Below are 57,344 nucleotides of genomic sequence, written 5' to 3'. Positions count from 1 at the left end.
CGACCTGGTCGAGCTGGTCGTGGCGGTTGTGGATGTTGGCCATCGCACGTGACAGCGGCAATGCCTTGTAGGTGTGCATGGCGTGTTCCATGGCGTCCATCCGCGTTTCCATCGCCTGCGTCTCATCCGGTCCCAGGGTGCCATTGAGGTAGTGCTCGAACCGGCTCCAGTCCACCTCCGCATTGGCCAGCCACAACCGTGTACGCGCCTGCTGCATGTCGCGTTCAAGGGTGATGTCGGCCGCATCGGCCAGGTTCATTCCCAGCGCCGGCACGCCGTCGCGCTGGAAGGGAACATGGTCGGACTGCATTACCCAGCCCGCGCTGTCATGCACGGTCAGCCCGACCTCGCCGGCAGCCGCTTCGAGCAGCCCACGCAGCTGCGCTTCGGCGGCGGTGACCGGAGCCGGCGGTGGCTGCAGCGCACGCGAATCTCCGTCCATGTAGAAGTGGTGGCGGTCCGAGCCGGACAAGGTCATGCCGTCGCCGCGCCCGGTCATGTCCAGGTTGAGCGCCACATCGGGGCAGTCGGCCTGCGCCAGGCATCGTTCGACGAAGGCTTTGGCGCCGAGCATGCCGTGCTCCTCCAGATCCGACACCAGCAGCTGGACGCGAACGCCGTCGGGCAGCGTTGCCGCGCCCAGCTTCCGTGCCAGCGCCAGCAGCGTAGCCAATCCGGTGCCGTTGTCGCTGGCACCGCTGGAGCCTTCGCGCGCGCCGGTCATGTCGCCATGGGCGAGCACCATCAACGTGCGTCGGGGGGTGCCGGCGCCGGCAAACTCCAGCATCAGATTGCAGCCGTTATAGGTCCGGTCGAAGCCGAAGGAGTCGCGGGTGCTGCCGGAGAACGGCAGCTGCTGCAGCGTGTGCCCGTCGCGCCGGAACAGCGCACGAAGCGTGTCGAAACGCGCGATGTTGGCGGCCACCTCGCGCTGTGCACCGGTCATGCCCGGCTGTTGTGCATCCAGTGTGGCCTGCGCGATCTGCTCCAGATCCAACTGGAAGCACGCCTGCGCCGGGCTCACCACGCTGCCCAGCAGGTCCGCTGCCCAATCCACCCACGACAGCATGGGGGCCAGTGCGGCCGCATCGGCACCGGCGGGCCAGCCGCCATGCGTGTGCGTTTCAGCATGGCGGGCCACGCCCAGCGTCACCATGATCTGCCGACGGGTGGCTTCAGGGAGTTCCTGCAGCAGCGACCGGATCGCCGGGGCGGTGCAGGCCGCCGCATCGGTGCCGCAGTCGCGGACGATCTGCAGCAGCTGCATGCGCTGCTCGTCCGGCAGCAGCGCATACAGCGACTGCGGCAGGGACGGGGATGACTCGCGAGACGCTTCGGTGCCGTCTGCGGGCGCAGTGGAACGCCCCAATGCGTAGCCCAACACACCGCTTCCTATCGTGCTGGCCGTCAGCGCTCCGTAGGTCAGCAGGCTGGCGGCCAGCGTCTGCGGACAGTGCCGGGGGGAAGCGATGCAGCCGAGCGTGGCGCCATTGGCGATATGTTCGAGTGCGACCACGGGCGCCGTTGGCGCATCGCCGAGCATCGGCACGGCCTGGTGGTCGATGCCCCCCTGCGCACCCGCGCCCGGCAACGGTGCCGGGTTACCGGAAGGCAGGCGGGCACTACGCGCGGGCACCTGCCCCATGCTCATCGCCGAAGACAGGGCCAGTGCGGCGAGCACCCAGTGCTGGCGATTGCCGATGGTCAACGGTTCGAGACCTCGCCGCAACGACGGTGGCGGCTGCAGTCCGCGCGGCTGCAGGTGACGGGCGACCTCATTGGCGAAGCGACCCTGGGCGTGGCGTGCGAACGGGATGTCGAGCGGCATATCTACCTCCTCGTTGAGGGACGCGGTAGCCGCTGCGGTGCAGGTGGCGGGGCGCCGGTGCGATGCACAGTGCACGCGCGCGCCGGACTTGCCCATGGGAGTAGTTGCGTTTGTCAGAACCGCACCGGCTTCCGCAACGCGGTGCTCAGTACAGACCGGATCGCCATCACACTGAATGGCGGCGAACCGCTACGATCCGCCCTCAGGTGCGCAAGATCCGACACGCGCTGCGGCGCGCGGCGGGTCACGCTGCAGTCCTGTCCCGCAAGGAGCCCGCCATGAGCCGCCTCGTCCAGGTCCATCAACGCCACGGTATCGACCGCGTCATCGCCCACCTGCAGGCCTGCCTGCGCGCGGGCGATCCTCTGCCCGAACTGGAGGGACTGGCGGCGATAGCGCACCAGTCGCCCTATCACTTCCATCGGCTGTACCGCGCGCTGACCGGCGAAACCCCTGGGCGCACCGTGCTGCGCCTGCGCCTGGCGCAGGCCCTGCACCTGCTGGGCAAGCCTGGCAGCCGGGTGACCGACGTGGCCCTGCAGTCGGGCTACGAGAGCCCACAGGCGCTGGCACGCATCTGCAGGCAGATGCTGGGTGCGACGCCCAGCGCGCTGCGCGATGATCCACGGCTGCGCGCGCAGTGCCAGCAGCGCCTGGTGCTGCCGGCCGCGGACAATGCGCCGGCCGAGCCTGCCCTGCAGGTACGGGTGCTCACCCTGGAACCGTTCGACGTGGTGGCGCTGCGCACCCGCGGTGCGTTCGACGATCTGGACCAGGCATTCGGCCGTGTGTTCGCCTGGGCAGCGGGCGCAGGGCTGGCCGACCAGCTTCAGCAATTGATCGGAATCGCCCTCAACGATCATCGCGACGTGCCGGCGCGGGCCTGCGAATTCGACTGCGCGATGGGCTTCGGTACGAATGTGGCGGCACCGCCGCCGCCGATGCGGGTGTTGCGGCTGGGCGGCGGCGACCATGCGGTGCTGCGCCACGTGGGCAGCTACGCCGGTCTTGAAGCCGCCACCGACGCGCTGCTGCGGCAGTGGCTGCCCGACAGCGGGCGCGTGCTGCGCGACGCGCCGTTGTACTACCACTATCTGGACGACCCGGAGGACGTCCCCGAGGCGATCCTGCGCGCCGATATCTGCGTGCCGCTGGCGGCCCGTTAAACCACCGGAATGGTGTGCTTGCCGATGTTGCGGTAGGGCGGGGTGGCCATGACCATTTCGGCCAGCGAGTACGCCAGTTCGCGTTCGGCCATCACCGTGCCGTCGGCGCCGTGTTCGAGCAGGTGCTTGACCTCGGCGTCGCTGTGCGCGCGCGCCAGCAGGGTCAGGCCTGGGTTGAGCGCGCGCAGTTTGGCCAGGGTTTCGCCCGCCTCCAGCGGCTGCGGAATGGCCAGCACCGCGATCTTGGCGCGTTCGGGATGGGCTTCGGCCAGCACGCGGTCGGAGGCGGCACTGCCACGGATCGCCGGCAGGCCGGCGGCGTGTGCTTCGGCCACATGCTCCTTGTTGTCATCGATCACCAGCACCGGCACGCCGCGGTCACGCAGCACCTGCGCCAGCGCGCTGCCGACCCGGCCGTAGCCGATCACGATGGCGTGGTCGTGCAGGTCCAGCGAGGGGCCGGGCGGCAATTCGGTTTCCACGGCGGCGGCGGGGGTCTCCTGGTGTTTCACCAGCCAGCGGTCGAGCAGGCCGAACACCAGCGGGTTGAGCATGATCGAGATCAGCGCGCCGGCCAGCACCAGTGCCTGGCCGGTGGGCGGCAGGATCTTCAGGCTCACGCCCAGGCCGGCGATGATGAAGGCGAACTCGCCGATCTGCGCCAGGCTGGCCGAAATGGTCAGCGCGGTGCCGTTGGGGTGGCCGAACGCACGCACGATGAAAAACGCGGCGGCGGACTTGCCGAACATGATGATGGCGGCGGTGGCCAGCACCTGCCACGGGTGTTCGACCAGGATGGCCGGGTTGAACAGCATGCCCACCGAGACGAAGAACAGCACCGCGAAGGCATCGCGCAGCGGCAGTGAATCGTTGGCGGCCTTGTGGCTGAGTTCGGATTCGTTGAGCAGCATGCCGGCGAAGAACGCGCCCAATGCGAAGGAGACGCCGAACAGCATGGCCGAGCCGAACGCCACGCCCAGTGCGATGGCCAGCACCGCAAGGGTGAAGAGTTCGCGCGAGCCGGTACCGGCGATGCGCTCCAGGATCCACGGAATGACCCGCCGGCCGACCACCAGCATCACCGCCACGAACAGGCCCAGCTGCACGAAGGTCCAGCCGATGCTGGCCAGCACGCTGCCGACGGTGTGGGTTTCATTGGCGGCATCCGGGCCGAACACGCCGGCCAGCACCGGCATCATCACCAGGGCCAGCACGCAGGCAAGATCTTCGACGATCAGCCAGCCGACCGCGATTTTGCCGCGCTGGGTTTCCAGCAGGCGGCGTTCTTCCATTGCGCGCAGCAGTACCACGGTACTGGCGGTGGCCAACGCGAAGCCGAACACCACGCCGTGGATCACCGGCCAGCCCATCAGCCAGGCAAGGCCCCAGCCCAGCAGGGTGGCGACCAGGATCTGGCCGACCGCGCCGGGAATGGCGATCGCCTTGACCGCCATCAGGTCTTTCAATGAGAAGTGCAGGCCGACACCGAACATCAGCAGCATCACGCCGATTTCGGCCAGCTGGTTGGCCAACGCCTGGTCGGCGACGAAGCCGGGAGTGAACGGTCCTACGCAGATGCCCGCAACCAGGTAACCGACCAGCGGAGACAAACGCAGCTTGTTGGCCAGCGCACCCAGGATGAAGGCGAGCCCAAGGCCAACGGCGACGATGTTGATCAGGTCGGTGTCATGGTGCATCGGGGCTCGCAACTTGGGGGATGCCCCGATTTTCACCGATGCGGCCCGATCCGGCAAACCGCGCTGCGGCCTGCCGGATCCGGTGTCAGCCGATCATCACCACTTGTAGGTCACGCGACCGTAAACGTAAGCGCCGTTGAAGCCGTACGGCGAGTAGTTGCTGTACGGGAGCATGCCCCAGGTGGAGTTCTGCAGGTCCACGGTGCGGTCGGGGTACTCGTCCAGCAGGTTGTCCGCACCCAGGGTCAGGGTCCAGTTCTCGTTGGGCTTGTAGGCCACCGAGGCATCGAGCACCCACGAGGCATCGTAGGTCTGGTCGCGGGTCGGGGTGGCTGAATTGCGCACCGTGAATGAGCCGTAGCGGGTGGCGGCCAGGTTCAGGTCCCAGTGGTCCGAACGCCAGGTGCCGCTCAGGATGGTCTTGTCGCGCGGGTAGCTGTCTTCGATGCGGCCCACTTCATCGCGGCCGATCAGCGACTGGGTCAGGCCCAGCGAGCCGAACACGGCTGGGGAGGCGATGAACTTCTTCACCTCGGTGTCGTTGTAGCTGTAGGCCGCGGTCAGTTCCAGCGAGCTGGCACTGAACGGGATGGTGTAGCTGGACACCGCGTCCACGCCGCGGGTGCGGGTATCCACGCCGTTGGTGAAGTAGGAGAACGCGGTGACCTGCGGCAGGCCCAGGTCGGCCAGCAGCGCATTGGTGGCAGCGTTGGTGGTGATGTTGGTTGACAGGATGATGCGGTCGTCGATGTCGATCTGGTACGCATCCACGGTCAGGTAGAGGCGGTCGATCGGCTGCACCACCAGGCCCACGCTGTAGGAGGTGGAGCTTTCGGCCTTCAGCGGGCTGGCGCCCAGCGCCTGCGCGGCGGTGCTGGTGGTGGGGAAGGTGCCGCGTTCGACGAACACGCCGTTGACGATGGTGCTGGTCACCGCCTGGTAGCTCTGCTGGGCCAGCGAGGGCGCGCGGAAGCCGGACGAGGCGGTGGCACGCAGCGCGACCTTGTCGGTGAAGGCGTAGCGGGCCGACAGCTTGCCGGAGAACTTGTCGCCGAAGTCCGAGTAATCCTCATAGCGGCCGGTGACGCCGGCCGAGAACTTGTCGGTCAGGTCCGCTTCCAGGCCGGCGTAGACGGCGTAGTTGTCGCGGTCGGCATCGACGGCGTTGAGCGGGGTGAAGCCGCCGAAGCCCTGCGCACCGGTGCCGAAGTAGGAATTGGGCTCGCCCGCGCTCTGTTCCCACTTCTCACGGCGGTACTCACCGCCGAAGGACAGCGTGACCGGGTAGGCCAGGCCCCAGTCCAGCTGCTTGGTGATGTCCACGTTGCCGATGTCCTGGGTGTATTCCAGCGCGCCGGCGTAGAACGAACGCGGGCTGTCCACGCCCAACGCGTAGTTGATGCTGTTGCGGGTGTGGAAGTCGATCTTGTTGGTGCCGTGGTTGTAGCTCACGTCCCAGGTCCAGCCGCTTTCGGTGTCGCCCTTCACGCCGGCCACCAGCGAGCGGTCCTTGGAGTACTGGTTGATTTCCGGCACGAAGCCGTCCGGGTAGGTCTGCGCCAGCAGCGCGCCCTGGCCGCTGTTGGTGCGCGAGCGGTAGAACGCGAACGAGGTGATGTCGCGGTTGCTGGCCAGCGCGGTGGCGTAGGCCGAGACGTGGTCGCTGAACTGGAAGCTGGCATTGGCCGAGGCGGCGGTGGCATCCACCTGCGGGTCGCCGACCACGAAGGTGGTCTGGCCCACGCTGGGGAAGTTGCCGGTGTTCGGCGTGGTGCCCTGGTAGGGCCCGGCGCGGTTGCTTTCGTCCTGCTGGGTGATCTGGCCGGCCACGTGCACGCTGCCGCGGCCGTCGGCGAAGCCGATGCCGGTATCGCCGGAGAGCTGGTACTTGTTGCCGTCGCCGGCCGAGTACTGGCCGGCATCCAGGGCCAGGCTGCCGCCCGCGCTGGAGCCCTTGAGCACGATGTTGATCACGCCGGCGATGGCGTCCGAGCCGTACTGCGCCGAGGCGCCGTCGCGCAGCACTTCGACGCGCTCGATGGAGGCGATCGGAATGGCGTTGATGTCCACCGCCGACGAGCCGCGGCCAATGCTGCCGTTGACGTTGATCTGGGCCGAGGTGTGGCGGCGCTTGCCGTTGACCAGCACCAGTACCTGGTCCGGGGACAGGCCGCGCAGCTGCGCCGGGCGGATGCCACTGGTGCCGTCGGTCAGCGCCGGGCGCGGGAAGTTCAGCGAGGGCAGTGCACGCGCCAGCGCGGTGGCCAGTTCGGTGGTGCCGGTGGACTGCAGCGCCTCGGGGGTGATGATGTCGATCGGCGACTGCGACTCGGCCACGGTACGGTCGGCCACACGGGTGCCGGTCACGATGACCGTGTCCAGGGTGTTGGCGGTGGCGCGGGCAGGGGCGTCCTGGGCGGCGACACTGAAGGCGGAGGCCCCGAGGGCGACGGCGACGGCGGCGGCAAGCGTACGGGTCTTGCGGTTCATCAGGATGTGGCTCCGGTTGGGACGAGGCGGCACCGGGCGACATCACGACTGCGGGAAAGCGGGTCAGCGAGGGCGGGTGTTGCGGTGCGCAATTAACGGATTAACGGTATTTTTATTGGCTGTCAAATTGAAAAAACGTTGCAAAAGCAACGGTTTAGCAACATTCGGTCAATCAGGCGGGGGAGGGTCCCGGGGAAAGCGCAGACAGGTTCGTGGGAGAGAGACGAGGCCTGCCGCGCATCCCGGGGCGCGTCAAGTATTCGTTAACGCTAGAATTGCGTCGCAGGAAAGGTGCTCACCAGCACATTCCATTCCGTTATATGGACCCCCCAGATGATTTCCCTTCGTAACTTCGCCTTGCGCCGCGGCGAGCGGCTGCTGTTGTCCAATGTCGACCTGACCCTGCATGCGGGCTACCGCGTTGGCGTGGTCGGCCGCAACGGAGCCGGCAAGTCCAGCCTGTTCGCGGCCGTGCAGGGCGAGCTGGAGGCCGACAAGGGCGATGTGGACTTGCCCGGCAAGATCCGCATCGCCAGCGTGGCCCAGGAAACCCCGGCGCTGCAGGACCCGGCGCTGCAGTTCGTGCTGGAAGGCGACACCGAAGTGGCGGCCGTGCTGCGCGAGGAAGCCGAGGCGACCGCGCGCGAGGACTGGGAAGCGGTGGCCAATGCGCACCAGAAGATGGCCGAGATCGGTGCGTACGATGCCGAATCCCGTGCGGGCAAGCTGCTGCATGGCCTGGGCTTCCCGTCCGACACCCATTCACGGCCGGTGGCGACGTTCTCCGGTGGCTGGCGCGCGCGACTGAACCTGGCGCGCGCGCTGATGATGCCCAGCGACCTGCTGCTGCTCGACGAACCGACCAACCACCTCGACCTGGACGCGGTGTTCTGGCTGGAACAGTGGCTGCTCAAGTATCCGGGCACGCTGCTGCTGATCTCGCATGACCGCGAGTTCCTCGACAACGTGGCCACCCACACCCTGCACCTGCATGGGGGTGGCGCCAAGCTGTACCCGGGCGGCTATACCGACTTCGAGCGCCAGCGCGCCGAACAGCTGCGCCAGCAGCAGATCGCGCACGAAAAGGAACAGGCCGAGCGTGCCCACCTGCAGAGCTTCATCGACCGGTTCAAGGCGCTGGCCAGCAAGGCAACGCAGGCACAGAGCCGCATGAAGCGCCTGGCCAAACTGACCGGCACCGAAGCGGTGCGTGCCGAGCGCGAGTTCCGCATCGAGTTCGCGCCTCCGGCCAAGCTGCCGTTCTCGCTGATCCGCCTCAACGATGTGGAGGCCGGTTACAGCCCGGACGCGGTGATCCTGCACAACGTGGGCTTCGGCCTGGAGGCGGGGCAGCGCATCGGCCTGCTGGGACCCAACGGCGCGGGCAAGACCACGCTGGTGCGGACCCTGGTCGGTGAGCTGGACCCGGTGGCCGGCGATCGCTCGGCGCACCCGGACCTGCGCATCGGCTACTTCGCCCAGCACACGGTGGAGTCGCTGCATGAAGGCCAGTCGCCGATGGACCACTTCCGGGACATCTCCCCGGATGGCAGCAACCAGTCCTTCCGCGATTTCCTCGGCAAGTGGAACTTCGCCGGCGACCGGGCGTTCGAGCCGGTGGATGGTTTCTCCGGTGGTGAGCGCGCGCGCCTGGCGCTGGCGATGATTGCCTGGCAGCAGCCGAACGTGCTGCTGCTCGACGAACCGACCAACCACCTTGACCTGGAAATGCGCGAAGCGCTGGCCGAAGCGCTGGCGACCTTCGAAGGGGCGATCGTGATGGTCTCGCACGACCGCCACCTGATCGGCCTGGTCTGCGACACCTTCTGGCGCGTGGCCGACGGGGTGGTGGAGCCGTTCGACGGCGACCTGGACGAATACGCAGCGTGGCTGCGTTCGCGCCCGGCCGCGCAGGGCACCAAGCAAAAGATGGCGGCTGCCGCGCCGGAGCCGGTGCCGCCGACCCCGCCGCTGCCGCCGAAGAAGACCGTCAACCCGGTCAAGCTGGCCAGCGCCGAAGCCAAGGTCAACGAGCTGGAAGCCCGCTTGGCCGAGCTGGACCGCCAGCTGGCCGACCCGGTCAACTACGCCGACGCCACCCGCATGGCGGTGCTCGGCCGCGACCGCGAAACCACCGCGCAGCAGCTGGAAAAAGCCGAAGCCGCGTGGATGGAATTGATGGCCTGAAGGCCCGTGCCGACCGTTGGTCGGCACAGGCACGTCCGCGTAGAGCCACGCCCTGCGTGGCTTCGCGATGCCGGAACGAAGAGCAGCCACGCAGGGCGTGGCTCTACGCCTGCGCTTCCAACCATGTCCTGAAGCGCTTCCCCGCCTCGCTTTCCGCCCGCGAACGCAACCGCGTCAGCCAATAACTCCCCAGCTCCAGCGTCTGCGCGAACGGCTGCACCAACCGTCCCTGCGCCAGGTCCTGTTCGAACATTCTCAATGGCAGCAACGCCACGCCGGCACCGGCGGCGGCCGCGCTGGCCAGCGTCAATGACGAATCAAACACCGGCCCGCGCGCCTCCAGCTCGCCCACGCCAGCGGCCAGCAGCCACTGCGGCCACTCATCGCTGCGGTAGGAGCGCAGCAGTGCCACGCTGGCCAGGTCGCGCGGTTGCCGCAGCGTCCGCGCCAGTGCCGGCGCGCACACTGGTGCGAACGGCGCCGCCAGCACCGGGGTGCACACCTGGCCCTGCCAGTCGCCATCGCCGAAGCGGATCGCCAGGTCCAGCCCTTCGCCGGCCAGGTCGATGCGGTTGTTGTGGGTCTGCAGGCGCAGCTCGATATCCGGGTGCCGCGTGTTGAAATCGGCCAGCCGCGGCAGCAGCCAACCGGTGGCGAACGTGCCCACTACGCCGACCCCGAGCACTTCGCGGAAATGCCCGCCGACGAACCGGTCCAGGCTCACCGCGATGCGGTCGAAGGCGTCGTTGAGCACCGGGTAGAGGCGAGCCCCTTCGTCGGTCAGCGCCACCCCGCGCGGCAGCCGGTGGAACAGCACGGCTCCCAGTCGCTCTTCCAGCCCACGGATCTGGTGGCTCAGCGCGGCCTGGCTCACGCACAGCTCCAGCGCGGCGCGGGTGAAGTTCTGGTGGCGCGCGGCTGCCTCGAAGGCACGCAATGCGTTGAGCGGGAGCTGGGGACGAAGCATGGGCGAGCCGTGAGGAATCTTGATGGGTAATGGTAACGCCGGCAGGGCCTGCGGTCGGCGCCACCAAGGGTGGCCCGCCGTGCGAGGGTGGCGTCGACCGTTGGTCGACCCAGGCGGTGCTGGAAGTATCTCGGGCCGTGACCCTCCGTGGTCGATGCAGCACTCCGTGGGCCGACCAACGGTCGGCGCTACCACGCGCGGACGCCATGCGAGGTAACCCTGCCCTTACCACCACGCCATCAATCCTGCTCATGTCTCCTGCTGAGAATACTCGCTGGTGGCATGTGGCCCGAAATGCTTCCATGGCCACTTCCCAGCCCCGGAGATGCCCCATGCTCGCCCGCCGCCAGTTCCTCCAGATGACCGGTGCCGCCGCAGCTTCCGCCTTGGCCGCCACCGTGTTGGCCAAGACCCCGCCGACCGCGCTGGCGGGTGACAAGCTGCAGGCAGCCGATTTCGCCGCCCTGGAAAAAGCCAGTGGCGGGCGTCTGGGCGTGACCCTGCTCGACACGGCCAGCGGCCACCGCATCGGCCATCGCCAGGACGAGCGCTTCCCGATGTGCAGCACCTTCAAGTTCGCGCTCTCGGCGGCGGTGCTGCATCTGGCCGACCAGGGCACGCTGTCGCTGGACCGGCGGCTGCCGGTGCGCCAGCAGGACATGCTCTCCCACGCACCGGTGACCAAACGTCACGTGGGCAAGGACCTGACCGTGCGCGACCTGTGCCGCGCGACCATGGTCACCAGCGACAACCCGGCGGCGAACCTGCTGTTGGGGGTGGTCGGCGGGCCGGCCGGGGTGACTGCGTTCCTCCGCGCCAATGGCGATGCGGTGACCCGCAACGATCGCCTGGAGCCAGACATGAACCGGTTCGCGCCCGATGATCCGCGCGATACCACCAGCCCCGCCGCGATGGCCGCCAGCCTGCAGCGGTTCGTGCTGGGGGAGGTGCTCACGCCAGCCTCGCGGCTGCAGCTGGCCGACTGGCTGATCGACAACGAAACCGGTGATTCGCGGCTGCGTGCCGGACTGTCGCCGGCGTGGCGGGTGGGCGACAAGACCGGCAGCAATGGCGAGGACACCACCAACGACATCGCCATCCTGTGGCCACTGGCCGGCGGCGCCCCGTGGGTGCTGACCAGCTACCTGCAGGGTGCCACGGTGGATGATGCCGGGCGCAACGACACGCTGCGCCAGGTGGCGGTGATCGCCGAGAAAATGATCAGCGCGCACGCGCGCTGATCACTGCGGCGTCAGGCGGTGCCGGTTTCCTTGACCGCATCAAGGAACTCGCGCCCCCAGCGATCCACATCGTGGTACTCCACGGTGCCGAACAGCTGGCGCATGCGGCCGTTGGCTTCTTCGTCGGGCATTGACAGCGCCTGCAACAGGCCGGCGCTGAGATCGGCCGGATCATGCGGGTTGGTCAGCACCGCGCCCTTCAACTCGGCCGCCGCGCCAGCGAATTCACTCAGCACCAGCACGCCATTGCTGCCTTCGATGCCATGGGTGGCCACGAACTCCTTGGCCACCAGGTTCAGACCATCGCGCAGTGGGGTGATCCACATCACCTGCGCGGCCGCGTAATGCGCCACCACCTCTTCGAACGGCAATGCCTGTGCGAAGAAGCGCACGGGGGTCCAGTCCAGCCGCGAGAAGCGCCCGTTGATACGGCCCACCGCTTGTTCGATCTGGTTCTGCAGCGTGCGGTACACGGTCATCTCGCGCGCGGCCGGCACGCACACCATCAGCAGGGTGACCTTGCCCTGGCGGTCCGGATGCTGCTCCAGCAAGCGCTCGAACGCTTCCAGCTTGGCCAGCGTACCCTTGGTGTAATCCAGCCGCTCCACCGACAGCACCAGCTTGCGCGCACCGATCTCACGGCGCAGCTTGAAGATGTCGTTGCGCACGCTGGGCCGGGCCAGCACATCGTGGATGCGGCGCAGATCCGTGCCGACCGGGTGCGCTCCCAGTGCCACCTCACGGTCACCGACCCGGATGCGCGTGGTCATGGTATCCAGCCCCACCGCGCAGCCATAGGTCAGGAAGCGTGGCGCGCAGCTTTCCCAGGACAACCGCTCCGCCGGCATCGCACCGCGCACCACATCCACGAAGTTCTCCACCTGGCGCGGGATGTGGAAGCCGATGTAATCGCAGCAGAGCAGGCTGCCGATGATCTCGCGGCGCCACGGCACCACGTTGAACACATCAGCCGACGGGAAGTAGGTGTGGTGGAAGAAGGCGATCTTCAGGTCCGGGCGCAGCTCGCGCAGGGTGGCCGGCACCATCCACAGGTTGTAGTCGTGGATCCACACGGTGGCGCCATGTGCGGCTTCGGCGGCGGTGGCTTCGGCGAAGCGCCGGTTGACCTTCAGGAACACCTGCCAGTCATCCTCGCGGAAGCGTGCGCGTTCCCAGAACACATGCAGCATCGGCCAGAACGCTTCCTTGGAGAAGCGCTTGTAGAAGATGTCCACTTCCTGCCGGGTCAGCGGCACGCGCGCGGCCGTAAGCGTGGGGTAGCGCTCGGCGTCCACCGCCATATGGGTCTGGAACGGGCCGCGCTTGGGGTCGTCGATGCCCCAGGCCACCCATGAACCGGTCTGGCCGCCCTGGAAGAAGCTCAGCAGCGAGGGAATGATGCCGTTGGGCGAGCGCGGTGGGCGCTGCACCAGCACGCCGTCTTCCATCACTTCATCGAAGGGCATGCGGTGGTAAAGCATCACCAGGTCGGCGCCTTCGGCGCGCTTGGCTGCTGGCGGCTTCAGCCATGCATCATCAGCCGGCAGCAGGGCGAAGTGCTCGATCGCCTCCAGAATGCCGCCGCAGCCCGGCGCCTGCGCATGGTAGGTGTGCGCCAGCCCGGTGGTGGCGGCGGTGAGCGCCGGTTCTGAATCGCCCACGCATACGCCGCGGAAGCCAGCGGTGTACATCGAGAGGTCGTTGAGGGTATCGCCAGCCACCAGGATGCGGTCACGCGGCAGGTCCAGCAGGCGCGCGAGCGCAGCCAGGGTGCGGCCCTTGTCGGTGTCCGGCGGCAGGATGTCCAGGTAGCGGTCGGCCGAATACAGCACATCGCAGCCCAGCGCCTGCGCGGCCGCCTGGATCTGCGCGCGCAGCGGCGCCAGCGTGGCCGGGTCGCAGAAGTAGGAGCAGCGCCGCTCCTGCGGCACGTCCTGGCGCTGCAGTGCAGTGAACCGCCGCATCGCAGCGGCCACCACCTGTTCGCCGGGCCAGTGCGCGTCGATCATCGATTGCAGGGGCTGCAGCGGCTGCAGGGTGTGGCCATCGACCACGGTTGCGCCGACATCGCAGACAACGTAATCGGGGCGCGGAATGGCGGGATCGGAGAGCAGCGGCATCACCGCTTCCAGGCCGCGGCCGGTGATGAAGATCAGGCGGATACCGGGGTGCTGGTCGACCAGCCGGTACAGACGGTGGCGCGCGGCGGCATCGCCGGCGAGAAAGGTGCCATCCAGGTCGGTGGCGAGAATCAGTTGCTGGGCCGGGGGAGCCGCCGGCGTGCGGGATGAGGTGGACGGGGTGGGTGTCAAAACAGTCAATGCACTTCCTTATCGGTGTCGTTGGGTGAGGGAGAAGGGGTGTCCGGCGGCGGAGCGACGTCCGTTTCGGGCATCAATTCCAGTGCCGCCGGCGTGGTGCGCAGCATCAGCCGGAACACCACCGGGTGCGTGCGCAGCCGGTCGAAGCTGAGCAGGCGCGCGGTGGTGAAAAGGGCGAGCACGCCAAGCACCACGGCGAAATACAGGGGCAGGGCGGCCGGGCCGAACTGCTGCATGGCCGCACCGGCCAGCGCCGGGCCGAGCGCCGCGCCCACGCCGTGCACCAGCAGCAGGCTGGAGCAGCCCGAGAGCAGGTCCTGGCGCGGCAGGTAATCGAGCATGTGCGCCACCGCGAAGGGATACAGCGCGAACGCCAGGCCGCCATAGAAGAAGAACAGCCCGAACAACAGCCAGGTCTGCTGTTGGATCATCGGCATCGCGGCCACCAGCGCGATGCCGGCGGCGGCCAGGCACAGCGCCACCAGCCCGACGCGCCGGTCATGACCGTCGCTGATGTGCCCCAGCGGCCACTGCAGCAGCGCGCCGCCGGCAATCGCGGTGAGCATGAAGCGGGCCACGCCGTCATTGTCGAGGCCCACCTCGCCGGCATACACCGGGAGCAGCCCCCAGAACGCGCCCATGGCCAGGCCCGACAGCCCGGCGGCGACCGTGGCCACCGGCGCCATCGCATACAGGCGCGACAGCGTCAGGCGCGGCACCGATGGCACGTCCGGTGGGGTGAGCCGGGTGGCGGTGATCGGCAGCACCGCGGCGCAGACCAGCATGGCGATCAGCATGAACATCGACATGGCCGGCGCGTTGCTGACCATCAGCAGGATCTGGCCCAGTGCCAGCGCGGAAAGATTGACCACCATGTACAGCGAGAACGCACGGCTGCGCTGGCGCGGGTCGGGTTCGGCGTTGAGCCAGCTTTCGATCACCGTGTACAGGCCCACCAGCGCGATGCCGGTGATGATGCGCAGCAGCCCCCACAGCCAGGCATTCAGCCACAGTGGGTGCAGCAGCACCGCGATGGCGGCGAGGGCGGCAAAGAAGGCGAACGCACGGATATGCCCGATACGGCCGATCAGCGACGGGGCGAAGAAGGTGCCCATGAAGAAGCCGGCGAAATAACCGGACATCACCAGGCCCAACGTACCGGCACCGAAGCCGGCTTCACCGCCGCTTACCGCCAGCAAGGTGCCCAGAAGCCCGCTGCCGGTCAACAGCAGCGCTACTCCCGACAGCAGGGCGGTCAGCCGCAACACGCGTGCGACCTTCGTGGGGAAGGCGAACCGGTCACGACAACGACCCTAACACAGACGTGATTAATCCTTTGTCGCGGTTGGCGCGGATTTGCGCATTACGCCCACGCGGGCTACGGTGTCCGCATGACTGTGTACAAGTTCCTGCCGCTCGCGGCTGCGTCGTTGCTCGCCGCGTGTGGTGGCCAGCGTGACAGCGTGGCCCACGATGTTGCGATGGCCCCGGCCGACGCGTTTCTCGCCGCTGTCGCCGCGCATTGCGGAAAGGCGTTTGAAGGCCATATCGCCGTCAACGAGCCGAAGGGCGCCGGGCCTGACCCGTTCGACGGCAAGCGCCTGGTGATGCATGTGCGCGGCTGCGATGACGCCTCGCATACGCTGCGCATTCCCTTCCATGTGGGTGACGATCATTCGCGCACCTGGGTGCTGAGCCGCACCGATACCGGCCTGCGCCTCAAGCACGATCACCGCCATGCAGATGGCAGTCCGGACGCGGTCACGATGTACGGTGGCGACAGTGCACCGCCCGGCACCGCGCAGCGCCAGTCGTTCCCGGTGGATGCCGATTCGGTGGCGATGTTCCGCAAGGCCGGCATGGAGGCGTCGGTGACCAATACGTGGGCGATGGAAATCGAGCCGGACAAGACGTTCGTGTACGAGCTCACCCGTCCGGGTGGCCGCCGGTTCCAGGTGGTGTTCGACCTCGCGCACCCCGTCGCGTTGCCGCCCGCGCCCTGGGGCGCGGACACCGAACCGACCAACAAGTAACCGCGCCGGTAGGGCCCGACCGTTGGTCGGGCCGCGGTCCCGTCAACGCGCGCCGAACCTCGCCCGGCACCCGTTGCTGACCCACACCATGCTCGGCCGATAGCCCCAGCTGCGGTTCTCGACACAGCTGCTGCCAGACAGCTGCTCCAGCAGCACCGGCCGGCCCTGGCGTGAATCCCACGCGCAGGTCTGCTGGCGGTTGCCGTTGCTGCTGCAGGTCACGCTGTAATTGCTGCCGCCCCCGCCGCCGCCCCAGTTGCCGCGCGATTCGGCGAATTCACCGCGGCAGCCGCGGGTGACCCAGATGGCGTTGCCGCGCATGCCCCAGGTCTGGTTCTGCACGCAGGCCGAGCCGGAGATCTGCCGGACCAGCGCGGCATTGCGCCACGGGGTAGGGCAGCTGCGCTCACGGTTGTCGTTGCTTTCGCAGCGGATGGTGGTGCCGGGGCCGCCGGTACCCGGCCCCCAGCCGCCCCCACGGCCTTCGACGAATTCGGCCCGGCAGCCGCCACTGACCCAGACCTGGCCATTGCGGGAGCCCCAGTTGTTGCCTTCCACGCAGCGGGTGCCGGAGATCTGCCGGGACAGGCGCGCGCTGCGCCAGCCGGTGGTGCAGACCCGCTGGCGGTTGTCGTTGCTCTCGCAGCGGACCACCCCGTTGTTGCCGCCGCCCGGGTTCCAGCCGCCGCCGGAGCCACCCAGCGAGGTGGCGATGTCCTGTTTGATGCGGGAAAAGCCCCAGGACGAGCGGTTCACCTGGTCCAGGTAGAAGCGCATCTGGTCGTCGGGGATGCGCCGCCCCCCGGACTGTTCGGCGTATTCCTGGGCAATGACCCGCTGCTGGTCCTGGACCGACAGGGTGCGGAGGTTCTCCGGGGCGTAGGCCCGGGCATTGACCTGGGCCTGGGCCTGCAGCGACGGGGCGCCGCAGGCCAGCAGGGCGGTGAAACAAGCGACAGCGAGGCGGTTCATGGCAAATCCCCTTGCGCATGGTGGTGCGCGGACTATAGGTACGGGTCGTATTAAGCCCGTGTGACCGTCCGGATTTGCCCGATCGGGTCGCCGGCCGCAGAATAACGGGCTGACCGGTGCCGCCTGGCGCCGGCAATCTCCTGCGGAGCTTTACCCCCATGCGTACCCACTTCTGTGGCCTGGTCGACGAGACCCTGATTGGCCAGACTGTCACCCTCGCCGGCTGGACCGACGTTGCCCGCAACCTGGGCGGCGTGTGCTTCATCGATCTTCGCGATCATGAGGGCATCGTGCAGGTGACGGTGGAGCCTGAGAACGCGGACGTGTTCAAGGTCGCCGCCAGCCTCGGCTACGAGGACGTGTTGCAGGTGGAAGGCGTGGTGCGCAGGCGCCATGCGGTGAACGACAAGATCCGTACCGGCCAGGTCGAGATCGTCGCCACCCGCATCACCGTGCTCAACAAGGCCGAGCCGCTGCCGTTCCATGCCCACGAGAACCCGGGCGAAGAAACCCGCCTGAAGTACCGTTACCTGGACCTGCGCCGCCCGGAAATGCAGCGCATGCAGCGCACCCGTATCAAGCTGGTGCAGGCGCTGCGCCGCCACCTCGATGGCGACGGCTTCCAGGACATCGAAACCCCGATCCTGACCAAGGCCACCCCGGAAGGCGCACGCGACTTCCTGGTGCCGGCGCGCATGCACCCGGGCGAGTTCTACGCCCTGCCGCAGTCGCCGCAGCTGTTCAAGCAGATCCTGATGGTGGCCGGCTTCGACCGCTACTACCAGATTGCGCGCTGCTTCCGCGACGAAGCGCTGCGCGCGGACCGCCAGCTGGAATTCACCCAGCTGGACATGGAATTCGCCTTCGTGCGCGAGCGCGACGTGCAGGACTACGTGGAAGGCATGATCCGCGCGATCTTCAAGGAAGTGGTCGACGTGGAACTGGCTGCCAGCTTCCCGCGCATGACCTGGGCCGAGGCGATGCGTCGCTATGGCTCGGACAAGCCGGACCTGCGCATCGCGCTGGAGCTGGTGGACGTGGCCGAGCTGGTCAAAGCCAGCGAATTCCCGGTGTTCACCGCCGCCGCCAACGATGCCGATGGCCGCGTCGCCGCGCTGCGCATCCCGGGCGGTGCCAGCCTGTCGCGCAAGCAGATCGATGAGTACGCCGCGCACGCCGCCAAGTACGGCGCCAAGGGCCTGGCTTACATCAAGATCGCCGAGAACGGCGAAGTCAGCTCGCCCATCGCCAAGTTCTTCAGCGAAGAGGCCTTCGCCGCGCTGGTTGCCCACGTCGGCGCCGGTAACGGCGACATCGTCTTCTTCGGTGCCGGCGGCTACAACAAGGTGTCCGACTTCATGGGCGCGCTGCGCCTGAAGGCCGGCAAGGACTTCAACCTGGTCGCCGACGGCTGGGCGCCGCTGTGGGTCACCGACTTCCCGATGTTCGAGTACGACGACGAAGCCCAGCGCTACGTCGCCCTGCATCACCCCTTCACCGCCCCGGCGGTGGATGACATCGCCGACCTGCGCGCCAATGCGAAAACGGCCGTGTCGCGCGGCTACGACATGGTGCTCAACGGCAACGAGATCGGCGGTGGTTCGATCCGTATCCACCGCTCGGACATGCAGAGCACGGTGTTCGAATTGCTGGGCATCGGTGCGGAAGAGGCTGAGGCGAAGTTCGGCTTCCTGCTCGACGCGCTGCGCTTCGGCGCGCCGCCGCACGGTGGCATCGCCTTCGGCATCGACCGCATCGCCGCGCTGATGGCCGGCACCGAATCGATCCGCGACGTGATCCCGTTCCCGAAGACCACCGGCGCGCAGTGCCTGATGACCGGCGCCCCGTCGCCGATCCCGGACGAGCAGCTGGCCGAAGTGCACATCCAGGTCCGCCCGCGCAAAAACTGATTCCGCGATCGTCAGATCGCACCCTCCCGGTAGCGCCGGCCGTTGGCCGCCCCCCCTCACCGTCACATCGCTCAGGAGATCCAGGTAATGACCGAGTTCGCGTTCGTATTGGAATGGGAAAAGCTGGGCAATGAAGGCACCGATGCCAACCTGGTGACCGAGCGCGCCCGCGTGTTCGGCGGCTGGCTGGTGCGCGTGGGCACCAACCCGGCCGGGATGGCGCTGACCTTCGTCGCCGATGGCGAAGGCCGCTGGGACGGTGAGGACTTCGGCGTCGAGGATTACGAGGACGACGAAGAGGAAGAGGGCGAGGACGAAGAGTACGAAGAGGACGAGGAAGACGAGGAGGAGTACGAGGAAGAGGACGAAGAAGACGGCGAAGAGGAAGACGCCGCCAAGGGGACGCAGGCCTGAGGCCTGCCCCGTACCCGTCCATGTACACCATCCGCCGCGCCGGCCCCGAGGACGCACCGACCCTGTCGGTGCTGGCCACCCGTACCTTCGTGGAAACCTTCGGCCACCTGTACCCGGCCCAGGACCTGCACGACTTCCTGGACGAGGCCTACGCCGAAGACCGCCAGCGCGTGATCCTGTCCCACCCCGATTACGCGGTGTGGCTGCTCGAGCTGGATGGCGTGGCGGTCGGCCATGCCGCCGCCGGCCCCTGTGGCCTGCCGCATCCGGACGTGCAACCGGGCGACGGCGAGCTCAAGCGGCTGTACCTGATCAAGGAACAGCAGAGCTGCGGTTGGGGCAGCCGCCTGCTGGAAACCGCGCTGACCTGGCTGGAGCGCAATGGCCCGCGCACCCTGTGGCTGGGGGTCTGGTCGGAAAACTTCGGCGCCCAGCGTTTCTACGCCCGCTACGGGTTCAGCAAGGTGGGCACCTACGAATTCCCGGTCGGCCAGGTGCGCGACCTTGAATTCATCCTGCGCCGCCCGCCGCAGGCGACCTGAACGGCGGCGGGTTTCACCCGCCGTTCCTTCGTCCATTTGTCTAATGGCACCGTTTGCTACCTCTGGAACGGTTTCGCACCGGCTACGCTGAGCACATGACTCCCCCCGTTTTACTGCTGCACGGCATCTGGAATGCCCGCGCCTGGGTTGGCCCGTTGGCCTGGCGCCTGCGCGCGCGCGGCTTCAGCGTGGATACCTTCGGCTACGCCAGCGTGTTCGGCGGCCCCGACGTGGCCGTGCCGCAGCTGTTGAAGCGGCTGCAGGACAGCGGCCCGGTAGCGTTGGTCGGGCACAGCCTGGGGGGGCTGGTGGCGCTGGAGGCGCTGCGCCGCCAGCCGGACCTGCCGGTGTCGCGGGTGGTGTGCCTAGGCTCGCCGCTGCGCGGCAGCGGCACTGCCCGTTCGCTGGCCGAGCATGGCTGGTCACTGGCACTGGGCCGCAGCAGCGAACTGCTGCTCGATGGTCTGCCGGCCTGGGAGGGCAGGGCGCAGGTCGGGCTGATCGCCGGTTCCGTGCCGCATGGGCTGGGCAGCCTGCTGGGTGCCTGCGGCGACGCCTCCGACGGCACCGTGGCGCTGGACGAGACCCGCCTGCCGGGCCTGGCCGACCACTGCGTGGTGGCCGCCAGCCACAGCGGGCTGGTGTTTTCCCCGGACGCCGCCCGCCAGACCGCCGCGTTCCTGCGCGATGGCTGCTTCCGCCCGGATCGGGCCGCGCACGCCGCCTGAGCCCCGGCTAACACGGTGAGGGCGGCCGATCAGGTAGAATCCGCGCCCTGTTCCTGACGCAAGCACGGAAACACCCATGGGTAGAGGCCCTTCCATCGAAAACCGCAAAAACGCGTCTGACGCGAAGCGCGGCAAGATTTTCACCAAGATCATCCGTGAGATCGGCGTAGCCGCGCGCGGCGGTGGAGGCGACCCCAACAACAACCCGCGCCTGCGGGTGGCCATGGACAAAGGCCTGGCCTCGAACATGTCCAAGGACGTGATCGAACGGGCCATCAAGAAGGCCACCGGCGAGCTGGAAGGCGTTGAATACGAAGAGATCCGCTACGAGGGCTATGCCCCCGGTGGCGTGGCCGTGATCGTGGACTGCCTGACCGACAACCGCGTGCGCACCGTGGCCGATGTCCGCCATGCGTTCAGCAAGTGCGGCGGCAACATGGGCACCGAAGGCTCGGTGTCCTTCATGTTCAAGCGCATGGGCGTGCTGCACTTCGCCGGCGGCGCCAACGAGGACGCGGTGACCGAGGCGGCCATCGAAGCCGGCGCCGATGACATCGTGGTGTACCCGGAAGACGGCGCCATCGACGTGCTGACCGCGGCGGACATGTACCACGCGGTCAAGGATGCGCTGGAGGCCGGTGGGCTGAAGCCGGACCACGCCGAGCTGACCTTCCGCGCCGACAACGACATCAAGGTCGAGGGCGACACCGCCCTGCAGGTCAAGAAGCTGCTGGACATGCTGGAAGACCTGGACGATGTGCAGGACGTGTTCTCCAACGCCGACCTCGGCGCGGACGCCTACGCCTGACGTCCATGCCCCCGTCTCGCCAAGTGCGACGTCGGGGGCGGACAATGCGGACCATGATGACTCCCGACGTTCCACGCATGATCCGCATCCTCGGCATCGACCCCGGTTCGCAACGCACCGGGGTGGGCATCATTGATGTGGACCCCACCGGCAGAGTGCTGCACGTGCACCACCTGCCGCTGGTGCTGCTGGGCGCCGACGACTTCCCCAACCGCATGAAGCTGCTGGTGCTGGGGCTCAACGCGCTGGTGGAGGAATACCGCCCGCACGAAGTGGCCATCGAGAAGGTGTTCATGGCGCGCAACCCGGATTCGGCCCTGAAGCTGGGCCAGGCCCGCGGCGCGGCGATCTCGGCGGTGGTCATGCGCGACCTGCCGGTGCACGAATACGCGGCCAGCGAGATCAAGCTGGCGGTGGTGGGCCGGGGCGGGGCGGAGAAGCAACAGGTCCAACACATGGTCGGGCTTATGCTCAACCTGAAAACCAGGCTGCAGGCCGACGCCGCCGATGCGTTGGCCGTGGCGATCACCCACGCCCACGTAAGGGCAACGGCGCAGCGCCTGGGCGTCAATGCCCGCCAGGCCTGGAGCCGGAAATGAGGACATCTGCATGATTGGTCGTCTGCGTGGGATCGTGGCGTACAAGGCGCCGCCGTGGCTGCTGATCGACGTCAACGGCGTCGGCTACGAACTGGAGGCGCCGATGAGCACCTTCTACGACCTGCCCGAACTGGGCCGCGAGGTCACCCTGTTCACCCACTACGCGCAGAAGGAAGACAGCGTGTCGCTGTATGGCTTCCTGCGCGAGGGCGAGCGCCGGTTGTTCCGCGACGTGCAGAAGGTCAGCGGCATCGGCGCCAAGATCGCACTGGCGGTGCTGTCCGGGGTGAGCGTGGATGAGTTCGCGAAGATGGTGCAGGCCGGTGACATCACCGCGCTGACCCGCATTCCGGGCATCGGCAAGAAGACCGCCGAGCGCATGGTGCTGGAACTGCGCGACCGCGCGGCCAATTTTGGCGGCGGCGGCGCGCCCATTGCTGGCGCAGCGCCGGCCACCGACCCGGTCTCCGAAGCCACCGTGGCCCTGCAGCAGCTGGGCTACAAGCCGACCGAGGCCGCGCGCATGGCGCGCGATGCCAACGCCGAGGGCGATGATGTCGCCACCGTGATCCGCAAGGCCCTGCAGGCCGCGCTGCGCTGAGCGCGCCGGCCTTTTTCCCTACCGACCGACGCCCTCCCGGAGTCCCATGTCCACCTCTTCCACCCAGCACGACAGCGGCCAGCACGGGCACGGCCATGCGCCGGCCGCCAGCGGCCTGGCCCTGATCGTCGGCGCCATCGGCGTGGTGTTCGGCGACATCGGTACCAGCCCGCTGTATACCCTGAAGGAAGCGTTCTCGCCGCATTACGGCCTCAACAGCGACCACGACACCGTGCTGGGCGTGCTGTCGCTTGCGTTCTGGGCGCTGAACATCGTGGTGACGCTGAAGTACGTCACCATCATCATGCGCGCCGACAACGACGGCGAGGGCGGCATCATGGCGTTGATGGCGCTGACCCAGCGCACCCTGCGCCACGGGTCGCGCTCGGCCTACGTGGTGGGCATCCTGGGCATCTTCGGTGCCTCGCTGTTCTTCGGTGACGGCGTGATCACCCCCGCCATTTCCGTGCTGGGCGCGGTCGAAGGCCTGGAAGTGGCAGCCCCCGGCCTGCATGCCTTCATCGTGCCGATCACCGTGGTGGTGCTGTTGGCGGTGTTTGCCGTGCAGCGCTTCGGCACCGAGAAGATCGGCAAGCTGTTCGGGCCGATCACCTCGATCTGGTTTATTTCGCTCGCCGCGATCGGCATCTGGAACATCGTGGATTCGCCCGAAGTGCTCAAGGCCTTCAACCCGATGTGGGCGCTGCGCTTCTTCATGGAGCACGGCTGGCACGGCATCTTCATCCTCGGTGCGGTGGTGCTGGCGGTGACCGGTGGCGAGGCGCTGTATGCGGACATGGGTCACTTCGGGGCCAAGCCGATCCGCCACGCCTGGTACTTCTTCGTGCTGCCGTGCCTGGTGCTGAACTACCTGGGGCAGGGCGCGCTGGTGCTCAACAACCCCGAGGCGGTGAAGAACCCGTTCTTCGAGGCGGTGCCGGAGTGGGCGCTGTACCCGATGATCATCCTGGCCACCATGGCCGCGGTGATCGCCTCGCAGTCGGTCATCACCGGCGCGTTCTCGGTCTCGCGCCAGGCCATGCAGCTGGGCTACATCCCGCGCATGCGCATCACCCATACCTCGCACGACACCATCGGCCAGATCTACATCCCCGGCATCAACTGGGGCATCGCGGTGATGGTCATCGGGCTGGTGCTGGCCTTCCGCAGCTCCTCCAACCTGGCGGTGGCATACGGCATCTCGGTGTCGGCGACCATGCTCATCGATACCCTGCTGCTGGCGCTGGTGGCCCGCGCGCTGTGGCCGACCTCGCGTTACTGGATCATCCCGCTGTGCGTGGTGTTCTTCATCATCGACCTGGGCTTTGTGATCGCCAACGGTGCGAAGCTGCTGCAGGGCGCGTGGTTCCCGGTGGTGCTGGGCATCGTGCTGTTCACCATGATGCGCACCTGGCGGCGTGGCCGCGAGCTGCTGCGCGATGAGATCCGCAAGGACGGCATCCGGCTGGATACCTTCCTGCCCGGGCTGATGCTGGCCCCGCCGGTACGGGTGCCGGGCACGGCGGTGTTCCTCACCGCCGACCCCTCGGTGGCCCCGCACGCGCTGATGCACAATCTCAAGCACAACAAGGTGCTGCACGAGCGCAACGTGTTCCTGCACGTGGAAACCCTGCCCATTCCGTATGCGATGGAGGGCAAGCGCCTGAAGATCGAATCGGTGGGCGATGAGTTCTACCGCGTGTTCGTGCGCTTCGGGTTCATGGAAACCCCGGACGTGCCGCTGGCGCTGATGCGCTCGTGCGACCACGGCGGGATCTACTTCGACCCGATGGACACCACCTTCTTCGCCAGCCGCGAAACCATCGTGGCCACCGCCAACCGCGGCATGCCGATCTGGCGCGACAAGCTGTTCGCGCTGATGCACCGGAACGCGGCGCCGGCGACCGGGTTCTTCCGGATTCCCGGAAATCGCCTCGTAGAACTCGGCGCGCAGGTAGAGATCTGACCGGGCGGCCGACCAACGGTCGGCCGCTACCCGCCATTTTCTCGATCCCGGGTAGGTGACGACCGTTGGTCGTCACGCTTTTTGCCGCATAATCGCGGGATGACCGACGACCGCATCATCGGCGCCGGTGCCACCCGCGAGGATGACACCACCGACGCCAGCATCCGCCCCAAGCGCATGGCCGATTACCTTGGCCAGGCGCCCGTGCGCGAGCAGCTGTCGATCTACATCGAAGCGGCCAAGGCCCGCGGCGATGCGCTGGACCATGTGCTGATCTTCGGGCCGCCGGGCCTGGGCAAGACCACCCTGAGCCACGTCATCGCCAACGAGCTGGGCGTGGCGCTGCGGGTGACCTCCGGGCCGGTGATCGAAAAAGCCGGCGACCTGGCCGCGCTGCTCACCAACCTGCAGCCGCACGACGTGCTGTTCATCGATGAAATCCACCGCCTGTCGCCGGTGGTGGAAGAAGTGCTGTACCCGGCGATGGAAGATTTCCAGATCGACATCATGATCGGCGAGGGGCCTGCGGCCCGCTCGATCAAGATCGACCTGCCGCCGTTCACCCTGATCGGCGCCACCACCCGGGCCGGCCTGCTGACCGCGCCGCTGCGCGACCGCTTCGGCATCGTGCACCGGCTGGAGTTCTACACCCCCGAAGAGTTGACCAGGATCGTCCGGCGTTCGGCAGCCATCCTCGGCATCGACTGCACCGCCGATGGCGCGGCGGAAATCGCGCGGCGTTCGCGCGGCACCCCGCGTATCGCCAACCGGCTGCTGCGCCGGGTGCGCGACTACGCCCAGGTCAAGGCCGCCGGCCATATCGACCAGGACGTGGCGCAGGCCGCCATGCAGATGCTGAAAGTGGACCCGGAAGGCTTCGACGACCTCGACCGGCGCATGCTGCGCACGCTGATCGATTACTTCGACGGCGGCCCGGTGGGCGTGGAATCGATGGCCGCGGCGCTGTCCGAAGAGCGCGGCACCCTGGAAGATGTGGTCGAGCCCTACCTGATCCAGCAGGGCTTCCTGGTGCGCACCGCGCGCGGCCGCATGGCTACCCAGAAGGCCTACCGCCACCTGGGCCTGAAGCCGAAGAATCCCCCGGCCGACCTGTTCGCGGAGGTGCCGGATGTCGGTTGACCTGCGGTTCAGTTGGCCGACACGCATATATTGGGAAGATACCGACGCTGGCGGGGTGGTCTACCACGCCCGCTACGTGGCCTTCATGGAACGGGCGCGCACCGAATGGATGCGGGCCCTGGGCTACGGCCAGGAACGCACCCGCACCGAGCATGGCCTGGTGTTCGCGGTCCGGTCGATGACCATGGAGTTCCTCAAGCCGGCGCGGCTGGACGACGCGCTGGCGGTGACCGCCACGCTGGTGCAGTGCAAGCGCGCCAGCATGGTGTTCGACCAGGCGGTGTGTCGCGGCGATGAAACGCTGCTGACCGCGCAGGTGAAAATCGCGGCACTGGACGCTGCCACATTCAAGCCGCGCGGCATGGACGATGCTCTCCACGCCGCGCTGAAACCCCACGTAATTCAAATAGCCGCATATTGAGGAACAACGGATGATCGGAATGCTCCTGGCCCTGCAGGCCACGGTGGTCGAAGCGCTGCCGCAGGAAGTCACCAGCGCCGCGTCGCAGACCGTCGCCCAAGCCGCGCACGGCGGTGGCATCAATTACCTGGACCTGATGATCAAGGCCAGCCTGCCGGTGAAGATCATCGTGCTGCTGCTGCTGGCCGGTTCGTTCATCAGCTGGGTGATCATCTTCCGCAAGGCGCGCGTGTTCAACGCCGCCAACCGCGAAGCCGATGAGTTCGAAAGCCGCTTCTGGTCCGGTGCCGACCTGGGCAAGCTGTACAGCGCTGCCACCGACCGCAACCGCAAGGTGGGCGGCCTGGAAGCGATCTTCGAGGCCGGTTTCCGCGAATTCACCCGCCTGCGCGACAAGCGCCGGCTGGATGGCCGCGCCCAGCTCGAAGGCGCCCAGCGCGCCATGCGCACCACCTTCACCCGTGAAGTGGACCAGATGGAGCGCAGCCTGGAGCTGCTGGCCAACATCGGTTCCACCGCCCCCTACGTGGGCCTGGTCGGCACCGTGTTCGGCATCATGGTGACCATGCACGACATGATCAACAGCGGTGAGCAGGCCGGTATCGCCTCGGTTGCACCGGGTATTTCCGAAGCCCTGTTCGCCACCGCCATCGGCCTGTTCGTGGCCATCCCGGCGGTGTGGGCCTACAACCGCTTCACCACCCGCGTCGAGCGCCTGTCGGTCCGCTTCGAGACCTTCGCCGAAGAGTTCAGCTCGATCCTGCAGCGCCAGTCCGCGGGCGACGAGTAAGCGCCCAGCACAAGGATCACGCCATGACCGCTGCCATCGGCCGCCGCAAGCGCCGCAAGCTCAAATCCGAAATCAACGTCGTGCCGTACATCGACGTCATGCTGGTGTTGTTGATCATCTTCATGGTCACCGCGCCGCTGCTCACCCTGAGCTTTGAAGTGGACCTGCCCAGTTCGCAGGCCAAGGCGCTGGAGAGCAAGCAGGACCCGGTGATTGTCTCGGTGCGCCTGGACGGCCAGCTCAGCCTGAAGCTGCCGGAAGCCAAGGAGCCGGCGCCGATGGACGCCGGCCAGCTGCAGGCCCAGCTCGGCGCGCTCGCCGCGCAGGACAAGAACCTGCGCGTGATCGTGGCCGCTGACAAGGCCGTGGCCTATGAAAAGGTGGTCGCGGCGATGGACGTGATCAAGCGCGCCAACGTGGAAAAGGTGGGCCTGGCGACCGATGCACGCTGAAGCCCTGCCACCGCAGCGCCAGCCGGAAGGCGAGTGGGGCCTGCCGATCGCGCTGGCGATCCTGGTCCACGTGCTGCTTGCGCTGGTGTTCATCGCCGCCTGGCTGTGGTCACCCCAGCGCAGCACCGAAGCGGCCGCCGGCGATCCGGCCATTGAAGCCAGCCTGCAGCTGTCGGCCTCGGAAGCCGCTGCGGCACGCCAGGCGCTGCGCGCCTCGGAAAAACTGCCTGACCTGCCCGAGCCGGTGGCCGAGCCGATCCCGGTGGAAGAAGACACCGTGCCGCCGCCACAGCCGCTGCCCGAGCCGCGCCCGCAGGACGCGCCCACTCCGCAGCAGCAGAACGCCCAGGAACGCATCGCCCAGCCCGACACCGTCGACCAGGCTGCGGTCAACGCGATGTCGATCTCGGCCGAGAAGGCCAAGCAGGAGCAGGAAGCCAAGCGCCGCCAGGAGCAGATCGACCTCACCGAGCGCAAGCGCGTGGAAGAGGCCGAGCAGAAACTGCGCCTGGCCAAGCAGCAGGAAGAGGCCGCGCAGAAGAAGAAGCTGGCCGAGCAGGAGCAGAAGGCCAACGACGCCAAGGCCGCGGAAACCGCGAAGAGGCTGGCCGAGATCCGCGCCAAGCGCGCGCAGCAGGAAAGCGAGATCAAGCGCGCCGAACAGAAACTTCGCGAGGTCACTGCGGCGCGGGCGGCCGCAGGGCAATCCACCGCCGGTGCCAGCGGCGCCGCCCAGCCGGCCGCCGGTGGCGGCGGCACCAGCGACGACCTGCGTGCCAAATACGCGGCAGCGATCCAGCAGAAGGTGCTGGCGGCATGGACCCGCCCGGACAACGTGCCGTTCGGCCAGCGCTGCAAGATCGTGATCGTGCAGCTGCCCGGCGGCAACGTGAACTCGGCCAAGGTCAGCCCGGATTGCCCGTTCGACGAAGCCGGCCGCCGTTCGATCGAAGCGGCCGTGCTCAACGCCCAGCCGCTGCCGTACCGCGGCTTCGAAGAGGTGTTCTCGCGCCAGCTCAACTTCACCTTTACCGCCCAGGACAACTGATCCCGGGCGGGCAGGTCGTGCCCGGTTTCGTTAATGACACGTGATTTTTCGTGGCATGACCACTCGGATTTCACACCCGGTTGGTTCATGATTGCGAAACCGTTCACCGCACTGCTGTTATCCCTCGTTCTGGTTTTCCCCCTATAGAGCGCCCATGAAGAAGATGCCTCGCTGGTTTGCCGTGTTCGCGGCTTTGTTGTTCCTGCCACTTGCCGCCGCTGCGCAGCAGAGGGGCCTGGACATCGACATCATCGGCGGCAACGCCTCCGCGCTGCCCATCACCGTGGTGCCCATGCCCTACCAGGGCTCGGCCGCCGCCCCGCAGACCGACGTGGCGCAGGTGGTCCGCGCCGACCTGGAGCGTTCGGGTCAGTTCCGCACCCTCCCCGAAGCGCAGATCGTCGAAAAGCCCACCCGTGGCGGCGAGATCCAGTTCGCCACCTGGCGCGCGCTGAAGCAGAACTACATCGTGGTCGGCCGGGTCATGGACGCCGGTGCCGGCGCCTACCGCGTCGAATACGAGCTGTATGACGTGCCCAAGGGCGAGCGCCTGCTGGGCCTGGCGATGACCGCCCGTGGCAATGCCATGCGCGACGTCGCCCACCAGATGGCCGACGCCATCTACGAAAAGATCACTGGTGTGCGCGGCGCCTTCTGGACCCGCATTGCCTATGTCACCGCCAGCGGCAAGGGCGATGCCATGCGCTACGCGCTGATGGTGGCCGATTCGGACGGCTTCAACCCGCAGACCATCGTGCGTTCGGCCGAACCGCTGCTGTCGCCCTCGTGGAGCCCGGACGGCAACCGCCTGGCCTACGTCAGCTTCGAGCGTGGCAATTCGGCGATCTACATCCAGAACATCGCCACCGGCGCCCGTGAGCTGGTCACCAGCTTCCGCGGCATCAACAGCGCCCCGTCGTTCTCCCCGGACGGCCGCCGCCTGGCCCTGTCGCTGTCGCGCAGTGGCAACCCGGAAATCTACGTGATGGATCTGGGCAGCAAGCAGCTCACCCAGCTCACCAACCATTTCGCCATCGACACCGAGCCGACCTGGAGCGCAGACGGTTCCAGCGTCTACTTCACCTCCGACCGTGGCGGCCGCCCGCAGATCTACCAGGTCTCCTCCAGCGGTGGCAGCGCCTCGCGCGTGACCTTCCAGGGCAACTACAACGCGACCCCGAGCATGTCCTACGACGGCAAGAAGCTGGTCGTGGCGCAGGGCAGCGGCAATACCTACAAGATCGCGATGATGGACAGCAGCCTGGGCTCGCCGCGCTGGAGCACGCTGTCGCCGGGTTCGCTTGACGAGTCCCCCACGTTTGCGCCCAACGCAAGCATGGTGCTGTATGCCGCCCGCGAGGGTGGTCGTGGAGTGTTGTATGCCGTGTCGGCTGATGCGCGCGTGCGCCAGCGGCTGGTACTGGCCGACGGTGATGTCCGCGAACCTTCTTGGTCGCCATACCGTACAAAGCGCTAACAGAGTGTTAAGATCCGCACGTATTCATCCCTACATCCGGCTTTAGGAGCCTCAAAGGTAACTACATGAACAAGACCACCCGCGTTTTGCTTGTCTCCCTGCTGTCCGTGGCCGCTCTGGCCGGTTGCTCCAAGAAGGTCAAGGAACAGCCTGCTGCTCCGGTCGACACCGGCAGCACCTCGCAGCCGACCGGCCCGTCGACCTCCGGCCTGTACGGCCCGGGCGACCTGGACACCGACGCCTGCCTGCGCCAGCGCGTTGTGTTCTTCGACCTGGACCAGGATGCAATCAAGCCGGAATTCCAGGCCCAGATGGCCTGCCACGCCAAGTACCTGCGTGACCGTCCGTCGTCCCGCATGACCCTGCAGGGTCACACCGACGAGCGCGGTTCGCGCGCCTACAACCAGGCCCTGGGTGAGCGTCGTGCCAACGCCGTGTCCTCGGCGCTGCAGGCCAACGGTGGTTCGGCCAGCCAGATCACCGTCGTGTCCTACGGTGAAGAGCGTCCGACCTGCACCGAGTCGAACGAAGGTTGCTGGTCGCAGAACCGTCGCGTCGAAATCGTCTACACCGCGCAGTAATCCATGCGCATCGGCATCACATCCCTGATGCTGGTCGTTGCGGCAGCCCTCGTGGCTGCCGCACCGGCGCAGGCCCAGCGGCAGAGCCTGGCCGACCGCGTTGGCGCGCTCGAGCAGCAGGCCTACAACAACAGCTCCAACCAGGACCTGTTGAACCAGGTCACCCAGTTGCGTCAGCAGATGCAGCAGCTGCAGAGCACCGTCGAACAGCTCCAGCACGAAAACGCCCAGTTGAAACAGACCTCGCAGGACCAGTACCTGGACCTGGACGGGCGTCTGAACCGTATTGAAGGTGGCTCGGCCCCGATCCTTCCGGCCGCTCCGGCCGCGAACGCCCCGGCCGTTGCCCCCAAGCCCGCCGCACCGGCAGTGGCCGCCACCGAGCGGCCGCCCTCCGTGCACGGCGACGCGGGCAGCCTTGCCGCCAGTGGCGATGAGCGTACCGCGTACAACGTAGCCTTTGATTCGCTCAAGGCCGGCAAGTACGACGACTCGGCCCAGCTGTTCCTGAGCTTCCTCGAGCTCTATCCCAATGGCGTCTACACCCCCAACGCGCTTTACTGGCTGGGTGAAAGCTACTACGCCACCCGCAATTTCCCGCTCGCCGAGGCGCAGTTCCGCGACCTCATCGCGCGTTACCCGACCCACGACAAGGCCTCTGGTGGCCTGTTGAAGATCGGCCTTTCCCAGTACGGCGAAGGCAGGATCGATGAAGCCCAGGCCACCCTGGAGCAGGTCGTCAACACCTATCCCGGCTCGGACGCCGCGCGCACCGCGCAGGACCGTCTGCAGGCCATCCGCCTCGGCCAGCAGATCCGCTGAGGCCCCGACCGGCCAAGGCCGGTATAATCAAAGGTTGGCCCGACTGTTTCGGGCACCGTAGAGCCAGGCCCTGCCTGGCTGCTCTCGTTTCCGTAACCGCACACCAGACGCCCACGATGACCACCCCCCTGTCCGCCGCCGCCGCGCTCCCCAGCGAGATCGTGCAGTCGCCCCTGCCACGGCTGAAGATCACCGAGATCTTCACCTCCCTGCAGGGCGAAGCCGATACCGCCGGCTGGCCGACCGCGTTCGTGCGCCTGACCGGCTGCCCGCTGCGCTGCACCTACTGCGACACCGCCTACGCCTTCCACGGCGGCACCTGGTGGGACATCGACGAGATCGTGCGCGAAGTGCTGGCCCAGGGCGTCCACCACGTGTGCGTGACCGGTGGCGAGCCGCTGGCGCAGAAGCGCTGCCTGGTGCTGCTGGAGAAGCTGTGCGAGGCCGGCCTGGACGTCTCGCTGGAAACCTCCGGCGCGCTGGATGTGAGCGGCGTGGACGCGCGGGTGTCACGCGTGGTCGACCTCAAGACCCCCGGCTCGGGCGAGATGGCGCGCAACCGCCTGGAGAACCTGCCGCTGCTGACCCGCCGCGACCAGATCAAGTTCGTGCTGTGCAGCCGCGAGGACTACGACTGGGCGCGAGGCATGGTCCGCGAGCACCGCTTGAACGAGCGCTCGATGGTGCTGTTCTCGCCCAGCAAGGGCCAGGTCAGCCCGCGCGAGCTGGCCGACTGGATCGTGGAAGATCGCCTGCCGGTCCGCTTCCAGATGCAGCTGCACAAGATTCTGTGGGACGACGAACCGGGCCGCTGAGCCCGTTCGTTGCCCCTTGATGTACCGGCGCGGGACAGCGTGCTGGCTTTCCCGCAACCCACCGGAAACACCCTCATGAAGAACGCAGTTGTCCTCCTGTCCGGCGGCATGGATTCCGCCGCCGTCGTCGCCATGGCCCGCGAGCAGGGCTTCGCCGTGCACGCCCTGAGCGTGCGCTACGGCCAGCGCCACACCTCCGAACTGGACGCCGCCGCGGCCGTGGCCAAGGCGCTGGGCGTGGTCGCGCACAAGACCGTCAACGTGGACCTGCGCAGCATCGGCGGCTCGGCGCTGACCGACGACATCGACGTGCCCGAAGCGGGCGGCGAGGGTATTCCGGTCACCTACGTGCCGGCACGCAACACCATCATGCTCTCGGTCGCGCTGGGCTGGGCCGAAGTGCTGGGCGCCAACGACATCTTCTGCGGCGTCAACGCCGTGGATTACTCCGGCTACCCGGACTGCCGCCCCGAGTTCATCAGCGCCTTCCAGACCTTGGCCAACCTAGCTACCAAGGCCGGCGTGGAAGGGGCGGGCATCCAGGTGCACGCCCCGCTGCAGTTCCTGAGCAAGGCAGACATCGTGCGTGAAGGCGTGCGCCTGGGCGTGGATTTCGGTCTTACGGTGTCCTGCTACAACGCCGACGACAGCGGCGCCGCCTGCGGCCACTGCGACGCCTGCCGCCTGCGCGCGCAGGGCTTCGCCGACGCCGGCGTGGCCGACCCGACCCGCTACGCCTGATCGCCGGGCTACGCCTGCGCCGCAAGATGGGTTAGAATGCGCACCCCCGGCGCGAAGTCGGGGCATGCAATGGGCCGTTAGCTCAGTCGGTAGAGCAGAAGACTTTTAATCTTTTGGTCGATGGTTCGAATCCATCACGGCCCACCACTGCACCAAACGATTGAAGGCGCCCGATGGGCGCCTTCTTGTTGCTGGCGAAGACATCCGTCAGGACACGCAGCACTCGCCACCGGTGTCATCTCCGTTGTACGCCAGAGCGTGTTCCCGATGGATACAATCCATCGATCCCGGTAGCTCCCGGGCGCTGACATGTGCTCTCCAGTGAAGATTCTCCTGACAGGAAGTTCAGGCCGGGTAGGTCGCGCCATCTTTGGCGCCCTGGCCGCCCGCCACGAAGTGGTGGGCATTGACCGCAGTCCCTTCGCGACCACGCGTCACGTGGCCGATTTCACCGATACCCGGATGCTGGCCAAGGTGCTGCAGGGCGTGGATGCGGTCATCCATGCCGCTGCGCTGCACGCGCCGCATGTGGGCCTTTTCAGCGACAGCGAATTCCAGCGCATCAACGTGGAAGGAACCCGCACGCTGGCGATGCTGGCGCGCGAGGCGGGCGTGCGGCGGCTGGTGTTCACCAGCACCACCGCGCTGTACGGGCACGCCATCGTGCCGGGGCGTTGCACTTGGGTGGATGAGCAGACCACGCCCCAGCCCCGCACCGTTTACCACCGCTCCAAGCTGGCCGCCGAACAGTGGCTGGAAGAGGCCGCTGGACCCGACCTGGATGTGCGCGTGATCCGGATGTCGCGCTGCTTCCCGGAGCCGCCGGAACGCATGATGCTGTACCGGTTGCATCGCGGCATCGATGTCCGTGACGTGGCGGACGCGCATGTGGCTGCGCTGACCAATCACGGCCCGGCGTTCCAGCGTTACCTGGTCAGTGGCTGGACGCCGTTCCAGCGGGAGGATTGCGAGGCGCTGGTGACGCACCCGCGTGACGTTCTGGCCCAGCGGTGCCCGCAATGGCTGGCCGAGTACGACCGTCGCGGCTGGTCACTGCCGGTGGTGGATCGCATCCACGACGCGCGCGCCGCCAGTGTCGGCCTGCAATGGCGCAGCTGGCGCGGGCCGGAAACGATCCTGGAGCAACTGGCGGTGGGCAGTATCGAAGTCCTGCCCGATACCGCCCGCGTCGATGACTGCACCATTGAATAGTGCACTTACACGCCGCCTGAGCGCGGCATGGCGCAGACTAGGTAGATTGAGTAGCAGGCGCTGTGGAGGTGCCATGAACCGTTTTGTCCTGATTGGCCTGGGCGCACTGGCGCTGGCGGCCTGCAAACCCACGCCGACCGATACGACGGCTGCACCCACCGCGCCCGCCACGAGCCAGGCCGCGTCCGAATCGCCGAAGCCGGCACCCGCGCCAGCCGCGCTGCCGGCGGCGGGTTCCGAGGGCCCGTCGTTCGATTGCGCCAAGGCCGGCTCGGATGCGGAGAAGACCGTATGCGGTGACGCACGGCTCTCGGCATTGGATCGGGAGCTGGCCGGGCTGTACAAGGCGGCGCAGGCCGGTCCGGGCGAGCTTGATGTGGCCGCTGAACAGCGCGGCTGGATCAAGGGCCGCGATGCCTGCTGGCAGGCGGTGGACGCCAACCGGTGCCTGCTCGAGTCGTACCAGACCCGCATCGTCGAGCTCCGGCTGGCCGCGGCCACTGGGCCGGGACCGGCCGCGACGCAGTATCAATGCGATGACGCCAGCAAGCCGCTCTCGGTGGTGTTCTACAACGAGCTTGACCCGCAGGTTGCGGTCATTCGGGTGGGCCGTGACCAGGCCATCGCGTTTGCCGCACCGTCAGCCAGTGGCAGCCGCTACACCCGCGAGGGCGTGGAGTTCTGGGAGCACCAGGGTGAGGCCACACTGGAGTTCTACGGCACGCGCCTGAGTTGCAAGGTGGCAGGCAACTAAAGTGAAGTGGGTGCCGGCACAGGCCGGCACCGACTCACCGCTCAGCGTACGCGGCGGTAGCGCACTTCGTTCTGACGATCGCCCACTTCGGTGGTCACGAAGCCATCGCGGCTCTGGTTGATGTCGAACACGCTGCTGCCCACGTTGAGCTGGCCGCCATTGACCCAGCCCGACAGGTTCTGTCCGCTGGCCTGTGCCGACATCCGGCCATCGGCTTCGATGCGCATGCGGATGTCGGTGTTGTACATCGGGTTGTAGCCCTCGAACTCGCCCACCATCCACTGCGGCACGTACGAGGTATGACGCGCGCCCTGGTAGTTGTCATCGTCGTAGCGCTCGTCCTGCTTGTTGGCGTTGTGCACCAGCGCACCCAGGATTGCCGCACCGACCAGCACGCCGGCCGCCACCTTCGCATCATGGTTGTCGTCGTCGCGGCCATGGTGGCGATCATCGCCGCGCACCCGGAACGAGGCGCGGCAGCCGTCGTCGACCCACACATTGCGTCGGTCATAATCCCAGCTGCGCCCTTGGCGGCAGTCGGCACCGGACAGCTTGCGGTCCAGCGTGACATAGCCGGCGTAGGGCAATGCACAGGACTGGTAGCGGTTGTCGCGGCTTTCGCAGGTGACAAAGTCATCCGCGCGCACGTCGGTCAGCGTGGCCAGGAGTAGCAGGGGCGTGCCAAGCAGCAATCGGGTCTGCATGATCAGGATTCCGGCAAGGAAGGTTCACTTGCCGAACGATGCGCAGGGTTTGATGAAATCCTGATGAAAGCAGGGCGCGACCAGCGCGCCCTGTCGGCTTCCGGGCTCAGGCCGCCCGATCCACATCCTGGTCGCCGAAGCAGGCGCGGATCGCATCCAGCAGCTCGCTCATCGAATACGGCTTGGGCAGGAAGTGGATCCCCGGGGCCAGCTGCGGGGTTACCCGGTCCGGCTGCAGGCCGGAGGTGACCAGTACCGGCAGGCTGGGCTGGTGCTGGCGGATGCGGTGGGCAGCTTCAATGCCGCTCAGCCCGCCGAGGCAGACGTCGGTGAATACGAGGTCGAAGCGCTCGCCGGCCTGCAGCAGGCCCAAGGCGGCTTCGGCCGAGCTGACGGCGGCCACGTCGCAGGCTTGGCTTTCCAGCGCCATGCGGCTCAGTTCACGGGTGTCTTCGGTGTCTTCGATCAACAGCACGCGCGGTGCAACATGGCGCTTGGACAACAGCATGACGCGGGTTCCCCTGCAGGGTTTGGGTGGAAAGGCGCGGCAGTATGGGCAGCAGAAGGTGAGGGGATCGTGCAAAAACCGTCAGCCGAACGTTGTTCTGTTGTGCGCGGGTCAGGTAGGCCACGGTACAGTCGGGATCTGACCCCGAATGGAGCCAAATCGATGCAATGCCCCGTATGTACGACCCAAGCGCTGGTGATGTCCGAGCGCCAGGGCATCGAAATCGATTACTGCCCGCAATGCCGGGGCGTGTGGCTGGACCGTGGTGAGCTGGACAAGATCATCGAGCGCTCGGCCGGTGCGGCCGCGCCCGCCCCGGTGCGTGCCGCCGCGCCGCCTCCGCCGCCGCAGCAGGTCCACCCGCAGGTGCAGCACCGCGACACGCGCCACCTTGGCCAGCAGCACTATGGCGATGGCCAGGGCTACCGCAAGAAGAAGAAAGAAAGCTTCCTGTCCGACCTGTTCGATTTCTGATCGCCCACGCGGTCCGCGCGCCGGTCCTGCTCAGGGCCGGCGCAGGATGAATTCCAGGTCGCGGCTTTCGCCCACCGGGAATTCATAGGTGCCTACCTGCACACAGCCGTAGCGCGCGTAGAAGCGCTGCGCGCCGAAGTTCTCCGACCACACGCCCACCCACAGCGTGCGGCGCCGGGGCTGGTCCAGCCAGTCCAGCAACGCGTCCATCAGCCGTGCGCCGTGGCCGCCGCCTTGGTGGCTGGCGTGCACGTACAGCCGCTTCAGTTCGATATCACCTTCCGTCGCCAGTGCATGGGCCAGGCTGTTCGGCCCGGCCGCGAGGTAGCCGATGGCCTGCTCGCCATCGAACAGCAGCCATGCGGCGCTGAGCGGATCTTCCAGCTCACGACGCTGGGGTGCAGGTGAGTAGTGCGCGTCGAGGAAGTCGCGCAGGTCCTGCGGCGGATACGAGTCGCCGAAGGTCTCTGTGTAGGTGGCCATGGCCAATGCAGAGAGCAGCTCTGCATCGGCAGGCGTTGCACGGCGGATCTGCAGTGCCATCAGAACCAGACCCGCACCCCGGCCACCCAGCGGGTGTCACGGGTGTGCTCGCCCGCTGCCTGGTGGTAATCGGCCGTGTCACCGAACAGGCGCTCGTGGCTGACACCGATGTACGGGGCGAAGCGGCGGCTGAACTCGTAGCGCAGGCGCAACCCGGCCTCGACCTTGTTCAGGCCCGCACCCATGCCGTGCTCGGGTTCGTCCCTGGCGGCGAGCGTGGCCTCCACCAGTGGCTGCAGGATCAGGCGGTTGGTGAGCAGCAGCTCGTACTCGACCTCCATCGTGGCAGCCAGTTGTCCGCCTTCGCCGACATACGCCGTCGCCGAGGTTTCGAACTTGTACGGGGCAAGGCCCTGGATGCCGAACGCCGCCCAGGTGCGCGAATCCGCGGGGCGGAAATCCTGCTTCACGCCGACCAGCACGTCCCACCACGGCGACACGCTGCGCCCGTACAGCACTTCGAGATCGGACGACTCCGTGCGCCGGCCGCTGCGTTCGCCTTCGCTGCGTACCCACAGGCGGTTGATGTTGCTGCCGACCCAGCCGCTGGCTTCCCAGGCCTGGCCGGTGCCGTGCTGGCCATCCCAGTGTTCCAGCCGGTTGATCAGCAGCAGGCTGTGCACATTCGGTGCGTGCTCCATCGCATCATGGTTGATGGGCGGGAAGGCGGCCGCTCGGTCGGCGTCGGTGACTTCGGGAATGGGTTCGCGCGGAGCAACCGGCGCGGTGCCATGGCCCATGGCGGCGTGATCCATCGTCGAGTGATCCATCTGCGCGTGGTTGGCGCTGCCGTGATCCATGGTCGAGTGGTCCATTTTCGAATGGTCCACCGCAGCCGGTACGGCCGCGGGTGCAGTATCGGTGTGTGCGTGCGCATGCGACTGCGCCCACGCCGGCCCGGCGATGGCGCTCAAAAGGGCGACGGTGAGCATCTTCATTCTTCAATCCTCACTTCGCGCATCATCCCTGCTTCCATGTGGTACAGCAGGTGGCAGTGGTAGGCCCAGCGGCCCAGCGCATCGGCGCGCACGCGGTAGCTGCGGCGCGTGCCCGGCGGCATGTCGATGGTGTGCTTGCGCACCTGGAATTCGCCATCGGCGTTTTCCAGGTCGCTCCACACCCCGTGCAGGTGGATGGGGTGCTGCATCATGGTGTCGTTGACCAGCACGATGCGCATGCGCTCGCCGTAGTTCAGGCGCAGCGGTTCGGCGCTGGCAAACGGAATGCCATCGAACGACCAGCTGAATTTTTCCATGTGGCCGGTGAGGTGCAGTTCGACCTCCCGCGACGGCTCGCGCCCATCGGGATCCTCGAACAGGCTACGCATCGCGCCATAGGTGAGCACCTGGCGGCCGTTGTCGCGCAGGCCGATGCCCGGGTCGTCGAGCTTGGGCTCGGTGGCCGCGCTCTGCATGTCGACCAGCGGGTTGCCGGTCTCGCTCGGCGCGTGGCGCGGTGCCTTGCCGGCGCTGCCATGGCCGCCGTGCCCCATGTTGGCGCCGCAGCCGCCTTCCATGCCTTTCATGTCATGGCCGGCCATGCTGGCGCCATGGCCCATGTCATGCCCCATGTCGCTCATGGTCAGCAGCGGGCGCGGGTCGCGCGCGGGGATCGGCGCCTGCAGCCCGTGGCGCACGGCCAGGGTGCCGGCGGCGTAGCCGGTGCGGCCCATGTCCTGGCAGAAGATGGTGAACGCATCCTGGCCAGTGGGCTCGACGATCACATCGAACGTTTCCGCCGGTGCGATGCGGAATTCATCGATGCTCACCGGGTGGATGTACTGCCCGTCGGCGGCGACCACGGTCATCTTCAGGCCGGGAATGCGCACGTCGAAGTAGGTCATCGAGCCGCCGTTGATGAAGCGCAGCAGCACCTTTTCGCCGCTGCGGAACAGCCCGGTCCAATTGCCGGCCGGGGCGGTGCCGTTGAGCAGGTAGGTGTAGGTGTGGGCATTGATGTCGGAGATGTCGGTGGGGGTCATCCGCATCCTTCCCCACATGCCGCGGTCGGCCGTGGCCGCGCTCCATCCATCGCGGCGCACGTCGCGCAGGAAATCGGGCAGCGTGCGCTTGTAGTAGTTGTCGTGCTCGGCGAGCTTCTTCATGCGCCGGAACAGCGCGCCGGGGTCCATGTCGGTCCAGTCCGACAGCAGGATCACGTGCTCGCGGTCGAACCGGTAAGGGGCCGGTTGCAGCGGGTCGATGATCAGCGCGCCGTACAGGCCGGCCTGTTCCTGGAACATGGAATGGCTGTGGTACCAGTAGGTGCCGGACTGCTTGAGGGTGAACCGGTACTGGTAGGCCTCGCCCGGGGCGATGCCGTTGAAGCTCAGGCCGGGCACGCCGTCCATGTTGGCCGGCAGCAGGATGCCGTGCCAGTGGATGGAAGTGGGGTGGCCCTGCAGGGCGTTGGCCACGCGCACGTTGACGGTGTCGCCTTCGCGCCAGCGCAGGATCGGTGCGGGCAGGCTGCCGTTGACGGTGATCGCCGGGCGGGTGCGGCCGGTGAAGTTGGCCAGTGATTCGCCGATGCTCAGCTGGAACTGCTGGCCGCTGAGCACCTGCGGGGCGGTGGCCACGCGGGGGGCGGCGTTGGCCAGGGCGCGCGCGGGCACGGCGCCTGCCAGGCCGGCAACCACGCCGCCGGCGGCCAGGCCCTGCACGAACAGGCGTCGCGACGGTACGGGCGGGGCGCCCGCGCCGGGGGAAGAGGGGTGTGACATTGCAACTCCGAATCGGATCCGAGGGGCACGCGCAGGTGCCAGCAGGACGCGCGTGCGTCAGCACGGCATCGCGTTACGCAGGCGTTCGTAGCGAACGCGCGCTCAGGCGATGGGAGGGCGGGTGATGCGGTCCAGCGGCGGGCTGGGCAGGGACGGGTGGGCAACCTGCAGCAGCACCTGCGACGGCGGCGGGGGTACCGGAATCCAGGCGATCTGCACGGTCAGGCTGGGCTGCTGGGCGCAGTTGCGCAGGCAGTCCTTGATCCTGCAGTGCTCGCCGTCGTCCGGTGCCTGGGCCGGCGGTTCGGCCGGGGCACCGTGCATGGCGGCATGCTCCTGGCCATGGCAGGGCGGCGCGGGTGCGTCTTCGGCAGCGGCGGGCGTGGCCATCGCCAGCACCATGGGGCCGGCCATGGCCGCGTTCAGCCCGTTGAGCAACAGGCTGAGCATCAATACCACTCGCAGGAGCAGGCCACTGGCGGACATGGGCGCCACCTTAGCGCCAAAGCGCGCACCACGCACCTGTGCCTGAACGGCAGGTTCAACGTTGGACGTGGGTCTGGCGGGGCGCGCGCGCATCAGCCTTCTTCGCGGACGATCTCGACCAGCCGCTCGCCGTAGCGGGACAGCTTGGTGCCACCGATGCCGCCTACGCGGCCCAGCGCGTCGATGCTGGTGGGGCGCTGTTCGGCGATGTTGCGCAGGGTGCTGTCGTGGAAGATCACGAAGGCCGGCACGTTCTGCTCGCGCGCCAGCTCGGCACGCAGGCCGCGCAGGGCGTTGAACAGGGCCAGGTCCTGTGGCAGCACCGACAGGCCGGTGCGCTGGCCGCCGCGCTCGCGTTCGCGGGTCCTGGGGCTTTCGCGGCGCATCATCACCTTGCGCTCGCCCTTGAGCACCTGGCGGCTGCCGTCGGTCAGGCGCAGGCCGCCGTAGGCGTCGCTGTCCACTTCCAGCAGGCCGGCGGCCACCAGCTGGCGGAACACGCTGCGCCAGGTGCGGGCATCAAGATCCTTGCCGATGCCGTAGGTGCTCAGTTCGGTATGGCCGAACTGGCGGATCTTGTCGTTCTCGCCGCCGCGCAGGATGTCGATCAGGTGGCCCACGCCAAAGCGCTGGCCACTGCGGTACACGCAGCTCAGCGCCTTCTGCGCGGCCACGCTGGCATCCCAGGCATCGGGTGGCTGCAGGCAGTTGTCGCAGTTGCCGCACGGCTGCGGATAGGTTTCGCCGAACCCGGCCAGCAGCACCTGGCGGCGGCACTGCATGGATTCGCAGTAGCCCAGCAGGTGGTCGAGCTTGGAGCGTTCCAGCGCCTTGCGCTCTTCGCCCGCCTCGGACTGCTCGATCATCTGCTTGAGCAGTACCACGTCGCCCAGGCCATAGCAGAGCCAGGCTTCGGCCGGTTCGCTGTCGCGGCCGGCACGGCCGGTTTCCTGGTAATACCCTTCCATCGACTTGGGCAGGTCGGTATGCGCCACGAAGCGCACGTCGGGCTTGTCGATGCCCATGCCGAAGGCGATGGTGGCGCACATCACGATGCCGTCTTCGCGCAGGAAGCGGCGCTGGTTGGCCGCGCGCACCTCGGCCGGCAGGCCGGCGTGGTAGGGCAGGGCGTTCATGCCCTCCTTGCACAGGAACTCGGCGGTTTCCTCGACCTTGCGCCGCGACATGCAGTAGACGATGCCCGCTTCATCGCGGTGGCCGCGCAGGAAATCCAGCAGCTGGCGCTTGGCGTTGTCCTTCTGCACCACGGTGTAGCGGATGTTGGGGCGGTCGAAGGAGCTGACGAAGTGCTGGGCATTGGTCAGGTCCAGCCGCTCGGCGATCTCGCGCTGGGTCGGCGGGTCGGCGGTGGCGGTCAGCGCGATGCGCGGCACGTCCGGCCAGCGCTCGTGCAGAACGGTGAGCTGGCGGTATTCAGGTCGGAAATCGTGGCCCCATTGCGAGACGCAATGGGCTTCGTCGATGGCGAACAGCGCAATTCGGCTGCGCGCCAGCAGGGACAGGAAACGGCCGGTGAGCAGCCGCTCGGGCGCGACGTACAGCAGTTCCAGCTCGCCGGCGGCCAGCTCGCGCTCGACCCGGGCGGCGGTTTCGCCATCCAGGGTCGAATTCAGGTATTCGGCGCGCACGCCCAGCTGGCGCAGGGCTTCGACCTGGTCCTGCATCAGCGCGATCAGCGGCGAGATGACGATGCCGGTGCCCTCGCGCAGCAGGGAAGGCACCTGGTAGCACAGCGACTTGCCGCCGCCGGTGGGCATCAGCACAAGCGCGTCATTACCGGCCGCGACATGCTCGACGATCGCCTGCTGCGGACCGCGGAAATCGTCGTAACCAAAGATGCGGTGCAGCAGTTCGTGCGCGGGGCGGGAAGACATCGCGCTAGTTTACCGGTTCCGGGGAGCGTTCCCCGTCCGGAACTCCCCCGATGGAGCATCGGGGGAACGGGGCCGGCGTTACTGGAGGAGCGAGCGGAGCATCCAGGCGTACTTCTCGTGGGTCTGCAGGCGCTGGGTCATCAGGTCTTCGGTCGGGGCGTCGTCGGCGTCGTCGGCCACGTCCAGCACCTTGCGGGCGGTCCGGCACACGGCCTCGTTGGCGGCAACCAACTGGCGTACCATCTCACGCCAGTCGGCGCTGTCGGTCAGGCCCGGTTCCTCGGCGATCGAGGTCAGGGCGGCGAACTCGCGGTAGGAGCCCGGCGCGTTGAAGCCCAGGGCGCGGATGCGTTCAGCCACGTCGTCCAGGGCCGCCCACTGTTCGGTGTACTGGGTCTCGAACATCAGGTGCAGCGAGTTGAACATCGAGCCCGTCACGTTCCAATGGAAGTTGTGGGTCTTCAGGTAGAGCGTGAACGCGTCTGCCTGGAAGGCCGACAGGCCCTCGGCAATCTTCTTGCGATCTGCTTCCTTGATCCCGATATCAATGTTCGGGGCCGAGGGCGCCGCTGCTGCCAGCTTCAGTTTGGCGCCCTGGGGCTTGGTGGCCTTGGGCTTGGCCGGGGTCTTGGTCTTCGCCATGGGGGAAATCCTCGTGTTGGATGGGATGGCCTTCACAATAAGTCAGACTAACCTTCAGTTGTACTCATAAGTTCTAAACGATCCGATTGATGACTGCTATCAAACAACCCGATGCTTCGTCCCTGTCTTCGCAGCAGGCCGCCATTGACGGGGCCATGAGCCGTGATCGCGGTCGTCTGCTCGGCATGCTCTCGCGCTGGCGGGCCAAACCGGCCGATGCCGGCGTGGCGGCGGCATTCCAGCAGGCCCTGCACGCGTCGGTGCAGCGGCGCCAAGCGCGGGCGCTCAACCAGCCGTCGATCAGTCTGGACGACAGCCTGCCGATCGCGCGTGAAGCCGAGCGCATCACCGCGCTGATCCGCGAACACCAGGTCGTGGTCATCGCGGGTGAAACCGGGTCGGGCAAGACCACCCAGCTGCCGAAGCTGTGCCTGGCCGCCGGGCGCGGCGTGGCCGGCATGATCGGCTGCACCCAGCCGCGACGGATTGCCGCACGTGCGGTGGCCACCCGCGTGGCGCAGGAGCTGCACTCCGAGCTGGGCACCACGGTCGGCTACCAGGTGCGCTTCACCGATCGGGTTGGCGACGATACCCGCATCAAGTTCATGACCGACGGCATCCTGCTGGCCGAAATCAGCAGCGACCGCTGGCTGTCGCAGTACGACACGATCATCGTCGACGAGGCGCACGAACGCAGCCTCAACATCGATTTCCTGCTCGGCTACCTCAAGCAGCTGCTGCGCAAGCGCCCGGACCTCAAGCTGATCGTCACCTCGGCGACGATTGATACCTCCCGCTTCGCCCAGCACTTCGACGATGCGCCGGTGATCAGCGTGGAAGGCCGCACGTTCCCGGTGGAAGTACGCTACCGCCCGCTGGAAGGCGAGGGCGGTGGCGATGAGGACGGCGGCCGCGATGGCGAACGCACCGTCAACGATGCGGTGGTGGCGGCAGTGGATGAAATCACCCGGCTCGACCCGCGCGGTGACATCCTGCTGTTCTTCCCGGGTGAACGCGAAATCCGCGACGCGCACCAGGCGCTGGAACGGCGTAAATACCGCGAAACCGAAGTGCTGCCGCTGTACGCGCGGCTGTCGGTGAAGGACCAGGACGCGGTGTTCAACCCGGGCAGCAAGCGCCGCATCGTGCTGGCCACCAACGTGGCCGAAACCTCGCTCACGGTGCCGCGCATCCGCTACGTGATCGATCCGGGCCTGGCCCGGGTCAAGCGCTACAGCCCACGCCAGAAGCTGGACCGGCTGCATATCGAGGCGATTTCACAGGCCAGCGCCAACCAGCGCAAGGGCCGTTGCGGTCGCGTCTCCGCAGGCATCTGCTACCGGCTGTACTCCGAAGCGGATTTCCAGTCGCGCGCCGAGTTCACCGATCCGGAAATCCGCCGCTCCAGCCTTTCCGGGGTGATCCTGCGCATGCTGCAGCTGGGCCTGGGCCGGATCGAGGATTTCCCGTTCCTGGAAGCCCCCGACGAGCGCGCCATTGCTGATGGCTGGCAGCAGCTCGGCGAGTTGGGCGCGATCGACAACGATCGCCGGCTTACCCCGATCGGCCGCCAGATGGCGCGCCTGCCGGTGGATGTGAAGCTGGCCCGCATGCTGGTCGCCGCGCAGGCGCAGGGCTGCCTGCGCCCGATGCTGGTCATTGCTTCGTTCCTGGGCATCCAGGATCCGCGCGAACGCCCGCCCGAAGCGCGTGCCGCCGCTGACAACGCACACGCGCTGTTTGCCGATGGGCGCTCTGAATTCGTCGGCGTGCTGCGCCTGTGGGAAGGCTATCGCCAGGCCCACGAAGACCTGACCCAATCCAAGCTGCGTAACTGGTGCGATCGCCATTTCCTCGGCTTCCTGCGCATGCGCGAATGGCGCGAGCTGCACCGCCAGCTGCGTGTGCTGTGCGAAGAGCTCGGCTGGAGCGAAGAGCCGCTGGACAGTGCGATGGCGCCGTTGCTGGCCGGTTCGTCGGCCCCTGCGCCCGTTCGCGATGATGCCGAGAAGGCCAAGGCCACCCGTGGCCAGCAGCATCGTGCCGCCCGCCTGGCCCGCGAGGGCAAGACCGAACCGCCGGCTACCACTGTTGTGCCGGCCGCCCCCGCAGTGGCCGTAGAGGCCCGCAATGCCTTCAGCGAGCGCGTGCGTGCCGCGGCCTACCAGACCCTGCACCGTGCACTGATCGCCGGCCTGCCAACCCAGATCGGCCACCGCAGCGACAAGGGCGATTTCCTGGCCCCGCGCCAGCGCCGCTTCCTGCCATTCCCCGGCTCGGTGATGGCCAAGCGGCCGCCGCCGTGGCTGCTGGCCGCCACCCTGCTGGATACGCAGAAGGTATGGGGCCTGACCAATGCGGCGATTGAACCGGACTGGGTGATCGCCGAACTGCCGCACCTGCTGCTGCGCAAGCACTTTGATCCGCACTGGTCGCGTGCGCAGGGCCAGGTGCTGGCCTCGGAGCAGATCAGCCTGTTCGGGCTGGTGCTGGCACCGAAGAAGCCGGTGCACTACGGCCGCATCGCCCCGGGCGAGGCGCACGACATTTTCGTGCGCCAGGCGTTGGTCACCGGCGAGATCAACACCCGCGCCAGTGTCATCGCCGACAACCTCAAGGTGCTGGAGCAGGCGCGCGAAGAAGAAGCCAAGCTGCGCCGCGCCGGCATCGTGGCCGATGAAGGCTGGCAGGCGCGCTGGTACCTGGACCGGATTCCGGCCGAGATCCACTCGGCCACCGGGCTGGATACCTGGTGGAAGGCGCTGGCCCCGGAGAAGAAGCGCGCGCTGGCGTGGACGCTGGCCGACCTGCTGCCGGGCGAGGGCAGCGATGCCGAGCGCTACCCGACGTACCTGCCGCTGGGCGATGCGCGGCTGGCGCTGCACTACCGCTTCGAACCCGGAAGCGACGAAGACGGGGTCAGCCTGGATGTGCCGTTGCACCTGCTCAACGCGTTGGACCCGGCACGTCTGTCGTGGTTGGCGCCGGGCTTCGTGGCCGACAAGGCTTCCGCGCTGATCCGCAGCCTGCCCAAGGCCATGCGCCGCAGCTACGTGCCGGCGCCGGACTTCGGGCGTGCCTTCGCCGAGGCGTTCCCCGCGCCCAGCGCCGACGATCTGCGTGGCGAACTGGCCCGGTTCCTGTCGCGCGCGACGGGGGCGCAGGTGGCGGCCATCGATTTCGATGAAAGCGCGCTCGACCCGCACCTGCGCATGAACCTGCGCCTGCACGATGCGCAGGGCAGGTTGCTGGCCGCCTCGCGCGACCTGGAGGCGCTGCGCGCCCGCTTCGGCGCGCAGGCCGGCGATGCATTCGCCGCACGCGCTGGCCGTGCGTTGGCAGCCGAAGGGCTGCGTGATTTCCCGGCGGCGCCGATTCCGCTGCAGGTACCCGGTGAAGCCGGCGTGCCGGCGTATCCGGCGCTGGTGGATGCCGGTGAATCCGCCTCGCTGCGCATTTTCGCCGACCGCAACGAAGCGTTGGAGCAGCATCCGCGTGGCGTACGCCGGCTGATGGATATCGCGCTGGCCGACAAGGCCAAGCAGGCCCGCAAGCAGCTGCCGGTACCGCCCAAGACCGGCCTGCTGTATGCCTCGATCGAATCGCAGGAACGCCTGCGCGGTGACCTGGTGGATGCGGCGATGAATGCCGTGCTGGCCGACGGCCTGGGCGAGATCCGCGACCCGGCGGCCTTTGCCAAGCGGCGCGATGCCGCCGGCCGCGACCTGTTCGGCGAGGCGATGGCGCGGCTGAAGCTGGCCGAGAACATCCTGGCGCACGTGGCCGAGCTCAAGCCGCTGCTGGAAGCACCGCTGATGGGCTGGGCGCGCGGCAACCTGGATGACCTGGAACAGCAGCTGGCGGCGCTGGTCCATCCCGGGTTCCTGCGAGAGACGCCTGCTGAAGCACTGGCGCAGTATCCGCGGTACCTGCGCGCGATGATCCTGCGCAGCGAACGGGCCAAGCGCGATCCGCCGCGTGACCAGGCGCGGATGCTGGAACTGCGTCCGTTCCTGGATGCCCTGGAAGAGGCGCAGGCGCGCGGCCTGCGCGACCGCACGCAATGGCAGGCGCTGCGCTGGGACCTGGAAGAGCTGCGGGTATCGCTGTTCGCGCAGGAACTGGGGGCCAGGACCGGCATTTCGGCCAAGAAACTGGCCCAGCGGGTGGCGGCGCTGCGCCAGGCGTGAACAGGCATGTCCCGCGCGGCAACCGCGCGGGACATGCGGGTCATTTGATTCGCTGGACCTTGGCGCGGGTGTTGGTGCCCTTGACCTGCAGGTACCAGGCGCCCATCACGCCCGGGGCAATCGACACTTCCGGATCGGTGCGGCGCACACCCGAGAGCGTGGTGTCGTCGGTCTGTTCCCATTCCTGATTGTTGGCCAGCACGTAACGGCGGCCCTTGCCGAAGCCACGGAACTCGCCCTGCAGCGTGCTGACGATCGGCTCCTTGCTGCCGAAGTCGAAGAAGCCGCGGTTCTTCACGATGACTTCCTGGCGGCCTTCCTCGCGTGCTTCTTCGCGCACCTGCTCACGCACGTCGGCGGTGACTGCGGCCACCTTGCCCTGCAGCCAGCCGTTGAGGGCGGCCAGTTCGGCGGGGCTCAACTTGTCCAGGCCAGCTGCCTTGAATTCGGCCGGGGACATCTGCTGCTGCAGGTCGCCTTCGACCACGCGCTGGGCGAGGGCGGGCCCGGCCATGGCCAGCAGGACGGCCGCAGCGGCCAACACTCTAAGACGGGAAAAACGCATGGCAGCTCTCCAGGAATGCACGATGGAACCGGTTCTGATTGTCCGGCAACGATACCAGCGCTAGTGTAGGGCTCTCTATCTTGTCTGCATGATGCTGTGAACCGCGCTTCTGTCCCCGGCCTGGATGGCTTGTTGAACCGACCCTCGGCGGCCTCGCTGTCCCCCGCAGTGCGCGAGGCGCTGCTGCAGCGCTGGCAGGCCGACGATGCCGACCACGCCCAGTCCGCCCCCTGGCCGGTGCTGGCCGATACCCTGGATGCGCTGGCCCTGCTGTCGGCCGACGACAGCGCCCTGCTGGCGGCCCTGTTGTTCGACCTGCCGTGGCTGCGTGCCGGGCTGGACGCACTTCCGCTGGGCAGCCACAAAACGGCCGTGGTCGGCCTGCTCGAGGGCCTGGACGCGGCCGACCAAGTCTGGGCGCTGCACGCCGGGCGCGATGCCGGGCGCAACAGCGAAGGCCTGCGCCGGCTGTTGCTGTCGATCATCCAGGACCTGCGGGTGGTGCCGATCCTGCTGGCCCGGCAGCTGGCGCGGATGCGCGCTGCCGACAGGCTGCCCGAGGAAGAGCGCCGCGCGCTGGCCCAGCTGACCCGCGACATCCATGCACCGCTGGCCAACCGGCTGGGCATCTGGCAGCTGAAGTGGGAACTGGAAGATCTGGCGTTCCGGCACCTGGAGCCGGAGACCTACCGCCGCATCGCACGTGAAGTGGACGAAACACGGCTGGCGCGCGAACGCTATGTCGAGTCGGTCAAGAAGGTGCTGTCGCGCGAGCTGCTGGCGCAGGGCATCGAGGCCGAGGTCAGCGGGCGCCCGAAGCACATCTACAGCATCTGGCGGAAGATGCAGAAAAAGCGGCTCGCGTATGAGCAGCTCTACGACATCCGTGCGGTGCGGGTGATGGTCAAGGACGTGGCGGCCTGCTACGCCGCGCTGGGCGTGGTGCACTCGCTGTGGGCACCGGTGCCGAGCGAGTTCGATGACTACATCGCCCGGCCCAAGGCCAATGACTACCGCTCCCTGCATACCGCCGTGGTGGGGCCGGAAGGGCGCACCATCGAAGTGCAGATCCGCAGCCACGACATGCACGCCCAGGCCGAGCTCGGCGTGGCCGCACACTGGCGCTACAAGGAAGGCAGCAAGGGCGCGGAAAAGGCGTTCGACCGCAAGATCACCTGGATGCGCCAGCTACTGGAGCAGTCGCAGGAAGGTCATGGCGGGGAGCTGGCAGGCGCGCTGGACGCCGAGCTGACCGAGGACCGGGTCTATGCGCTGAGTCCGAAGGACGAGGTGATGGACCTGCCGCAGGGCGCCACGCCGCTGGATTTCGCGTACCACGTGCACACCATGGTCGGCCACCGCTGCCGTGGTGCGAAGGTCAATGGGCGCATCGTGCCGCTCACCTACCGCCTGCGCAGTGGAGACCGGGTGGAAATCCTCACCGGCAAGGAAGCCGACCCGCGCCGGGACTGGCTGCTGGCCTCCAACGGTTACCTCGCAAGCAACCGCTCGCGCGAGAAGGTGCGCGGCTGGTTCCACAAGCTGGACCGGGCGCGCAACGTGCAGGCCGGGCGCGACCTGCTCGACCGCGAACTGAAGCGGCTCGGGCTGGCGCAGGCGGACCTGGCCGTGGCGGCGAAGAAGTTCCATGCCGACAGCGTCGATGACCTGTACATCCAGGTGGCGCTGGGCGACACCGGCCCGCACCAGGTCAGCCGGGCACTGCTCGAAGCCGAACGTGCCGCCACGCAGCCGGCGGTGCCCGCGTTGCCACGGCCCACCGCGCGCCGCGACAGCCTGGGCAAGTCCAAGTTCACCGTACAGGGCGTGGGCAACCTCCTGGTGCAGCTGGCGCGCTGCTGCCAGCCGGTGGCCGGCGAGCCCATCGTCGGTTACCTGACCCGTACCCGCGGGGTCACCGTGCACCGCACCGACTGTGCCGCTTTGGCGCGGCTGTCCGCCGCCAGCCCGCAGCGCATCCTGCCGGTCGAATGGGGCCAGGCAGGCGGAGGCTACGAGGTGGACGTGGTGGTCGACGCGGTGGATCGCCGCTGGCTGCTCAAAGACATCACCAACCTGATCGCGCAGGAGGATGCGTACGTGCTGGACATCCACAGCGACAACGTCCGCAACAGCGGCCGTGCGCACCTGCGCCTGCGGCTGAAAGTGAGCGATTACGGCCAGCTTTCGACACTGTTGGGGAAGCTGGATGCCTTGCCCGGCGTCAGCGACGCGCGGCGTCTGGGCTGACCTCACGTGACCCACGCTACGCTCACGGAATGAGCCGCCATCCCGACCATGAGGACGCCGCGCATGCCGCCCTGCGCCGCGTGCGCCGCGAAGGCCGCTGGTGGTGGGTGCAGGCCTGGCAGTCGCGGCGCATCTGGCGCTGGGCGCTGCTGGTGGCGGTGGTGGTGTTCGTACTGCTGGTCGCGTTCGGGCGCCCCTTGGCCAACTGGTTCTGGAATGAGCCGCAGGTGGAGCAGCTGCTGGACAGGGGCGACCGTGCGCTGGCCGCGGGCCGCCTGAGCGCCGCCGATGGCAGCGGCGCGCGCGAGTGGTACCAGGCGGCGCTGGCGCTGGACAGCGATCGTCCGCAGGCCCGCGCCGGCCTGGCGCGCACCGCGCGCGCGGCGCTGCGGCAGGCAGGTGCGGCGCTGGATGCCGGTGACCTGGCGACCGCACAACGGGCGCTGGCCCTGGCCCGCGAACTGCAGGTGCCGCAGCGCGACTACGATGCGGTGGCGCGTCGCCTGCGCGAGCACCAGCAGGATGGCGCCGGGATCGGTGCGTTGCTGGGCCGTGCCGAATCCGCGCTGCAGGCGCAGCGCCTGGATGGCAGTGATGACAGTGCGTTGCCCTTGTTCCAGCAGGTGCTGGCGCGCGCGCCCAACCACCTGCGCGCGCTGGAAGGGCGCGAGGATGCGCTTTCAGACCTGCTGCAGCAGGCGCGCGACGCGGCGGCGCAGGGCGATGTGGCGGTGGCGGCCTCGCGCGTGCAGCGTGCGCGCGCCTTCGATGCCGGACATGTCGATCTCCCGGCCAGCGAGGCCGCGTTGAACGCTGCGCTGGAGGCGCGCGTGCGTGACGGCCAGCAGCTGCTGCGGCGGCAGCGCTGGCAGGCCGCAGGTGACGCGTTCCAGGCGGTGCTCGCGGTGCGTCCGGACGATGCGGCCGCGCAGCAGGGGCGGCAGCAGGTGGTCGAGGCGCTGCTGGCATCGGCGGCACGGCAGGCCGCCGATTTCCGCTTCGACCTTGCCGGGCAGGCGCTGGATGCCGCGCAGGGGTTCGGTGCGTCCGAACGCCAGTTGGCCGCGTCACGCCAGGGGGTGGCGCAGGCCCGCCAGGCCGAGCGTGCGCTGACCGCGCCAGCCACGCCGCATCGACGCCGCGAACAGGCACTGCGCGACCTGTTGGCGCGTTTCGAGGACGCGCAGGCGCGTGGCGACATGCTTTCACCACCCGGAAGCAGCGCTTATGACGCACTGCGCGAAGCGCAGGCGTTGGCACCGCAGGATGCGCGCGTGCGTGCGGCCGCGCAGCGGATGCTGCCCGCCACGCAGCAGTGCGTCGATGATCGCCTGCGTGAGAACCGGGTGCAGGCGGCGGGCGCCTGCCTGGAGGCATGGCAGGCATTGTCGCGCAGCGGCAGCCAGGCCGACGCCGGCCTGCGCCTGGGACAGCGCTGGTTGGCGATCGGCAGCGAGCGCCTGGGCCGCGGCGACGTGGCATTCGCACGCGAGGCCCTGCGCCAGGCCGCGCGCTGGGGTGTCCCGCCCACGGCGGCCGAATACCAGACGCTGCAACAGCGCCTGGGCGACGTCGAACCGGTGCGCTGACCGGGTCGGGTATAGTGCGCGCACGTTTTGACGTGGATGGACGATGACGGTTCTTGTTTCCGGCGGCACCAGCCAGATTGGCCGGTTCCTGCTGCCGCGGCTGGTTGCCGCCCAGCTCCCCGTGGTGGCGCTGAGCCGCCGTGCGCAGGCCCCGCAGCCCGGCGTGGACTGGCAGGTGGGGGACATGCGCGCCCTGCCGTTCCCGCAGGAACCGTTGCAGGCGATCGTCAGTTTCGCGCCGCTGGATGCGTGGGGCGACTGGTTGGCCCGCCAGCACACCGCGCCGGCAGCGAAGATCATCGTCACCAGTTCGATGAGCGTGCTCACCAAGCAGGGATCGGCGCAGGCGGACGAACAGGCACTGGTGGCGCTGCTGCAGCGGGGCGAACACAACCTGGCCACGCAGGCCGAGCGCCTGGGCATGCAGTGGACCGTGTTGCGCCCGACCCTGGTCTACGGTGCCGGCGTCGACCGCAGCCTGACCCCGATCGTTGCACGCGCACGTCGCACCCGGTTGTTCCCCATCCCGATGGCGCACGGGCTGCGCCAGCCGGTACACGCCGACGACATCGCCCAGGCGGTGATGGCCGCACTACGCAGCGATGCCGCTGCGGGCCAGACGCTGCAGATCGGGGGCGGCGAGCGCTTGGATTACCAGCAGATGTTCCAGCGCGTGCGGGCCAGCATGGGCATGTTCACGCTGCCGGTGTACCTGCCGGGGGCGGCGTTGCGGCTGCTTGCGGCGACGGTGCCGCGCGCGCGTGGCCCGGTGTCGCGGTTGGGGCAGGACCTGGTGGCCGACAACAGCGCATTGACCCGAAGCCTGGGCGTGACGCCGCGCGCGTTCCAGCCCACGCCCGCCACCTGGCGGGAAGCAGGCCGGTAAACTGCGGCGTCAGCCGACGAATACCCGCCGCACCGTGTCGCGTGCGGCGTCCAGCGAGAAGTGGTCGGCCACGTTGTGCAGGCCAGCAGCGGACAACCGTTGCCACAGCGCCTCGTCGCGATACAGCCGCACCACGGCGGCAGCGAAGGCCTCGGCATCATCGGCCACCAGCACATCCTCGCCATCGCGCAGGTGCATGCCTTCCACGCCGACGGTGGTGGCCACCACCGGTTGCCCGTGCGCCATGCTCAGGTTGACCTTGCCTTTCACCCCGGCGCCGAAGCGCAGCGGCGCCACCGCGATGCGCACCTCCTCCATGTAGGGCGTCACCACTGGCACGAAGCCATGGATTTCCACCCCGGGCTGGCTGGCGGCCAGGGCCTGCAGCGAGGGCGGAACGTCGGCGCCGATGCAATGGAAACGCACCTGCGGCAGCTGCGCGCGGATGCGGGCGAACACCTCACCGATGAACCAGTGCATCGCATCCACGTTCGGCGGATGGCGGAACCCGCCGACAAACACCAGATCGCGCCGCTCCGCCCAGCTGGCGCCACCTCCAGCCACTTCATGCAGGTTGGAAATCAGCTCTACGTGAACCGCCGGGGCGTCGGCCTGGAGCTGCACGCGCTCGGCCTCGCTGACCAGCACGGTCACGTCGCTGGCGGCCATCACCGCCAGTTCGCGTGTGCGGGTGCGCCCGGCATTGCGCAGCAGCCCGGCATCGCCAGCCAGTTCGGCGCCGCGGCGCTCGCGCAGGTAATGCAGGTCCACGGTATCGAACACCCGCCGCGCATCCGGTGCGTAGCGCTTCAGCAGCGGCAGGCACTCGCTGGCCACGTGGTGGCGCACCATCATCACCACCGCAAAGCGCGACCCGTGCTCGCGCAGCCACGCGCCGACGCCCTCCAGGAACGGTGCGTACCAGACTTCCACGCCCAGCGCCTGCAGTGCTTCGGTGGGCGCGCCGGCATGTTCGCGCAGGGTTGGCACGAATACCACGTGCAGGCCTTCGGCCAGCAGCATGTGGATCAGGTTGTACTGGCGCAGCGAACCGGAATCGCGATCCGGTTGCGGCACGCGTTCGTCCAGGATCAGCACCTGGCGTTGGTGGCGGTGCAGCAACGCCGGCGACGGCACGCTGCCGGGGGCCGGATGCCGGGCCAGCACCTGCGCCCACCGGGCCGCGAACACGCCCTGGTTGCGGACCTGGTAGGCCTTGATCCCGCTGCCGGTATCGGTGCCGTTGCTGGTGCCTTCGTCATGCACCACCCGGCTGGCCGGTTGCACCAGCACCCGGCGGCCGGCGGCGCGCACGGCAAAGGCCAGGTCGGTGTCTTCGTAATAGGCCGGACGGTAGCGCGTATCCAGCCCGCCCAGCTGGTCCCACAGCGCACGCGGCAGCATCAACGCGGCGCCGGAACAGTAGTCCGCATCGCGCAGCGCGCGATAGCGCGGGTCGTCAGGCGATTCGAAGCGGCCGTAGCTCCATGCACTGCCGTCGCTGAACACCACGCCGCCGGCCTCCTGCAGGCGGCCGTCGGGATACAGCAGCTGTGAGCCGACCAGGCCGGCCTGCGGGACCTTGTCGAACGTCTCCAGCAGCGCATCCAGCCAGCCGGGCTGCGGCACGGTGTCGTTGTTGAGCAGCACCACGAAGGCGCCGCGCGAGCGCGCCACGCCGTCGTTGCAGGCCTCGATGAAGCCGCCGTTGGCCGCCCGGACTTCGTAGCGCAGCCCCTGCACCTGCGGCATCCACTGCAGGGTCTCGTCGCTGCTGCCGTCGTCGATGACCAGGATCTCGCAGGCCACGTGCGGCGGGTGGGCCGCCAGAGCGCGCAGGCAGGCCAGGGTGTGGGCGGCATGGTTGTACACCGGGATCACAATGCTGACCCGTGGCTCAACGCTGCACGGCACCGCGAACGGCGCGAACGGGGCGGCCGCTGGCAGGTACAACGGGGCGCGCTGCAGCTCGGGCAGGGGCTGCGCATGGACCCGGATACGCTGCCAGGTGGCCCGCCAGCCCCGGGTGCGCAGGCTGGCCACGCTGCGCCGGAACAGGCCGATCATGCGGTTCAGGAAGTAGCGTGCATCGGCCAAGGATGTCGACATCCCGTTACAACTCCAGCTAAGCGGGGAAAACCGGGGGACACGCGCGCTACCGTGGCTGCGCTAGACTCGCCGGACTTTTACATTCTTGCATGCCCGTGCCCCCACGCTACGATTCCGACGACAACGACGCGTTCGAGGACGACACCGACAGCCGCTGGCCGCTGTGGCGCCGTCGCCTGATCACCTGGGGCATGGCCGCCGTGGCGCTGGCGCTGGGTTTCCTCATTCCCTATACGGTGTACCTGAACACCCAGGTCACCCAGCGCTTCGGCGAACTGCGCTGGCAGATTCCCACCCGTGTCTACGCACGGCCGCTGGCGCTGGCGCCGGGCGTGGCCATGGATACGCAGACGCTCAAGACCGAACTGGCGGCATCGGCCTACCGCGATGACGGCACCGGCAAGGCGCCGGCCACCTTCAGCCAGGACGGCGGCCGCTTCGTGGTGTCCAGCCGCGGCTACAACGACGTCGACGGCAAGGTCGCGCCGCGCCGGATCGAGCTGAGTCTGTCCGGTGGCCAGATCGCCTCGCTGCGCGACGCAGACAGCCGCAAGGCGCTCAAGGCCGCGCGGCTGGACCCGGCGCGTATCGCCACCCTGTACGGCCAGAAGCAGGAAGAGCGCCGCCTGGTTCGGCTCGAAGACACCCCCGAACTGCTGGTCACCGGCCTGCAGGCGGTGGAGGACAAGGATTTCAACCGGCACCATGGCATCGACCTGAGCGGCATCGCGCGCGCGGTCTGGGTGACCGTGCGCTCCGGCGGCCAGAGCCGCCAGGGCGCTTCCACGCTGACCCAGCAGCTGGCCCGCAGCGGCCTGCTCGGGATCGGCAAGGAACAGACCGTCACCCGCAAGTTCAACGAGGTGCTGTACGCGCTGATCATGGAGGCGCGCTACGACAAGCGCACCATCCTGGAGGCCTACCTCAACCAGGTGTACCTGGGCCAGCGCGGCAGCCAGGCGATCCACGGCATGTCCTCCGGCGCCGAATTCTGGTTCGGTCGTGACCTGTCCTCGCTCAACACCGAACACATCGCGCTGCTGATCGGGCTGGTCAAGGGGCCGTCCTACTACGACCCGCGCCGCAACCCCGAGCGCGCGCTGGACCGGCGCAACTTCGTGCTCGGCAAGCTGCACGAAAACGGCCTGATCGACGACGCCGAGCTGCAGCGTGCGCTGAAGGCGCCGCTGGGCGTGCCGAAGAACCCCGGCCTGATCGCCGCCAACCGGTTCCCGGCCTATGTCGACCTGGTGCGCCGCCAGCTGGGCCATGACTACCCCGAAGCCGTGCTGCAGGGCGCTGGCCTGAGCGTGATGACCGGCATGGCGCCCTCGGCCCAGGCCTATGCCGAAGGTGCGGTGACCAAAACGCTGAAGTCGCTGGAAAACAAGCGCCGCCCCGAACTGCAGGCCGGCCTGGTGCTGACCGACGTGCACAACGGCGACGTGCTGGCCGTGGTCGGCAGCCGCGATGTGTCCGAGCCGGGCTTCAACCGCGCCATCGAAGCGCAGCGGCAGGTCGGCTCACTGCTCAAGCCGTTCGTGTACCTGCTGGCGCTGGCCCAACCGGACAAGTATTCGCTGGCCACCTTCGTCGATGATTCGCCGGTGACCGTGCAGCTCAGCCGCGGCAAGCGCTGGACCCCGGGCAATGCGGACAACCGCAGCCACGGCACCGTGCGCCTGGTCGATGCGCTGGCCAATTCCTACAACCAGGCCACCGTGCGGGTGGGCATGCAGGTGGGGCCGGAGCGGGTCACCCAGCTGATCCACGTGCTGGCCGGGTTGAAGGCCGAGAGCAATCCGTCGGTGATCCTGGGCGCGACCGACCAGAGCCCCTATGCGATGGCGCAGCTTTACCAGTTCCTGGCGTCCGGTGGCGAGATCCAGCCGCTGCACGCCGTGCGCGGCGTGCTCGATCCGCAGGGCAAGCTGCTCAAGCGCTATGACAAGACCCCGGCGCCGGCCCAGGAAGGCGACTCCATCGCCGCCAACCTGATCAGCATCGGCCTGCAGCAGGTGGTGTCCAGCGGCACCGCCGCGCGCCTCAACGCCGATGGCCTGTCGCGCCTGCAGGCGGCCGGCAAGACCGGTACCTCCAACGATGGTCGTGACAGCTGGTATGCCGGCTATACCGGCGACCACCTGGCGGTGGTCTGGATGGGCAACGACCAGAACGAGCAGACCGGCCTGTTCGGCGCCACCGGCGCCATGCGGGTCTGGTCGGGCATCTTCAGCCGCCTGCCGAGCGCGCCGTTGAAGGTCAGCAACAAGGGCCTGGACTGGCAGCCGGTGGAAGCCGGCGGCACCGCCGCCACCGACGAGTCCTGCCCGGGCGCGCGCCGCTTCCCGTTCGTGGTCGGCTACGCGCCGGCCTACACTGCCTGCGTGGCCCCCACCGCATTGCCGGAAGGCGAAGGCGGCGAGGGTGGCGAAGGCGGTGGCTGGCGCAGCTGGTTTGGCCTGGACAAGAAGCCCGAACCGGCCGCCGAGCCGGCCCAGGCCGCCCCCGCGGCCACTCCCCCCGCTCGATGAAGCGCAACGCAAGGCAGCTCCGCATGACGACTTCCCGCACCGTGATCCGTACCGCTTCCGTGCTCGCGCTCGGCCTGGCGTTGGCCGCCTGCGTGTCCACCGCGCCGCCGGTGAAGCCGCCAGTCGACACCACCACGCCGGCCCAGCGCATGGCGGCCGTGGATGCCAGCGCAGGCAAGGACGACAAGGAGCTGGATGTGCAGCCGCTGCGCGATGCCGGCATCGAGGACCTGCGCGTGGTGGCCAAGTCCAAGCGCCAGGCCAACGACCTGGCCGGTGCGGCCGAAGCGCTGGACCAGGCGCTGCTGATCAACGAAGGTGATCCGTCGATCGTGCAGGAACGCGCGGAGATCGCGCTGCTGCAGGGCGACTGGGCCCGCGCCGAAACGCTGGCCCGCAAGGCGGTGGAGCTGGGCTCGAAGACCGGCCCGCTGTGCCGCCGCCACTGGGCGACCATCGAACAGGCGCGCCTGGCGCGCGGCGAGAAGGAAAACGCGGCATCGGCGCACGCCCAGCTGGAAGGA

48 protein-coding genes and 1 tRNA gene (1 of these 49 cut by a window edge) are annotated in these 57,344 nt (G+C 68.1%); 32 read left to right on the top strand and 17 right to left on the bottom strand.

What is annotated here, in order from left to right; all coding sequences use genetic code 11:
- Positions 1-1,828, bottom strand: the 5' portion of a protein-coding gene (locus tag ACQG3P_RS10410; protein ID WP_426804988.1) for a M28 family metallopeptidase. The gene continues 77 nt to the left of window position 1, outside the view; the window shows 1,828 of its 1,905 coding nt (coding positions 1-1,828); it begins with the start codon at positions 1,826-1,828; its stop codon lies off the left edge, out of view.
- A gap of 278 nt (positions 1,829-2,106) precedes the next feature.
- On the opposite strand from ACQG3P_RS10410, the gene ACQG3P_RS10405 reads away from it, so the two are divergent.
- Complete coding sequence (locus ACQG3P_RS10405) at positions 2,107-2,994, top strand: AraC family transcriptional regulator (protein ID WP_426804987.1); 888 nt, start codon at positions 2,107-2,109, stop codon at positions 2,992-2,994.
- On the opposite strand, the gene ybaL is transcribed toward ACQG3P_RS10405, so the two are convergent.
- Positions 2,991-4,691: a YbaL family putative K(+) efflux transporter gene (gene ybaL, locus ACQG3P_RS10400; RefSeq protein ID WP_068853771.1), complete on the bottom strand. Its 1,701-nt coding sequence runs from the start codon at positions 4,689-4,691 to the stop codon at positions 2,991-2,993. The two genes, ACQG3P_RS10405 and ybaL, sit on opposite strands and share 4 nt — an antisense overlap.
- A gap of 96 nt (positions 4,692-4,787) precedes the next feature.
- Positions 4,788-7,181: a TonB-dependent receptor plug domain-containing protein gene (locus ACQG3P_RS10395; RefSeq protein ID WP_426804986.1), complete on the bottom strand. Its 2,394-nt coding sequence runs from the start codon at positions 7,179-7,181 to the stop codon at positions 4,788-4,790.
- Between the two features lie 333 nt (positions 7,182-7,514).
- Between ACQG3P_RS10395 and ACQG3P_RS10390 the strand changes: the two genes are divergently transcribed.
- On the top strand, positions 7,515-9,368 hold the full coding sequence (locus ACQG3P_RS10390; protein ID WP_093533739.1) for an ABC-F family ATP-binding cassette domain-containing protein: 1,854 nt from the start codon (positions 7,515-7,517) through the stop codon (positions 9,366-9,368).
- A 103-nt stretch (positions 9,369-9,471) separates the two neighbouring features.
- Here the strand turns inward: ACQG3P_RS10390 and ACQG3P_RS10385 are convergent, their stop codons facing one another.
- Positions 9,472-10,335, bottom strand: a complete 864-nt coding sequence (locus ACQG3P_RS10385) for a LysR family transcriptional regulator (RefSeq protein ID WP_426804985.1) — start codon at positions 10,333-10,335, stop codon at positions 9,472-9,474.
- A gap of 332 nt (positions 10,336-10,667) precedes the next feature.
- Between ACQG3P_RS10385 and blaL2 the strand changes: the two genes are divergently transcribed.
- Positions 10,668-11,576 (top strand): L2 family extended-spectrum class A beta-lactamase, encoded by a 909-nt coding sequence (gene blaL2, locus ACQG3P_RS10380; protein WP_426804984.1) that lies wholly within the window; start codon positions 10,668-10,670, stop codon positions 11,574-11,576.
- 11 nt (positions 11,577-11,587) lie between these two features.
- Here blaL2 and ggpS read toward each other — a convergent pair whose 3' ends face one another.
- Positions 11,588-13,831, bottom strand: a complete 2,244-nt coding sequence (gene ggpS / locus ACQG3P_RS10375) for a glucosylglycerol-phosphate synthase (RefSeq protein ID WP_426805044.1) — start codon at positions 13,829-13,831, stop codon at positions 11,588-11,590.
- A gap of 62 nt (positions 13,832-13,893) precedes the next feature.
- Positions 13,894-15,165: an MFS transporter gene (locus ACQG3P_RS10370; protein WP_426804983.1), complete on the bottom strand. Its 1,272-nt coding sequence runs from the start codon at positions 15,163-15,165 to the stop codon at positions 13,894-13,896.
- A 123-nt stretch (positions 15,166-15,288) separates the two neighbouring features.
- On the opposite strand from ACQG3P_RS10370, the gene ACQG3P_RS10365 reads away from it, so the two are divergent.
- Positions 15,289-15,930: a hypothetical protein gene (locus ACQG3P_RS10365; RefSeq protein WP_217538425.1), complete on the top strand. Its 642-nt coding sequence runs from the start codon at positions 15,289-15,291 to the stop codon at positions 15,928-15,930.
- A 42-nt stretch (positions 15,931-15,972) separates the two neighbouring features.
- Here the strand turns inward: ACQG3P_RS10365 and ACQG3P_RS10360 are convergent, their stop codons facing one another.
- Complete coding sequence (locus tag ACQG3P_RS10360; RefSeq protein ID WP_426804982.1) at positions 15,973-16,902, bottom strand: DUF3011 domain-containing protein; 930 nt, start codon at positions 16,900-16,902, stop codon at positions 15,973-15,975.
- A 158-nt stretch (positions 16,903-17,060) separates the two neighbouring features.
- Here ACQG3P_RS10360 and aspS point away from each other — a divergent pair, with 158 nt between their 5' ends.
- The 21 genes from aspS to ACQG3P_RS10255 all read left to right on the top strand — a co-directional run bounded on the left by aspS (position 17,061) and on the right by ACQG3P_RS10255 (position 34,723).
- A complete protein-coding gene (gene aspS / locus ACQG3P_RS10355) occupies positions 17,061-18,812 on the top strand; it encodes an aspartate--tRNA ligase (protein ID WP_093533745.1) in 1,752 nt (583 codons plus the stop codon).
- 87 nt (positions 18,813-18,899) lie between these two features.
- On the top strand, positions 18,900-19,226 hold the full coding sequence (locus ACQG3P_RS10350; protein WP_426804981.1) for a DNA primase: 327 nt from the start codon (positions 18,900-18,902) through the stop codon (positions 19,224-19,226).
- 20 nt (positions 19,227-19,246) lie between these two features.
- On the top strand, positions 19,247-19,768 hold the full coding sequence (locus tag ACQG3P_RS10345) for an N-acetyltransferase family protein (protein WP_426804980.1): 522 nt from the start codon (positions 19,247-19,249) through the stop codon (positions 19,766-19,768).
- 95 nt (positions 19,769-19,863) lie between these two features.
- Complete coding sequence (locus tag ACQG3P_RS10340) at positions 19,864-20,496, top strand: esterase/lipase family protein (RefSeq protein ID WP_068853760.1); 633 nt, start codon at positions 19,864-19,866, stop codon at positions 20,494-20,496.
- Between the two features lie 76 nt (positions 20,497-20,572).
- Positions 20,573-21,304 (top strand): YebC/PmpR family DNA-binding transcriptional regulator, encoded by a 732-nt coding sequence (locus ACQG3P_RS10335; RefSeq protein WP_068853759.1) that lies wholly within the window; start codon positions 20,573-20,575, stop codon positions 21,302-21,304.
- 77 nt (positions 21,305-21,381) lie between these two features.
- A complete protein-coding gene (gene ruvC, locus ACQG3P_RS10330) occupies positions 21,382-21,903 on the top strand; it encodes a crossover junction endodeoxyribonuclease RuvC (protein WP_184126845.1) in 522 nt (173 codons plus the stop codon).
- A gap of 10 nt (positions 21,904-21,913) precedes the next feature.
- On the top strand, positions 21,914-22,504 hold the full coding sequence (ruvA, locus tag ACQG3P_RS10325) for a Holliday junction branch migration protein RuvA (protein WP_068853757.1): 591 nt from the start codon (positions 21,914-21,916) through the stop codon (positions 22,502-22,504).
- Between the two features lie 46 nt (positions 22,505-22,550).
- Positions 22,551-24,470, top strand: coding sequence for a potassium transporter Kup (locus tag ACQG3P_RS10320; RefSeq protein ID WP_068853756.1), 1,920 nt, complete (start codon positions 22,551-22,553; stop codon positions 24,468-24,470).
- Between the two features lie 99 nt (positions 24,471-24,569).
- Positions 24,570-25,610: a Holliday junction branch migration DNA helicase RuvB gene (gene ruvB / locus ACQG3P_RS10315; protein WP_184126745.1), complete on the top strand. Its 1,041-nt coding sequence runs from the start codon at positions 24,570-24,572 to the stop codon at positions 25,608-25,610.
- Complete coding sequence (ybgC, locus tag ACQG3P_RS10310; protein WP_095364364.1) at positions 25,600-26,031, top strand: tol-pal system-associated acyl-CoA thioesterase; 432 nt, start codon at positions 25,600-25,602, stop codon at positions 26,029-26,031. Before ruvB ends, ybgC begins: the two co-directional genes overlap by 11 nt.
- A 10-nt stretch (positions 26,032-26,041) precedes the next feature.
- Complete coding sequence (tolQ, locus tag ACQG3P_RS10305) at positions 26,042-26,821, top strand: protein TolQ (protein WP_068853753.1); 780 nt, start codon at positions 26,042-26,044, stop codon at positions 26,819-26,821.
- Between the two features lie 23 nt (positions 26,822-26,844).
- Entirely contained in the window at positions 26,845-27,273 is a 429-nt protein-coding gene (gene tolR, locus ACQG3P_RS10300) for a protein TolR (RefSeq protein WP_068853752.1), read from the top strand.
- Entirely contained in the window at positions 27,263-28,321 is a 1,059-nt protein-coding gene (gene tolA, locus ACQG3P_RS10295) for a cell envelope integrity protein TolA (protein WP_426804979.1), read from the top strand. Before tolR ends, tolA begins: the two co-directional genes overlap by 11 nt.
- A gap of 154 nt (positions 28,322-28,475) precedes the next feature.
- Complete coding sequence (gene tolB / locus ACQG3P_RS10290; RefSeq protein ID WP_068853750.1) at positions 28,476-29,798, top strand: Tol-Pal system beta propeller repeat protein TolB; 1,323 nt, start codon at positions 28,476-28,478, stop codon at positions 29,796-29,798.
- Between the two features lie 65 nt (positions 29,799-29,863).
- Positions 29,864-30,379, top strand: coding sequence for a peptidoglycan-associated lipoprotein Pal (gene pal / locus ACQG3P_RS10285; protein ID WP_093533752.1), 516 nt, complete (start codon positions 29,864-29,866; stop codon positions 30,377-30,379).
- Between the two features lie 3 nt (positions 30,380-30,382).
- Complete coding sequence (gene ybgF / locus ACQG3P_RS10280) at positions 30,383-31,201, top strand: tol-pal system protein YbgF (protein ID WP_184126748.1); 819 nt, start codon at positions 30,383-30,385, stop codon at positions 31,199-31,201.
- A 116-nt stretch (positions 31,202-31,317) separates the two neighbouring features.
- Positions 31,318-32,016 carry a 7-carboxy-7-deazaguanine synthase QueE gene (gene queE, locus ACQG3P_RS10275; RefSeq protein WP_426804978.1) on the top strand — a complete coding sequence of 233 codons (699 nt, stop codon included), beginning with the start codon at positions 31,318-31,320 and terminating at the stop codon, positions 32,014-32,016.
- 75 nt (positions 32,017-32,091) lie between these two features.
- Positions 32,092-32,757 (top strand): 7-cyano-7-deazaguanine synthase QueC, encoded by a 666-nt coding sequence (queC, locus tag ACQG3P_RS10270; protein WP_068853746.1) that lies wholly within the window; start codon positions 32,092-32,094, stop codon positions 32,755-32,757.
- 71 nt (positions 32,758-32,828) lie between these two features.
- A tRNA-Lys gene (locus ACQG3P_RS10265) sits at positions 32,829-32,904 on the top strand.
- 174 nt (positions 32,905-33,078) lie between these two features.
- A complete protein-coding gene (locus tag ACQG3P_RS10260) occupies positions 33,079-33,969 on the top strand; it encodes an NAD-dependent epimerase/dehydratase family protein (protein ID WP_426804977.1) in 891 nt (296 codons plus the stop codon).
- 73 nt (positions 33,970-34,042) lie between these two features.
- Positions 34,043-34,723, top strand: a complete 681-nt coding sequence (locus ACQG3P_RS10255; protein WP_426804976.1) for an MliC family protein — start codon at positions 34,043-34,045, stop codon at positions 34,721-34,723.
- Positions 34,724-34,764: 41 nt separating this feature from the next.
- On the opposite strand, the gene ACQG3P_RS10250 is transcribed toward ACQG3P_RS10255, so the two are convergent.
- Both ACQG3P_RS10250 and ACQG3P_RS10245 read right to left on the bottom strand, forming a co-directional pair.
- Positions 34,765-35,427, bottom strand: a complete 663-nt coding sequence (locus ACQG3P_RS10250; RefSeq protein ID WP_426804975.1) for a DUF3011 domain-containing protein — start codon at positions 35,425-35,427, stop codon at positions 34,765-34,767.
- 106 nt (positions 35,428-35,533) lie between these two features.
- Positions 35,534-35,935 (bottom strand): response regulator, encoded by a 402-nt coding sequence (locus ACQG3P_RS10245; RefSeq protein WP_068853740.1) that lies wholly within the window; start codon positions 35,933-35,935, stop codon positions 35,534-35,536.
- A gap of 162 nt (positions 35,936-36,097) precedes the next feature.
- Between ACQG3P_RS10245 and ACQG3P_RS10240 the strand changes: the two genes are divergently transcribed.
- Positions 36,098-36,409: a zf-TFIIB domain-containing protein gene (locus ACQG3P_RS10240; RefSeq protein WP_093533758.1), complete on the top strand. Its 312-nt coding sequence runs from the start codon at positions 36,098-36,100 to the stop codon at positions 36,407-36,409.
- Positions 36,410-36,439: 30 nt separating this feature from the next.
- Here the strand turns inward: ACQG3P_RS10240 and ACQG3P_RS10235 are convergent, their stop codons facing one another.
- The 6 genes from ACQG3P_RS10235 to ACQG3P_RS10210 form a co-directional block, all read right to left on the bottom strand.
- The gene (locus tag ACQG3P_RS10235) at positions 36,440-36,952 is read right to left on the bottom strand and encodes an N-acetyltransferase family protein (protein WP_426804974.1); all 513 of its coding nucleotides are present in this window, start codon (positions 36,950-36,952) and stop codon (positions 36,440-36,442) included.
- Entirely contained in the window at positions 36,952-37,890 is a 939-nt protein-coding gene (locus ACQG3P_RS10230) for a copper resistance protein B (RefSeq protein ID WP_426804973.1), read from the bottom strand. Before ACQG3P_RS10230 ends, ACQG3P_RS10235 begins: the two co-directional genes overlap by 1 nt.
- On the bottom strand, positions 37,887-39,674 hold the full coding sequence (locus ACQG3P_RS10225; protein ID WP_426804972.1) for a copper resistance system multicopper oxidase: 1,788 nt from the start codon (positions 39,672-39,674) through the stop codon (positions 37,887-37,889). Before ACQG3P_RS10225 ends, ACQG3P_RS10230 begins: the two co-directional genes overlap by 4 nt.
- 102 nt (positions 39,675-39,776) lie before the next feature.
- Positions 39,777-40,160: a CopL family metal-binding regulatory protein gene (locus tag ACQG3P_RS10220; RefSeq protein WP_426804971.1), complete on the bottom strand. Its 384-nt coding sequence runs from the start codon at positions 40,158-40,160 to the stop codon at positions 39,777-39,779.
- Positions 40,161-40,252: 92 nt separating this feature from the next.
- Entirely contained in the window at positions 40,253-42,055 is a 1,803-nt protein-coding gene (gene recQ, locus ACQG3P_RS10215) for a DNA helicase RecQ (protein WP_426804970.1), read from the bottom strand.
- 78 nt (positions 42,056-42,133) lie between these two features.
- Complete coding sequence (locus tag ACQG3P_RS10210; protein WP_093533764.1) at positions 42,134-42,697, bottom strand: Dps family protein; 564 nt, start codon at positions 42,695-42,697, stop codon at positions 42,134-42,136.
- 89 nt (positions 42,698-42,786) lie between these two features.
- Between ACQG3P_RS10210 and hrpA the strand changes: the two genes are divergently transcribed.
- Entirely contained in the window at positions 42,787-46,887 is a 4,101-nt protein-coding gene (gene hrpA / locus ACQG3P_RS10205) for an ATP-dependent RNA helicase HrpA (RefSeq protein WP_426804969.1), read from the top strand.
- A 40-nt stretch (positions 46,888-46,927) separates the two neighbouring features.
- Here hrpA and ACQG3P_RS10200 read toward each other — a convergent pair whose 3' ends face one another.
- The gene (locus tag ACQG3P_RS10200) at positions 46,928-47,452 is read right to left on the bottom strand and encodes a hypothetical protein (protein WP_217538400.1); all 525 of its coding nucleotides are present in this window, start codon (positions 47,450-47,452) and stop codon (positions 46,928-46,930) included.
- Positions 47,453-47,548: 96 nt separating this feature from the next.
- Here ACQG3P_RS10200 and ACQG3P_RS10195 point away from each other — a divergent pair, with 96 nt between their 5' ends.
- From ACQG3P_RS10195 to ACQG3P_RS10185, 3 genes are read left to right on the top strand one after another with little or no spacing between them, the layout of a single operon-like run.
- A complete protein-coding gene (locus tag ACQG3P_RS10195) occupies positions 47,549-49,702 on the top strand; it encodes a RelA/SpoT family protein (RefSeq protein WP_184126762.1) in 2,154 nt (717 codons plus the stop codon).
- A 29-nt stretch (positions 49,703-49,731) separates the two neighbouring features.
- Entirely contained in the window at positions 49,732-51,291 is a 1,560-nt protein-coding gene (locus ACQG3P_RS10190) for a hypothetical protein (RefSeq protein ID WP_426804968.1), read from the top strand.
- Positions 51,292-51,334: 43 nt separating this feature from the next.
- A complete protein-coding gene (locus ACQG3P_RS10185) occupies positions 51,335-52,177 on the top strand; it encodes an NAD-dependent epimerase/dehydratase family protein (protein ID WP_426804967.1) in 843 nt (280 codons plus the stop codon).
- A 9-nt stretch (positions 52,178-52,186) separates the two neighbouring features.
- Here ACQG3P_RS10185 and ACQG3P_RS10180 read toward each other — a convergent pair whose 3' ends face one another.
- A complete protein-coding gene (locus tag ACQG3P_RS10180; RefSeq protein WP_426804966.1) occupies positions 52,187-54,286 on the bottom strand; it encodes a glycosyltransferase in 2,100 nt (699 codons plus the stop codon).
- A gap of 95 nt (positions 54,287-54,381) precedes the next feature.
- Between ACQG3P_RS10180 and mrcB the strand changes: the two genes are divergently transcribed.
- Positions 54,382-56,820, top strand: coding sequence for a penicillin-binding protein 1B (gene mrcB / locus ACQG3P_RS10175; protein WP_426804965.1), 2,439 nt, complete (start codon positions 54,382-54,384; stop codon positions 56,818-56,820).
- A gap of 23 nt (positions 56,821-56,843) precedes the next feature.
- Positions 56,844-57,344, top strand: a 501-nt coding sequence (locus ACQG3P_RS10170; protein WP_426804964.1) for a hypothetical protein, incomplete at its 3' end; no start/stop codon positions are given.

Origin of the sequence: Stenotrophomonas sp. SrG (assembly GCF_050031795.1) — a bacterium.
Lineage (GTDB): Bacteria > Pseudomonadota > Gammaproteobacteria > Xanthomonadales > Xanthomonadaceae > Stenotrophomonas > Stenotrophomonas rhizophila_A.
The sequence above is the reverse complement of the archived record's forward strand: the minus strand, read 5'-3'. Positions and strand labels throughout refer to the sequence as shown.

Coding starts and splice junctions, on each gene's coding strand:
- ACQG3P_RS10405 (WP_426804987.1), top strand. CDS start 2,107: ATGAGCCGCCTCGTCCAGGTCCATCAACGCCACGGTATCGACCGCGTC.
- ybaL (WP_068853771.1), bottom strand. CDS start 4,691: ATGCACCATGACACCGACCTGATCAACATCGTCGCCGTTGGCCTTGGG.
- ACQG3P_RS10395 (WP_426804986.1), bottom strand. CDS start 7,181: ATGAACCGCAAGACCCGTACGCTTGCCGCCGCCGTCGCCGTCGCCCTC.
- ACQG3P_RS10390 (WP_093533739.1), top strand. CDS start 7,515: ATGATTTCCCTTCGTAACTTCGCCTTGCGCCGCGGCGAGCGGCTGCTG.
- ACQG3P_RS10385 (WP_426804985.1), bottom strand. CDS start 10,335: ATGCTTCGTCCCCAGCTCCCGCTCAACGCATTGCGTGCCTTCGAGGCA.
- blaL2 (WP_426804984.1), top strand. CDS start 10,668: ATGCTCGCCCGCCGCCAGTTCCTCCAGATGACCGGTGCCGCCGCAGCT.
- ACQG3P_RS10365 (WP_217538425.1), top strand. CDS start 15,289: ATGACTGTGTACAAGTTCCTGCCGCTCGCGGCTGCGTCGTTGCTCGCC.
- ACQG3P_RS10360 (WP_426804982.1), bottom strand. CDS start 16,902: ATGAACCGCCTCGCTGTCGCTTGTTTCACCGCCCTGCTGGCCTGCGGC.
- aspS (WP_093533745.1), top strand. CDS start 17,061: ATGCGTACCCACTTCTGTGGCCTGGTCGACGAGACCCTGATTGGCCAG.
- ACQG3P_RS10350 (WP_426804981.1), top strand. CDS start 18,900: ATGACCGAGTTCGCGTTCGTATTGGAATGGGAAAAGCTGGGCAATGAA.
- ACQG3P_RS10345 (WP_426804980.1), top strand. CDS start 19,247: ATGTACACCATCCGCCGCGCCGGCCCCGAGGACGCACCGACCCTGTCG.
- ACQG3P_RS10340 (WP_068853760.1), top strand. CDS start 19,864: ATGACTCCCCCCGTTTTACTGCTGCACGGCATCTGGAATGCCCGCGCC.
- ACQG3P_RS10335 (WP_068853759.1), top strand. CDS start 20,573: ATGGGTAGAGGCCCTTCCATCGAAAACCGCAAAAACGCGTCTGACGCG.
- ruvC (WP_184126845.1), top strand. CDS start 21,382: ATGATCCGCATCCTCGGCATCGACCCCGGTTCGCAACGCACCGGGGTG.
- ruvA (WP_068853757.1), top strand. CDS start 21,914: ATGATTGGTCGTCTGCGTGGGATCGTGGCGTACAAGGCGCCGCCGTGG.
- ACQG3P_RS10320 (WP_068853756.1), top strand. CDS start 22,551: ATGTCCACCTCTTCCACCCAGCACGACAGCGGCCAGCACGGGCACGGC.
- ruvB (WP_184126745.1), top strand. CDS start 24,570: ATGACCGACGACCGCATCATCGGCGCCGGTGCCACCCGCGAGGATGAC.
- ybgC (WP_095364364.1), top strand. CDS start 25,600: ATGTCGGTTGACCTGCGGTTCAGTTGGCCGACACGCATATATTGGGAA.
- tolQ (WP_068853753.1), top strand. CDS start 26,042: ATGATCGGAATGCTCCTGGCCCTGCAGGCCACGGTGGTCGAAGCGCTG.
- tolR (WP_068853752.1), top strand. CDS start 26,845: ATGACCGCTGCCATCGGCCGCCGCAAGCGCCGCAAGCTCAAATCCGAA.
- tolA (WP_426804979.1), top strand. CDS start 27,263: ATGCACGCTGAAGCCCTGCCACCGCAGCGCCAGCCGGAAGGCGAGTGG.
- tolB (WP_068853750.1), top strand. CDS start 28,476: ATGAAGAAGATGCCTCGCTGGTTTGCCGTGTTCGCGGCTTTGTTGTTC.
- pal (WP_093533752.1), top strand. CDS start 29,864: ATGAACAAGACCACCCGCGTTTTGCTTGTCTCCCTGCTGTCCGTGGCC.
- ybgF (WP_184126748.1), top strand. CDS start 30,383: ATGCGCATCGGCATCACATCCCTGATGCTGGTCGTTGCGGCAGCCCTC.
- queE (WP_426804978.1), top strand. CDS start 31,318: ATGACCACCCCCCTGTCCGCCGCCGCCGCGCTCCCCAGCGAGATCGTG.
- queC (WP_068853746.1), top strand. CDS start 32,092: ATGAAGAACGCAGTTGTCCTCCTGTCCGGCGGCATGGATTCCGCCGCC.
- ACQG3P_RS10255 (WP_426804976.1), top strand. CDS start 34,043: ATGAACCGTTTTGTCCTGATTGGCCTGGGCGCACTGGCGCTGGCGGCC.
- ACQG3P_RS10250 (WP_426804975.1), bottom strand. CDS start 35,427: ATGCAGACCCGATTGCTGCTTGGCACGCCCCTGCTACTCCTGGCCACG.
- ACQG3P_RS10245 (WP_068853740.1), bottom strand. CDS start 35,935: ATGCTGTTGTCCAAGCGCCATGTTGCACCGCGCGTGCTGTTGATCGAA.
- ACQG3P_RS10240 (WP_093533758.1), top strand. CDS start 36,098: ATGCAATGCCCCGTATGTACGACCCAAGCGCTGGTGATGTCCGAGCGC.
- ACQG3P_RS10235 (WP_426804974.1), bottom strand. CDS start 36,952: ATGGCACTGCAGATCCGCCGTGCAACGCCTGCCGATGCAGAGCTGCTC.
- ACQG3P_RS10230 (WP_426804973.1), bottom strand. CDS start 37,890: ATGAAGATGCTCACCGTCGCCCTTTTGAGCGCCATCGCCGGGCCGGCG.
- ACQG3P_RS10225 (WP_426804972.1), bottom strand. CDS start 39,674: ATGTCACACCCCTCTTCCCCCGGCGCGGGCGCCCCGCCCGTACCGTCG.
- ACQG3P_RS10220 (WP_426804971.1), bottom strand. CDS start 40,160: ATGTCCGCCAGTGGCCTGCTCCTGCGAGTGGTATTGATGCTCAGCCTG.
- recQ (WP_426804970.1), bottom strand. CDS start 42,055: ATGTCTTCCCGCCCCGCGCACGAACTGCTGCACCGCATCTTTGGTTAC.
- ACQG3P_RS10210 (WP_093533764.1), bottom strand. CDS start 42,697: ATGGCGAAGACCAAGACCCCGGCCAAGCCCAAGGCCACCAAGCCCCAG.
- hrpA (WP_426804969.1), top strand. CDS start 42,787: ATGACTGCTATCAAACAACCCGATGCTTCGTCCCTGTCTTCGCAGCAG.
- ACQG3P_RS10200 (WP_217538400.1), bottom strand. CDS start 47,452: ATGCGTTTTTCCCGTCTTAGAGTGTTGGCCGCTGCGGCCGTCCTGCTG.
- ACQG3P_RS10190 (WP_426804968.1), top strand. CDS start 49,732: ATGAGCCGCCATCCCGACCATGAGGACGCCGCGCATGCCGCCCTGCGC.
- ACQG3P_RS10185 (WP_426804967.1), top strand. CDS start 51,335: ATGACGGTTCTTGTTTCCGGCGGCACCAGCCAGATTGGCCGGTTCCTG.
- ACQG3P_RS10180 (WP_426804966.1), bottom strand. CDS start 54,286: ATGTCGACATCCTTGGCCGATGCACGCTACTTCCTGAACCGCATGATC.